This is a genomic window from Streptomyces sp. NPDC006435 (genome assembly GCF_040612315.1).
GTDB lineage: Bacteria > Actinomycetota > Actinomycetes > Streptomycetales > Streptomycetaceae > Streptomyces.
Genome location: NZ_JBEXPY010000002.1, coordinates 1 through 54776 on the forward strand (window position 1 = coordinate 1; position 54776 = coordinate 54776).

Sequence of the window (54776 nt, forward strand, 5' to 3'; positions counted from 1 at the left end):
GTCGGGGGGGGGCGCCGGGGGCGCCCACCGCCGGGGCACCCGCATCCGGGGCGGCGGCCTCGGGAGCGCCCGTCTCCGGAGCACCCGTCTCCGGGGCGGCCGTCGCGGCGCGCTGGCCCGCCGAGCCCTCGCTCGCGCTGCGGCTGCGGCGCACGGGGCGGTCGCCCGCCGCGCGCGGGGTGCGGGCCGGGCGGGACGGGGCGGGCGGGAGCTGCCCCTTCAGGGGGCCCCACTCGTTCGGGTCGGGGACGCCGGGCGGCAGCATCGTGCGCCGCTTCGCGCCGCCGTGCTCCGACTCTCCCGGCTCCTTCGCGCCCGGCCACGCCTTCGCGACGCGTGCCGCCAGCACGAAGTCCTTGCGCAGCGGGTGGCCCTCGAACCCCTCGGGCAGCAGCAGAGGCACCAGGTGCGGGTGCCCCTCGAAGTCGATGCCGAACATCTCGTGGGTCTCGCGCTCGTGCCAGGCGGCGCCCGCGTAGACGCCGACGGCCGTGGGCAGGACGGCGGCCTCGTGCGGAACGGTCGTACGGATCAGGAGCCGCCGGACCCCCTTGCCGGTCAGGGCCACGACATGGGCGCAGACCCGGAAGCCGGTGCCCGGTTCGTCGACCGCGCTCAGCCAGTCGAAGTAGGTGCAGCCCAGCCGGTCGCGGGCCGTTTCGAGGGCGGGGATCCAGGAGGCGGCCGGTACGTCGACGGTCAGCAGCTCGTGGGCGTGCTCGGCCGTCGCGCCCTCGCCGAAGAACTCGGCGGCGGCGTCCGGCAGCCGGTCGTGGGCGTCGGCGACGTCGTTGCCGGTCATGCGCGGTCCTCTCCCGGGGTCTGCGGGGCTTCCGCCCCCGGCACCTGCGGGGCCTCCGAGGTCTGCGAGGTTCCCGGAGCCTCCGGGGTCTGCGGGGCTTCCGGGGCGGAGACCAGGCCGCTGCGCAGTGCGGCGGTGGAGGGTCGGCCGCCGCCGCCCGTCGCGTACCGCTCCCCCAGCGACTCGCGGGCGATCTTCTCCTGGAGCTTGAGGATGCCCTGGAGCAGCGCCTCGGGCCGGGGCGGGCAGCCGGGGACGTAGACGTCGACCGGGATGATCTGGTCGACGCCCTTGGTCACGGAGTACGAGTCCCAGTACGGGCCGCCGCAGTTGGAGCAGGCGCCGAAGGAGATGACGTACTTGGGCTCGGGCATCTGCTCGTACAGCCGCTTCACGGCCGGGGCCATCTTGTCCGTCACCGTGCCGGAGACGATCATCAGGTCGGCCTGGCGCGGGCCGGGCGCGAACGGGATCACGCCGAGCCGGATGAAGTCGTGCCGGGCCATGGAGGCGGCGATGAACTCGATGGCGCAGCAGGCGAGTCCGAAGTTGAAGACCCAGAGGCTGTAGCGGCGGCCCCAGTTCAGGACCACCTTCATCGGCTCGGGTGCCAGGCGCGACAGGACGCCGAGCCGCTTGGGCTCCGGCAGGAAGGTCGGCACGGGCTGCTGCTCGGCTCCCCCGTCGTCCGGCGTGCTGGTCACGTCCATTCCAGGACGCCCTTCTTCCATGCGTAGAGCAGTCCCACGGCCAGGAAACCGAGGAAGATGAACATTTCGATCAGCGTCGTCGCCCCGTATCCCGGCGCGGCGAATACCGTCGCCCACGGGAACAGGAAGATCGAGTCGACGGCGAAGATCACGTACAGGAAGGCGTAGACGTAATAACGGACCTGGGTGTGTGCCCAGCCCTCGCCCACCGGGTCCACGCCGCATTCGTAGGTCAGGAGTTTTTCCGGTGTCGGCACCACGGGGCGCAGCAGTCGGCCGGCCCCGAAGGCGACGGCGACGAACAGCACGCCGATCACGGCGAGCAGTCCGACCACCGAATATCCGTCGAAGTAGTCCGACGCGAGAACGGCCGATGTCGATTCCGGCAGGTCCGGCAGGTCCGCCACGTCCGCCCCTCGCTCCCCTGGAATCCGTCCGGTGATCCGTACGCACGGGAGTCTAGGCCCTGTTAAAGGGAGGGTAAGCAGCCGCATCGGGCAAAAGAGTCCTCCGGGAATGCGCCGGGGTGGGGTTATCCCCACCCCACCCCACCCATGAGCCCCATGGCGTGCGCCGATCCGTACCGGCAGGCTGGACGCATGACCATGAGCCCCCAGGTGCCGGACGAAGACCGGCCACCGCCCGCCCGCATCATCCCCGACCGGTGGACGTGGAAGGAGATCGGCCACCTCCTGGCCGACCTGCCGCTGACCATCGTCTGGTTTGTCTACGCGGTGTGCATGATCGGTGTCGGCGTGGCGCTCACAGTCACCGTGGTCGGTCTGCCCCTGCTCGCGGTCTCGCTGCACGGGGCGCGGCTGATCGGCCGGGCCGAGCGGGGCCGGGCGCGGGCGCTGCTCGGGGTCCGGATCGACGAGCCGAGCCCGATGGTCCTGTCGCGCCGGGAGACGGGGTTCTTCCCGTGGCTGTGGTCGAGCATCAAGGACCCGGTGGGCTGGCGGGCCGTGCTGTACTGCTTCATCCGGCTGCCCTGGGGCGTGGTCGCCTTCGGGGTGACGCTGGTGAGCCTGATCGTGCTGTGGCCGGTGCTCCCGTACGTCACCCGGTTCCTCGGCAACGTGGACCGGGTGATGGTGCGCGGGCTGCTCTCGCCCTCCGACGAGCTGGAGCGCCGGATCGCGGAGCTGGAGGCGGACCGGGGGGTCGTCGTCGACACCGCCGCCGCCGACCTGCGCCGCATCGAACGCGACCTCCACGACGGCGCACAGGCCCGCCTCGTCGCCCTCGCCATGGGCCTGGGCCTGGCGAAGGAGAAACTCACCGCGGACCCGGAGGCGGCCGCACGGATGGTCGACGAGGCCCACGGCGAGGTCAAGATCGCCCTCCAGGAACTCCGCGACCTCGCCCGCGGCATCCACCCCGCGGTCCTCACCGACCGCGGCCTCGACGCCGCGCTCTCCGCCATCGCCTCCCGCTGCACCGTCCCGGTCACCGTCGGTGTGGACCTGCCGGAGCGTCCCGCGGAGGCGATCGAGGGCATCGCGTACTTCACCGTCTCCGAGCTGCTCCAGAACGTGAGCAAGCACAGCGCGGCACGCTCGGCGACCGTCGAGGTCTGGCGCAGCGGCGACCGGCTCATGCTCCAGGTCACCGACGACGGCCGGGGCGGCGCCAGTATGGACGGCGGTACGGGGATGGCGGGGCTGGCCGAACGGCTGGGCGCCGTGGACGGGCTGTTCGTCCTGGACTCGCCGGTCGGCGGGCCCACCACGGTCACCGCCGAGCTGCCCTGGCGCGACCGCGACAGCGGCGCGTCGAAGTCGAGGAAGGCCGGGGCCGAGCGCCTCCGGCACGGCTAGCACCCGCACCGGCCACGACGGCGCCCCACCCGCGTCGGCAACAGCACACACCGGCGACACGCACCGCCGGCACCCCGAGCAGCAGCAGGAACCGAGAGGAAACGGACACACTCATGGCCACGGCATACGGACCGGACACGCGGGACCCCCAGCGGTCCGGGGCCGGTCCCGGGGAGGTCTCCCCGCTGAAGAGACTGCTGCCCGCCGCGCTGCGGGCCCCGTTCGAGGCCAGGACCTGGCGCGAGGTCACGTACCTGGTGCTGAGCCTGCCGATCAGCCTGGTCCTGTTCAGCTTCTCGATCGTCCTGATGTCCCTGGGCGTGGGGACCCTGGTCACCTTCCTCGGGGTCCCGATCCTGGCCGGCACGCTGGCCCTGTGCCGGGGCTTCGGCGTGCTGGAGCGGGCGCGGGCGCGGGCGCTGCTCGGGGTGGACGTGGCGGCCCCGGCGCCGGTGCGCGGGGCCACCGGCGGCCCGATGTCGTGGATGGGCGCGTCCCTGAAGAGCGGGACGTCCTGGCGGCATCTGCTCTACACGCTGCTGCACCTGCCGTGGACGCTGATCGCCTTCTCCTTCGCGGTGCCGCTCTGGATCTGCGGCTGGGTCGTCGTCACGTATCCGCTGTGGCACTGGGCCCTCCCCTCGGACCTGACCCGCGACGGCATCCAGCTGTACTCCGACCGCAACCACACGACGTCCATCGACACCCCCGTCGATCTGGTGCTGTCCTTCGCGATCGGCCTGGTGCTCCTGCTGGTCATGTCGTGGGTCGTCCGGGCGCTGGCGGGCGTGGACCGGGCCCTGGTGCGCGGGCTGCTCGGCCCGTCCCGGCTCGCGACCCGGGTCTCGGAGCTGGAGTCGGACCGGGGGGTCGTCGTCGACACCGCCGCCGCCGACCTGCGCCGCATCGAACGCGACCTCCACGACGGCGCACAGGCCCGCCTCGTCGCCCTCGCCATGGATCTGGGCCTGGCGAAGGAGAAACTCACCGCGGACCCGGAGGCGGCCGCACGGATGGTCGACGAGGCCCACGGCGAGGTCAAGATCGCCCTCCAGGAACTCCGCGACCTCGCCCGCGGCATCCACCCCGCGGTCCTCACCGACCGCGGCCTCGACGCCGCACTCTCCGCCATCGCCTCCCGCTGCACCGTCCCGGTCACCGTCACCGTGGACCTGACCGACCGCCCGGCCCAGGCGATCGAGGGCATCGCGTACTTCACCGTCTCCGAGCTGCTCCAGAACGTGAGCAAGCACGCCCGGGCCACCCACGCCTCCGTCGAGGTCTGGCGCACCGGCGACCGGCTCATGCTCCAGGTCACCGACGACGGCCGGGGCGGCGCCGACCCCTCGACGGGCAGCGGGCTGGCCGGGCTGACCGAGCGGCTGGACGCGGTGGACGGCGTGCTGGCCGTGGACTCCCCGCAGGGCGGCCCGACCCGGATCACCGCCGAGCTGCCCTGGCGCGGCTGAGCCGGGCCCGTACGACGAGAGGCCCGTACGGCGGCGGGCCGGCCGTACGGCGGCGGGCGCCCGTACGACGAGAGGCCCGTACGACGGCGGGGGTCCGTGCGGCGCCCGCGAGCGCAACAGGACGAAGCCCGCAAGCACAACAGGACGAAGAGAACACCGCGCCACCGATACTGGGATGCTGGGGACCGTACGAACGGGACCGAACAGCAGAGACGGACCAGTGGGGGACGCGGCTTCATGGTGGAGGACAGGGTGCGAGTGGTCATCGCCGAGGATTCGGTGCTGCTCAGGGAAGGGCTGACCCGGCTGCTGACCGATCTGGGGCACGAGGTGGTCGCCGGGGTCGGGGATGCCGAGGCCCTGATCAGGACGGTGGGCGACCTGGCGGGGCAGGACGCCCTGCCCGATGTGGTGGTCGCCGACGTGCGGATGCCCCCGACCCACACCGACGAAGGGGTGCGGGCGGCCGTGCGGCTGCGGAAGGAACACCCCGGGATCGGGGTCCTGGTCCTGTCGCAGTACGTGGAGGAGCAGTACGCGACCGAGCTGCTGGCCGGGTCCAGCCGGGGCGTGGGCTACCTGCTGAAGGACCGGGTGGCCGAGGTCCGGGAGTTCGTGGACGCGGTGGTCCGGGTGGCGCAGGGCGGTACGGCGCTGGACCCGGAGGTGGTGGCGCAGCTGCTGGGCCGGAGCCGCAAGCAGGACGTCCTGGCCGGGCTGACGCCGCGCGAGCGCGAGGTCCTCGGACTGATGGCGGAGGGCCGGACGAACTCCGCGGTGGCCAAGCAGCTGGTGGTGAGCGACGGCGCGGTGGAGAAGCACGTCAGCAACATCTTCCTGAAGCTGGGGCTGTCACCCAGCGAGGGGGACCACCGGCGCGTCCTGGCGGTCCTGACATACCTGAACTCCTGACCCGCCCGCGGCCGGACCCGTGCGGCACACGGCGACTCGGCCGCGCCCCGTGCGATGCGGTCGTACCTCCATGGATAATTGACGACCTGTCAGATAACGTGCCGCCCCTCGGAACCGCCCGCCCGGATCGAAGCCCGCACGCGTTCCGGCCCACCCCCGGTCCAACCCCGGTCGAGGCCGGCGGGAGCGGTGGGGGTCCTAGCACCAAAGGATGAGTCCGTGAAGACCTCGGCGGGCGGCCGAGGGGCATACAAAACGCGACAAAAAGGGATCGATTCGCGTCCCGAGATCACGTCCATCATGTGATCGGTCCGGGGAAGGGGACCCTTGCAGTCGTAGGGTGGGCCATGGGGACCGTCGGCGGGCCGGCCGGTCCCGAGCCGCCGCCCCGAGGGAGGTCCAGTTCAGTGACCAGCCAGGTCAGTAGCCCAGCCGAACAGGCCGATGAGGCCAGCGAGGCGCTCGTCGGTGGACAGCGCGCCCCCCGCTCCGATCACGCCGGAGCAGGCGACAAGGAGATTCGCCGCCTGGATCGGGTGGTCATCCGTTTCGCGGGTGACTCGGGGGACGGTATGCAGCTCACCGGTGACCGTTTCACTTCGGAGACCGCGTCGTTCGGGAACGATCTGTCGACGCTGCCGAACTTCCCGGCCGAGATCCGTGCCCCCGCAGGGACCCTGCCGGGGGTTTCGTCGTTCCAGCTGCATTTCGCGGACCACGACATCCTCACGCCGGGGGACGCGCCGGACGTGCTGGTCGCGATGAACCCGGCCGCGCTGAAGGCGAACATCGACGACGTGCCGCGCGGCGCGGAGATCATCGTGAACACCGACGAGTTCACCAAACGCCCGATGGCGAAGGTCGGTTACCACACCTCCCCGCTGGAGGACGGGTCGCTGGAGGGCTACCGGGTGCATCCGGTGCCGCTGACGACGCTGACGGTCGAGGCGCTGAAGGAGTTCGGCCTGTCGCGCAAGGAGGCCGAGCGCTCGAAGAACATGTTCGCGCTGGGCCTGCTGTCGTGGATGTACCACCGCCCGACCGGGAACACCGAGGCGTTCCTGCGGCGCAAGTTCGCGAAGAAGCCGCAGATCGCCGAGGCGAACGTGGCCGCGTTCCGGGCGGGGTGGAACTTCGGGGAGACCACGGAGGACTTCGCCGTCTCCTACGAGGTCGCCCCGGCCGCCCATGCCTTCCCCGCGGGCACGTACCGCAACATCTCGGGGAATCTGGCGCTGTCGTACGGGCTGATCGCCGCGGCCCGGCAGGCGGACCTGCCGCTGTATCTGGGGTCCTACCCGATCACGCCGGCCTCCGACATCCTGCACGAGCTGTCCCGGCACAAGAACTTCGGTGTGCGCACCTTCCAGGCCGAGGACGAGATCGCGGGGATCGGGGCCGCGCTGGGTGCGGCGTTCGGTGGTTCGCTGGCGGTGACGACCACGTCCGGGCCGGGTGTGGCGCTGAAGTCCGAGACGATCGGGCTGGCCGTCTCCCTGGAACTGCCGCTGGTGGTCGTGGACATCCAGCGCGGCGGCCCGTCCACCGGGCTGCCGACCAAGACCGAGCAGGCCGATCTGCTGCAGGCCATGTACGGGCGCAACGGCGAGGCCCCCGTCCCGGTCGTCGCCCCGAAGACCCCGGCGGACTGCTTCGACGCCGCGCTGGAGGCCGCCCGGATCGCGCTGACGTACCGCACCCCGGTCTTCCTCCTGTCCGACGGGTACCTCGCCAACGGGTCCGAGCCCTGGAAGATCCCCGAGCCCGACGAACTGCCCGACCTCCGGGTCCGGTTCGCGACCGGCCCCAACCATGAACTGGCCGACGGCACCGAGGTGTTCTGGCCCTACAAACGCGACCCCGAGACCCTCGCCCGTCCCTGGGCCGTGCCCGGCACCCCCGGCCTGGAACACCGCATCGGCGGCATCGAGAAACAGGACGGCACCGGCAACATCTCCTACGACCCGGCCAACCACGACCACATGGTCCGCACCCGCCAGGCCAAGATCGACCGCATCACCGTCCCCGACATCACTGTCGACGACCCCGACGGAGCGAAGACCCTGGTCCTGGGCTGGGGCTCCACCTACGGCCCCGTCACCGCGGCCGTCCGCCGCCTGCGCAACGACAACCACCCCATCGCCCAGGCCCACCTGCGCCACCTCAACCCCTTCCCCGGCAACCTCGGTGACGTCCTGGCCCGCTACGACAAGGTGATCATCCCCGAGATGAACCTCGGCCAGCTCGCCACCCTCATCCGGGCCGCATACCTCGTCGACACCCACAGCCACACCCAGATCAACGGCATGCCGTTCAAGGCCGAACAACTCGCCACGGCCCTCAAGGAGGCCATCGATGCCTGACACCGACGTGGCCAACCAGCTCCTGAACCTGGTGCCCAAGGCCGAGGCCGAACAGTCCATGAAGGACTTCAAGTCGGACCAGGAGGTCCGCTGGTGCCCCGGCTGCGGCGACTACGCGGTCCTGGCCGCCGTACAGGGCTTCATGCCCGAACTCGGCCTGGCCAAGGAGAACATCGTCTTCGTCTCCGGCATCGGCTGCTCCTCCCGCTTCCCGTACTACATGAACACCTACGGGATGCACTCCATCCACGGCCGCGCCCCCGCCATCGCCACCGGACTGGCCACCTCCCGCCGCGACCTGTCCGTCTGGGTCGTCACCGGCGACGGCGACGCCCTGTCCATCGGCGGCAACCACCTCATCCACGCCCTGCGCCGCAACGTCAACCTCAAGATCCTCCTGTTCAACAACCGGATCTACGGACTGACCAAGGGCCAGTACTCCCCCACCTCCGAAGTCGGCAAGATCACCAAGTCCACCCCCATGGGCTCCCTCGACGCCCCCTTCAACCCCGTCTCCCTCGCCCTGGGAGCCGAGGCCACCTTCGTCGCCCGCACCATCGACTCCGACCGCAAACACCTCACCGGCGTACTGCGCGCCGCCGCCGACCACCCCGGCACGGCACTGGTGGAGATCTACCAGAACTGCAACATCTTCAACGACGGCGCCTTCGAAGCCCTCAAGGACAAGGACCGGGCCCAGCAGGCCGTGATCCGCCTGGAACACGGCCTGCCCATCCGCTTCGGCACCGACAACACCCAGGGCATCGTCCGCAACCCCGACACCGGCGATCTCGACATCGTCACCGTCACCCCGGACAACGAGAACCGCATCCTGGTCCACGACGCCCACAACCCCTCCCCGACCACCGCCTTCGCCCTCTCCCGCCTCGCCGACCCCGACACCCTCCACCACACCCCCATCGGGGTCCTGCGCGACGTCCAGCGCCCCGTCTACGACACCCTCATGGCGGAACAGCTCGACACCGCCGTCGAACAGCACGGCAAGGGCGACCTCGGCGCACTCCTGGCCGGCAACGACAACTGGACCGTCGCCGGCTGACCCGCACCACCCGCACCACCCGCCCATCGCCGTCCCGCCGGACGGGCCACACCACGGCCCGTCCGGCGACGACGTCCCTGGACCCGGCCCGGTCGGCGCGCACCATGGCGCCATGACCCCCGACCGCCCCGCGTACCGCATCAAACGACGTCTGCTCGGCAGGCCCCTCACCACGGAGCGCATCAGCGAGGAGAAGCTGAGCAACCGCACGGCGCTCGGGGTCCTCGCCTCCGACTGCATCAGTTCGTCCGCGTACGGCTCCGAGGAGATGCTCCGGGTCCTCGTGCCCGTCGTCGGAGCCGCCGCCTTCACCCTGCTGATGCCGGTGACCGGCGCGATCCTGCTGGTCCTGCTGCTCCTGACGCTCTGTTACAGCGATGTCGTCATGATCTACACCCGGGCGGGCGGCTCGTACGTCGTCGCGCGCGAGAACTTCGGGCCGAACGTCGCGCAGATCGCCGCCGTCGCCCTGCTCGTCGACTACATCGTCACCGTCGCCGTGCAGGTCTCGGCCGGCACCAACGCGCTGATCTCGCTCGCCCACCTGGTCGGGAACGACTTCACCGGCCTGGACCACCTCCAACTCCCGGTCTCCGTCGGCGTCATCGTGCTGCTCGCGTACGGAAACCTGCGCGGCATCCGCGAGGCGGGCCGGACCTTCGCGCTGCCCGCCTACCTGTTCATGGCCGCCGTCGGGCTCGTCCTCGTCGTCGCCGTGCTGCGCGAGCTGACGGGCGGGCTGCCGCACGCCGACCCGCACGCGGCCGGGGCCGTGCCGTTCGGCACCCCCGGCGAGGGCTGGCTGTACGGCGCCTCGCTCTTCATCGTGCTGCGCTCGTTCGCCAACGGCGGCTCGTCCCTCACCGGCCTCGAAGCGATCTCCAACGGCATCTCCGCGTTCCGCGAACCGCAGGGCCGCAACGCCCGCCGCACCCTGATCGCGATGAGCTGCGTGCTCGGCGTCCTGGTCCTCGGCGTCTCCACGCTGGCGCACTTCACCCACGCCGTCCCGTACGTCGACGGCACCCCGACCGTCATCGCGCAGGAGGCGCACCTCGCCTTCGGCGACGGGATGCCGGGGACGGCCGGGCTGGTCTTCGTGCAGCTGGCGACCGCGCTGGTGCTCTACACCGGGGCCAACACCCCGTTCACCGGCTTCCCGTTCCTCGCCAGTTTCGTCGCCGAGGACCGGTTCCTGCCCCGGCAGCTGACCCGGCGCGGACACCGGCTGGCGTTCTCCAACGGCATCGTCGCACTGGCCGTCGTCTCGACGGCGCTGCTGCTGGTCACCGACGCCAGTGTGGACCGGCTGGTGGCGCTGTACGCGATCGGCGTGTTCACCGCCTTCACCATGGCCGGTGCCGGGCTCACCGCGTACCACCTGCGGCGTCGCGAGCCGTACCGCCGGACGAAGATCGCGGTCAACGGGCTCGCCGCGGTCATCTCGGCCGCGGTCGTGCTGATCTTCGCGGTCACCAAGTTCACCGAGGGGGCCTGGCTGGTCGTGGTGGTCTTCCCGCTCGGCGTGTGGGCGCTGACGCGGATCAACCGCGAGTACCGGCGCGAGGCCGCCGCGCTCCAGAGCCTCCAGGCGCCGGGGGCCGACCGGCCCCGGGACCGCCGCCACCTGGTCTTCGTCCTCGTCGAGACGCTCGACCTGGCGACGATCAAGGCGCTGCGGTACGCGCACGAGCTTCGCCCGGACGAGATCAGGGCCGTGCACTTCGCGATCGACGAGGCGCACGGCCGGCGGCTGGCCGCCCGCTGGGAGGCGACGGCCGCCACGTCCGTACCCCTGGAACTGGTGGCCTGCCCGGACCGGCGGCTGCGCCACGCGATGGAGGAGCTGGCCGTCCGCACCACGCAGGACGGGACGACGGGGCTGACGGTGCTGGTGCCGCGGCGGATGTACACGAACGTGCTCGGCAAGCTGCTGCACCGGGGCACGGGCGAGCAGCTGGCCAAGACGCTGGCGCAGCTGCCGCACGTGGCGGTGACGATCCTGCCGTTCGACGTGTCGCGTGCGCTGCGCACGCTGGAGGAGGGCCGCGCACCCCAGCCGGACTGAACCCGCGGGCCCGTGCGGGGCGTGCGGAGGAGCTACGGCGCGCGCGAGGCGTCTGCCTTCTGTGCGTCGTACGCCTCGCGCGCCGCCCGCACCGCGTCCAGGCAGTTCTCGGTCCAGCGTCCCAGCGCCTCCACCTGCTCGGCGGCCTCCCGGCCCAGGTCGGTGAGCGAGTAGTCGACCCGGGGCGGGATCACGGGCTTCGCGTCCCGGTGCACGAAGCCGTCGCGCTCCAGCGTCTGGAGGGTCTGGGCCAGCATCTTCTCGCTGACGCCGCCCACCTCGCGGCGCAGTTCGCTGAACCGGTACGAGCGCTCCAGCAGCACGATCAGGATCAGGACGCCCCAGCGGCTGGTGACGTGTTCGAGCACCAGCCGGGAGGGGCACATCTGCCCGTCCGCCATCACTCCGGGCCACCGGCCCCGGTTGCTCACTTCCATGCCAGTACCTTACTTCAAAGTGGGTACTTTCGATTGGTAAGTGCACGTCTTACGGTGAGTTCCAGGAGCCCTGACAGGTACGGGCGCCACCCCCAGGAGGAGAAACCCATGAGCATCGTCGTCACCGGAGCCACCGGAGCGCTCGGCCGTCTCGTCGTCGAGGAGCTGCTGGCCACCGTGCCCGCGAGCGGGATCGCCGCCGTCGTGCGCGACGCGGAGAAGGCGGCCCCGCTGGCCGGGCGCGGCGTCGAGCTCCGTGTCGCGGACTACGACCGGCCGGAAACGCTGAAGGACGCCTTCCGGGCCGGTGACCGGGTGCTGCTCATCTCCGGCAGCGAGGTCGGCCGCCGCGTGCCGCAGCACACCGCGGTCATCGGGGCGGCCAAGGAGGCGGGCGTCGCCCAGCTCGCGTACACCGGCATCCTGGGCGGCCCCGACGCCGACTTCCGACTGGCCGACGAGCACCGGGCCACCGAGCGGCTGATCCTCGAATCCGGCCTGCCCCACACCTTCCTGCGCAACGGCTGGTACACCGAGAACTACACGGCCAACCTCGCCCCGGTCCTGGCGCACGGCGCGGTCGTCGCCAACGCGGGCGCGGGCCGGGTCGCCTCCGCCACCCGCGCCGACTACGCCGCCGCGGCCGCCGCCGTACTGACCGGCGAGGGCCACATCGGCGCGGCCTACGAGCTGAGCGGTGACGTCGCCTGGTCGCTGGCGGAGTACGCGGCCGAGATCGCGCGGGCCACCGGCAAGGAGATCGCGTACCGGAACGTCCCCGCCGCCGAGCACCGGGAGATCCTGGTCGGCGCCGGTGTGCCCGAGTTCTTCGCGGAGATCCTCGTCGATGTCGACGAGGCGATCGGGCGCGGTCGGCTCGCCGGCACGAGCGGCGACCTGGCCCGGCTGATCGGCCGCCCCACGACCCCGCTCGCCGAGACCGTGGCCGAGGCCGTCGCCGCGGCGTGACCGCGACGGTCCGGGCGCATCGCCGGACGCATCGCCGGGTTCCCCGCGGGCCGGAATCCCGGCCGCCGGGGCGCCTCCCGCGCGCCCCGGCGGCCGGTCGGCGCCCCGGCGCACCACTCCCGCCGCGAAAGCACCCCTGCCGCACCACCGCCCCCACCCGCCCCGCCGGTCCGGCGTCATGACCGTAATGCGATACGGGTATGACTTGCGGCCCTCACGGCGCTACCGTCATGCAGTTGACGGAGCAACCGAATCGGCAGCCGGGAGGGCCCGTGAAGGGGAACAACGAACAGCGAGCCGGACTCCTGTCCGGCTTCGCGGCGTACGGCATGTGGGGGCTCGTCCCCCTCTTCTGGCCGCTGCTGAAGCCCGCCGGGGCGGTCGAGATCCTCGCCCACCGGATGGCCTGGTCCCTCGGGTTCGTCGCGATCGCGCTGCTGGTGCTGCGCCGCTGGGCCTGGATCGGCGAGCTGGTGCGCCAGCCCCGCAAACTCGCCCTGATATCGGTGGCCGCGGCCGTGATCACGGTCAACTGGGGCCTGTACATCTGGTCCGTGAACCACGACCACGTCGTCGAGGCCTCGCTCGGCTACTTCATCAACCCGCTGGTCACCATCGCCCTGGGCGTGCTGGTCCTGGGCGAACGGCTGCGCCCCGCCCAGTGGGTGGCGGTGGGCATCGGCGCCTCGGCGGTGCTGGTGCTGGCGATCGGCTACGGACGGCCGCCGTGGATCTCGCTGACGCTGGCGTTCTCCTTCGCGCTGTACGGGCTGGTGAAGAAGAAGGTGAACATGGGCGGCCTGGAGTCGCTCACCGCCGAGACCGCCGTGCTGTTCGTGCCCGCGCTCGGCTATCTGCTGTGGCTGGGGGCGCAGGGCGATTCGTCGTTCGCCTCCGATGGGCTCGGCCACGCGGCCCTGCTGGCCTCGACGGGCCTCGTCACGGCGGTCCCGCTCGTCCTGTTCGGGGCGGCGGCGATCCGGGTGCCGCTCTCCACGCTGGGCCTGCTGCAGTACCTGGCGCCCGTCTTCCAGTTCGGCCTGGGGGTTCTGTACTTCCACGAGGCGATGCCGCCGGAGCGGTGGGCCGGGTTCGCCCTGGTGTGGCTGGCCCTCGCCCTGCTGACCTGGGACGCGTTCCGGACGGCGCGGCGCACCAGGATGCGGATGCGGGAGGCCCGGCCGACGACGGACCGGACGGAGCACCAGGAGCGGCCGCCGTCGACGGCACCCGTCTCCCGCGAGGCCGCGGACACACAAATTTAGTTACCCAGCTGCCCTTTTAACTCGGTTACGTTTTCCTGGGGGTCCACGGAACACGACCGAGGAGTCCGCATGCCCGCAACAGCGTCCGCCGTCCCCGTACTCGTCGTCGGTTCGGGCCCGACGGGTCTGACCCTCGCCTGCGACCTGGCACGGCGCTCGGTCGACGTACGGATCATCGACCGGTCCGAGGAGTTCCCGCGCAGCTCGCGGGCCAAGGGCCCCAACCCCCGCTCCCTGGAGGTCCTGGAGGACCTGGGCGTCGTCGGCCGGGTGCTGGCGGAGGGTTCCGCGCCGCTGCCCATGCGCAAGTACCGCGACGGGGTGCCGGTCGCCGACGCCGACCCGTCCGCGGGGGCGCACCCCACGCCGGACGCCCCGTACGCCCATGGCCGGCTGATCGCCCAGTGGCAGCTGGAGGAGATCCTGCGCGCCCGGCTGGCGGAGTACGGCGTCCACGTCGAGCTGGGCACCGAGGCGGTCGGCCTGTCGCAGGGACCCGAGTCGGTGACCGTCGCCCTCGCCGACGGCCGGAGCGTCGGGGCGCGGTACGTGGTGGGCTGCGACGGCGGCCACAGCCCGGTGCGCAAGATGCTCGGCCTCCCGTTCGAGGGCAGGACGGCCGAGGAACAGGTGATGGTCTGCGGGGACGTCGAGGTGGAGGGGCTCGACCGCGCCCTGTGGCACCAGTGGTTCGACGAGGACGGGGCCGTGATGCTGTGCCCGATCCCGGGCACCCGCACGGGCTGGTGGTTCCAGGCGGGGCCCGAGCGGGACGGGACGGGAGCCCCGGTGCCGCCCTCCCCGGAGAGCTTCCGGCGGCTGTTCGCCAAGCACACCCGGCTGCCGGGCGACCGCCTCACCGGGGCCACCCTGCTGTCCACGTACCGGGTCAACGAGCGCATGGTGGACCGCTACCGGGTGGGCCGGGTGCTGCTGGCCGGGGACGCCGCGCACGTCCACCCCATCGCCGGTGGGCTGGGCATGAACACCGGCATCCAGGACGCGTTCAACCTGGGCTGGAAGCTCGCCCGGGTCGCCACCGGCCGGGCGTCGTCCGCACTGCTGGACACCTACGAGGAGGAGCGGCTGCCCGTGGCCGCCTGGACGCTGGGCGTCTCCTCGGAGCGGCTGCGGGCCACCCTCGAAGCGATCAAGCGGCCGGGCGGCGGCCTGGACACGGCGATCACCGGGCAGACGACGGGGCTGGACCGGGGCTACCGCTGGAGCTCGCTCTCCCCCGCCGGTGCTGCCACTGGTGCCGCCGCCCCCGCCGCCGGCCTGCGGGCCGGTGACCGCGCCCCCGACGCCCCCTGCCGCGACACGGCGACGGGCGAGCCGGTCCGCCTGTTCGAGGCGTTCGCCGGTCCGCACTTCACGCTGCTGGGCTTCGGCCCGGACACGGCGGACGCGCTGCGGACGGTGGAGGCGGAGTACGGCGACACGGTCCGGGCGTACGGGGTGGACGCGGGGACCCCGCGCGACCTGACCGACGACGCGGGCCACGCCCGCACCGCGTACGGGATCGGGCCGGGCACCGGCGCCCTCGTCCTGGTCCGCCCCGACAACCACGTGGGACTGATCGCCCCGGCGACGGGGATCGGGGCGGTCGTGGACTACCTCGACCGGCTGGTGGGGACGGCCGGCGCGGCGTGACCCCGGTCGATGGGGCGCTCAAGAAGCGCCCCACCACCGGACTTCCCCCTCGCCTCCTTGCCCCCGGCCCCGGTCAGCAGAGCGCCCCGGCGACCTCGTCCATCACCCGCCGCCAGTGCGCGCGGCGCTCCTCGCGTTCCGCCGCGTCCGCCAGGTGTTCCTGGTGGAAGCGCAGGACCGACTTCGTGCCGCTGGCGCCGGGCGCGGGCGAGACGGTGACCTGGACGGTCGTGGAGCCGTGGGTGAGCCTGATCCGGCTGCCGGGGCGGTGGCCGCGCAGCTCACCGGCCACCCCGTCGGCCGTGCGGTACGGTTCGCCCTTCTCCGTGGGCAGCCCGCCCGCCCCCTCGACCGGCCCGAGCCAGAGCCGTACGCCCTCCCGGCCCGTGAGGAAGTCCCAGACGGCCGCCGGGGGCAGGGGCAGGGTCCGCGAGACGCCGATCTCCCAGCCCGCGTCCTTCGTCAGTCCGGTGGGCATCATGACTCCTTCGGAGTGTGCCGGGCGCGGTGCGCCCGTACCTTGTGGAGGTTTCCGCAGCGCTCCATCGCGCACCAGCGCCGCCTGCCCGGCCGCGAGGTGTCGACGAAGAGCAACTTGCAGCTGTCGGAGCCGCATTCGCGGACGCGGTCGGCGTACGGGCCGGTGAAGAGCTCCACCGCGTCCCGGGCGACCGTCGACAGCAGGGCGGCCCCGGTGGCGCCCGGGGCCCAGGCCAGGGAGCCGGTCGCGGGGTCGACGCGGGGGACGAGCGGCGGCCCGGCCGCCGCCGCGTTCACCACGTCGAGATCGGACCGGGCGAGGGCGCGGCCGTGCGCCCGGTCGGCGGCCAGGCGCCACAGCGCGGCCCGCAACTCGTGCGCCCGCGCCAGCTCCTGCGCGCTCACCGACAGGGCTGGCCCGCCCGGCAGCCGGCTCTCGCCCGCCCAGCGCACCAGGTCGTCGGGGGTGTGCAGCACCTCGTACGCGGTGTACCGCGAGTGCCCCCCGGTGGGCAGCAGCTCCAGGCACAGGGCCCCGGGATCGAAGCGGTAGGGACGGCCCTCCGGCGTGTGAAGTACCAGCCCCGGAGCGTCCGTTGACGACTCACTCATGTAACCACTATAAACGGTTTCCATGACCCTGCACTGGAAAGTCGTCATCGACTCGACCGACCCGCACGCCCAGGCCGCCTTCTGGGGCGAGGCCCTCGGCCACCTCGTGGAGGACCACAGCGTCCTGATCGAGCGACTGCTCGGCTTCGGCGCGGTCCCCGAGGACGTCACACTGATGACGAACGGCCGCCGCGCCTGGCGCGACCTCGCGGGGGTCCGGCACCCCGACGACCCGTACGACGAGGACAGCGGGGCGGGCCTCGGCCGACGGCTCCTGTTCCAGCGCGTCCCGGAGGCCAAGACGACGAAGAACCGCCTCCACCTGGACGTGCACGCCGAGCCGGGACGGCGCGAGGCCGAGGTCGAGCGCCTGGTGGCCCTGGGCGCGACGGTGGTCCGCGAGGTCGCGGAGCAGGGCGGCACCTGGACGACGCTCACCGACCCGGAGGGCAACGAGTTCTGCGTGCAGTGAGCCCCGGGCCGGTGTCCGGCCCTGCGCCCGGACCGGTACCCGGGGCCGGTACCCGGGCCGCCTCCGGCCGACCGGAGACGGCCCGGGCGGGACGCCGACGAACGGGGCGGGCCCGCGCCCCCGAACCGGCTGACGGGCTCAGCGGTCGCCGATGGAGGCGTGCCACTTCCCCCGGGACAGGTGACACACCCCGTCGGGCGTGATCCGGACCTTCGCGCCGAGCAGCGGCAAGGAGCCCTCGGTGTTGAGCCGGTTGCGGATGCGTTCCAGGGTTGTCCAGAGCCGTTGCGGCCCGCCCTGATGAACTTCGGGCGGGTCGGTCCACTCGGCGGAGGCCCTGGCCCATGAACCGTCCGGGTGGACGAGTCGGGCGGTACGGGTCCGGCCGCTGACCGCGTAACCGAGCTCCACGCCCGGTGCGACGACTTCCAGCATGGACCGCAGCTCCCACGCGTTCGCCACGTCCACCACGGGGTAGCGGCCCGTACCGCGCTCGTCCCCTTCCGCGTCTTCCGCGAGGGCGAACAATTCGTCGAGGGCGGGCGGGTAGTCGTCCCCGGCGCGGGTGAGCATGAATCCGGCGGTGTCGCGCTCCACCACTCCCACCACATCACCGTCGGCGTGCTTCCACCCGGTGACGATCAGGCAGGTCCGGCCGAGCGTGGTCGCGATGCGTCCACCGATTTCCAGCGCGGCGAGAACCGGGCGGAGCCCCGGCCCGGCGGGCAGACCGACCGTGGAGACGATCCGCTCGTACGAACCCGGCACGTGCTCCGTCGCGTCCGCCGTGACGAACTCCGGGTGGAGGCCCATGCGTGCGAGCCGTTCACCCGCCGCACCGGTCAGGTAGGGGTCCACGTCCAGGCTCGTCACGTTCTCGGCCCCGATGCGATGCGACGCGTACGCGGTGAGCCCACCGGCTCCGGTGCCCAGGTCGAGGAACGGAAGTCCCGGGCCGAGCCGTCCGTGCCGCAGCATCCGGACCACAAGACCCGGGAGCGTGGCGGAGGACGTGGGCAACCCGTCGGGGCGGTCTCCGGGCTCTGCGTGGTCGGCGTGCAACGGCCCGACCCTGGTGATCAACGAGCGGTCCGCGTAGGCCGATCGCAGCCACTCGTCCGGATCATCGGCGCCGACGCGGAGAACCCACCCACCCGAGTCGTCCAGGTCCCACCAGCGCGGGACCAGCTCGTGCCGGGGCACTCTCGCCACGGGAGCGAGCCACCGGGAATCCGGGTCCGCCACCTGGTCGGCGAGTTTCCCCGCGGCTCTCTCCCAGTCCATGTCGCCGGGCCTCTCAGTCGTAGGCGGGATCGCAGGCTTCGGTGTTCGCGGGGTTGCAGTCGCCCGAGTCGTGGGGCGGGCAGGCGTTGTGGGCGGGCACCGGGATGCTCGCTGCCAGAGATGCCCACTCCTTCCCTCCGAACAACTCGGCAAGGCGGGTTTCCCGCACGTTGCCCGCCGGGAAGTTCCGCGAGAGCACACAGCCGGCGAGATCTCCGTCCGGCAGGACGGCAGCCCGTCCGCGCGTGCACCTCCCGCACATCTCGTCGAGGGACGGCCCCTGCCCCGGCAGCATGGCACGCCCGACCGCACGGGCCCGGTCGACGACGATGCGCTCCACCCCCATGGATTCCAGCTCGGCACGGGCTTCGGCGACGCGCTGTTCCGGCAGCACCTCCACGATCCCGGCCCGCACGACGATCCCCCGGACGACCGCCTCCCGGATGTTGGTCCGGGTCCGGACATAGCTTCCGGCCCGGCCCGTGATCCGGTCGTGTTCCTCGGGGTCGTCGCTGTAGTAGCTCGTCGCGAGCGTCACCCCGTCGCGGGCGAACAGTTCCCACCACGCGGGCTTCACTACGTACAGGTTGCTGTAGACCTCCACTCCCATGCCGAGCGAGAGCGCCAGTTCGGCGAACTCCCGCCAGTGCGGGTGGACGGTCGGCTCACCGCCGATGAGCTGAACGGTACGGATGCCGAGCGCGGCGGCGTCCACGATGACCGCCCGCCAGTCGGCCGAGGTCATCGCACCATGAGCCGCCTGCGGACCGGACTCGGACAGACAGTGCGTACAAGCCAGTTGACACTTTCCCGTGATCTCCAGTTCCAGGGACCGGACACCGGCGAACGGTTCGCGGACCGGGGAATCGATGAACGTCGTCATGCTGTGTTCCTCCCGTACGGCTACAGGTTGGGGCATGCGGAGAGGGTGTAGGTGCAGTCGGCATCGGGGACGACAACGAGCAGCGGGTTGCCGTTCTTGAGGTGCGCGTGGGCGGCGCGCTGGCCGTTCCGGTCCTGGTACCAGGCGCGCAGCTCGGCGGAGTGGTCGGGGCCGGGGGCTCCCGGGAGGCGCATGGAGGGCTGGACCCAGGCGGAGTGTTCGGGGTCGGGGTCGAGCCGTTCCACGATCCACAACGCCTGCCCGCCGAGCCAGCGCAGGGCGAGGACGGGCGATATGGTCCGGAAGGCGCCGAGCACGTACCGGGCCGTGCGCCCGATGCCGTACACGGGCCCTTCGGCCACCGCCTCGCACAGGTAACTCCCAGGCTGCTGCGGTTCGTTGACGTCGGCGCTCATGCGGGGCCGTCCATCCACATCACCCACGGCCGCTCGACCGTCTCGGCGAAACCGGTGTGGTCGGGATTGGCCCGCCAGTGCCCGAACGCCCACTCCTGCGCCCGGCCCGGATCGGTGAACGCCGCGGAGCACGCACCGCACTCGTCGTCGAAATCGTCCAGCGCGATACACCGGAACCGGTGCGTGACCGGCGGCGCATCCGGCTCGGTATCGGGCCGCAGCACCCACTTCACGAACCGGAACCTGCGCACGCTCACAGAATCCGCCCCGCACTACGGGCATTGCACCGGGCAATCTCGGCCCGCAATCGCTCCATGGGCTCCGGAACCCGCACGTTCGCCGGCTCCGCCTCCCACTCCGTACCACCACAGACCGGCCGTAACGACCAGTACGGACCGGACACCCCACGGAACTCACCCACCCGGTTCCGGTGGCCGGTATCCACCAACAGCGTTCCCAGGGACGGCACTTGTGGGGGTTCCTGACGACTCGTGACAGCACTTTCTCCGGACACTACCGACTCCTCTCCGTAACGGTTCCGCTACCAAGGGGGATCAGCGTGGCCTACAGTTGGGGAGTCTTCAACCTGCGCCGCTTGAGCGGAGAGATGGGGCTTCTGGATGGTGAATCGCAAGGAGCTGGACCCCGAAAAGTCGCCCGGCGCCCGATTCGGGCAGCGTCTGCGCCAGTTACGCGACGAACGCGGCTGGACCCAGGACGAACTGGCGGCCCGCATGGGATGCTCCGGAACGCATATTTCTGCTGTGGAAACTGGTCGACGCCCACCAACTCCTCGCTTTGCTGCAAGTGCTGACAGGGCATTGGGAACGGGTGATCGGCTCGAACGCCAAGGGCGGGCCGTCTGGAACACCGCGATACTCGAAGGGTTTCCGGAGTTCGTGGCGCACGAGGTGCGTGCAGCAGAGATCAGGCTCTTCGAACTCGGGATCATCCCCGGCCTGCTCCAGACACCGGAGTACGCCGCAGCCATCACCACAGGCGCCGTGCGACGCGGAGCAATCACGGAGCAACAAGCAGAAGAGCGGCTGTCGCTCCTGGCACGGAGGCAGGCGTCATTGCAGCGCATCCCTCGACCGTTGGTGTACGTCGTTCTCGACGAGAGTTGCATTCGGCGCCCCGTAGGCGGACCCAGAGTCATGAAGGAACAACTGGACCAACTTGTTGCGTTCGCCGAGCTGCCCTCGACCCTCGTGCAAGTGGCTCCGTTCGACCTCGGGGAACGTCGGGCGTTCGATCTTCCGGTTCACCTGCTGACACTGCCGGACCGGTCTCAGCTCTCCTATGCCGAGTCAGCACAACAAGGGCGCCTGGAGCGCGATATGAGGTTCGTGCAGCCTTTACTGACGGCCTACCATCAATTGCAGGCCGAAGCGCTGTCTCAGGCGGCATCCGTAGCCATGATCGAACAGGTACGAAAGGGTTCCCCGTGACGACCGAATCCCCCCGCTGGTTCAAGTCCTCCTACAGCAGCAACGGCGGTGCCTGCGTCGAGGTTGCCGCCAACCTCGCCAGCTCGCTCGGCGTGGTTCCCGTCCGTGACTCCAAGAACCTGAACGGCCCGGTGCTGAAGACCTCCGCCGCCTCGTTCGCCACCTTCGTGACAGGCGTCAAGGCCGGAGAGTTCGGCGCCATCTGACCAGCAGGTCCAGCGCACTTGATCCGAGAGTGCTCCGCCATGCAGCGAACTGGCGGGGCACTCTTGTTGTTGCGTACCGGAAGGCTGCCGAGTTCCGGCCGAAGGAGCCGCCGACAGTTTGCCCCGCCGGCCCGGAGGGCACCTGGCACGCGACACGACCCCCGGACTCGAATGGGAGACCTGCGATGACCACGACCGAATCCCCTTGCTGGTTCACGTCCTCCTACAGCGGAAACGGCGGCCAGTGCATCGAGGTCGCCACCAACCTCGTCGCCTCGCGCGGCATCGTCCCCGTACGCGACTCCAAGAACCCGCACGGCCCCGTCCTGAACACCTCCCCCACCGCCTTCGTAACCTTCGTCGCAGGCGTCAGGGCCGGAGAGTTCGGCATCGCCTGACGGCAAACAACGGGCAGCAGCTCGACCGCGGCCTGAACGGCACCAGCGGTCGAGGGCCGGCAACTCGTCGTCGCACAGGCCGGTTCGGCAGCACACGGGCAGCCAGTCGGCCGCAGCCTCCCGGGACACGTTGCAGACGTGCCCGGTCCGGCTCCACCACCGTGAGGATCTCGAACGCGGCGCCGACGGTGCCGAGGGGCCCTCATGCCTTCCACGGCTCTGTCCAGGTTGGCTTCAACGCTGCGATCACACCAGCCACGACCAAGACATCTCCCCGGAGTTCAGTGCTCAGGTGCAAGAGCCACCAGAAAACGTGGTGAGCCGATAACCGCCCCAGTTATGCTGCCCTGTCTTGTCAGGCCAGAGAGGATCGGCACCATGAGCGGTACCCCGCCACCCTTTCCCGAGCGGATCGAGCTCGTAGGGGAAGGTCTCGTACTGCGCAACTGGACGGAGGCAGACCTGGCCGCGATGCCGGATTTGTTCGACCATCCCGACATCGCGTACTGGACGCCGATAGTCTCCCCCTTCGACGACGCGGCCGCTCGCACACGGCTGGACCGGGATCGGCAGATGCGGGCGGAGGGCACGGCCATCCTGCTCGCCATCACAGTTGACGGCCGCGCGCCGCTCGGCGAGGTGACGCTGCGGCGCGCCCCCAAGGGTGCAGAGGTCGGCTACGCGGTCGGCCCGGCGCACCGCGGCCAGGGGCTGGCTGCGCGGGCGGTGCGGGTGATGACTGCGTATGCCTTCGAACATCTGGGCGTGGGACAAGTGGTCCTGGAGCTGGAGGCCGAGAACGCCGCAAGCGTCGCCGTGGCCACCAAGGTGGGTTTCAGACTCCTCGACGTGCCACTGATCCAGGGGGAGGAGAAGGGGCGGCCCTGTGCCCTGCAGACATGGGGCCTTGAGCAGGAGCCCTGGCCCCCACCTCGGCAAACAACGGGCAGCAGCTCGACCGCGGCCTGAACGGCATCAGCGGTCGAGGGCGGGCAACTCCTCGTCGCACAGGCCGGTTCGGCAGCACACGGGCAGCCAGTCGGCCGCAGCCTCCCGGACCCGTTGCAGGCGTGCCCGGTCCGGCTCCACCACCGTGAGGATCTCGAACGCGGCGCCGACGGTCCCGGGGAACCGGTTCGCCATCACCTCTCCGTAGAGCAGCCAGAGGCCCTGCCGGGCGAGGCCCCGGCACAGTTCCGGAAGGTCGAGGCCCCGCCGGGCGGACTCCCCGTCCGTACCCTCGCCCGCCACCAGACACTGCAACAAGTCGAGGAACCGCTCCCGAACCGTTGGTGCGGCATCGTCCGCGAGGGCGGCCAGGGCGACGGACGCCGCCGCGGGGGCCGGTTCCCAGAGGACCGCCGCGGACCAGACGTGCTCTTCGAGGCCGAAGTGGTCCAGTCCCTGCCCGGGCTGCCCGTCGGCGAGCCGCAGCAGGTCCCGGGCCAGGTGTTCCGCCGAGCCGCCGCATCCGCACAGCATGCCGTCCCAGTCGTGCCGGGCGATCTCCACCTCGACGAGTCGCATGGCTTCCGTACCTCAGCTCAGACGGTCGTGTCGGTCGATGACGCAACGGCGGGCGGGACGGGGGTGGCATGGTGGTAGTACATCCGCCACGTCCCGGCCGCACCCTGCTTGCGCCAGAGCGAACTGCGCCGCGCCCGCTCGCCGTCCAGCATGGTCTCGTAGGTGAGGTGCACCAGCCCGGGTGCCAGCAGGACACCGGTGAAATTCGAGGGTTCGTAGTGCGGACCGCTCTCCGTCGCACTGTCCATCTCGGGCAGCGCGGCGAGCATCTCGTCGTACGTCCACCACCGTCCCGAAGCACCGACCTCCGTGAAGTCCGGGTCCAGCAGCTGTCGGGCGAGCTCGCGTGACATGCGCACGTTGGGGTCCATGAGGCGCAGTTCGCCCGCGATCGCTTCGCGTACCTCGTCCGTTTCTCGGCTCATGCGGACATCCTCACCCGGGTGACCGGGCCCGCCGCAACCGGGTTACCACGCACGGAGCGCGGTCGGCCTCCGGGCCTGGTCCGAAGGCGTTCGTTCCACGGATCGACGCGCTGCGACCATGGATGTGTGACAAGCCACAACGAGCCGGTCGACTGGCAGGCACTGGCCGACAGCATCGGCGCCGATCCGCAGTCCGGCAGCGATCGCACCGCCCGTCGGGCCATCGCCTTTCTGCTGGGTGACGAGGCGATGCGCGGGGCGGTGGACTGGTACGTCGAGGGCCTCCCGGCCTCCGAACACGCGCGTTCGGTCCTGCGGCTGCTGCAGCCCGACGCCGCCCGGTCCCGGTGCCTGGAGATCTACCGCACTGACCCGGATCCGGAACGTCGGCACCTCGCCGTCGAGCTGCTGCGTGTCGTCGCCACGTCCGATGACCTCCCGCTGGTCGGCGAGTTCCTCGCCGACGCCGATCCGGCCGTCCAGATCTGGGGCATCGGCGTACTCGACCAGCTGTTGTTCCGCGGCCACATCGACGCCGACGACGCGGAGCCCTTTCTGCAGGCCGCGGAACACCATCCGAACCCGCAGGTCCGTGAGAAGCACGCGTACCTGCGGGCTCACCTGGAATCCTCCGCGCATCGCGGTTGAACGCCGGTGCGGCCCCGTCGGGTTCTCCTGACGGCCGACGGTGTGCCGGACGAATCCCGGGTCGGCTCCTCCTAGCCGAGGCGGGCCATCTCCTCCTCCGAGAGCCGCAGCGCGTCGGCCGCCACGTTCTGGGCGAGGTGGTCCGGGTTGCCGGTGCCCGGGATCGCGAGGACGTGCGGGCCCTGGTGCAGGGTCCAGGCCAGCCGTATCTGTGCGGGGGTCGCGCCGTGTGCGCGGGCGACGGAGCGCACCTCCTCGTCGGCGTCGGGGGCCGGGCCCGCCTCGCGGCCGGGACCGGCGATCGCGAAGAACGGGACGAAGGCGATGCCGAGTTCGCCGCAGCGTCGCAGGAGCTCCCGGTCCTCGCTCGCCGCGCCGATCCCGTACGGGTTCTGCACGCAGACGACCGGGGCGATGGCCAGGGCCTCGGTCAGCTGCCCGGACGTGACGTTGGAGATGCCGAGGTGGCGGATCAGTCCGGCGTCGCGCAGCTCGGCCAGCGCCCCGAAGTGCTCGGCGATCGACCCGTTCCGCCGGCTCGGCGGCACGCGCAGGTTGACCACGTCCAGGTGGTCGCGGCCGAGCTGGCGGAGGTTCTCCTCGACCTGGCCGCGCAGCTGTTCCGGGTCGGCCCACCACCACGCGCCCGAGGGGTCGCGGGCCGGCCAGACCTTGGTGGTGATGACCAGGTCGTCCGGGTACGGCGCCAGCGCCCGGTTGATCAGTTCGTTGGCGGAGCGCGTCGCGGAGAAGTAGAACGCGGCGGTGTCGATGTGGTTCACACCGAGTTCGACCGCCCGCCGGAGCACGCCGATCGACTGCTCGCGGTCACGCGGCACGCCGCCACCGAAGGGCTCGGTACCGGTCAGGCGCATCGCGCCGAACCCGATGCGGTTGACGGTCAGGTCACCGAGTTTCCAAGTCCCGGGTTCTGCCGGGGTGTTCGTCCTTGCGTTCATGGCATGGCTCTTCTCTTGCGGGTCGGGAAACGAGGAACCGGCGGGTGGGTGCGGTGGGTTCGGGCCGCTCAGGCGGGCGCCTCACGACGGGCTCCACCCGGGCGCCTCACGACAGGCCCCCCACCGGTGCCGGAGACAGGGCCCCGGGGCATGAAAAAAGCCTCCCCGGCGGATCGGAATCCGCGCCGAGAAGGCTCATCTGCTGGTCGGCACTTTAGCAGGCGGTCGGACGCGGGGGCCGCGGAGAGGAGGTTTCCCGGTGGCGCAACAGCGGGATCCCCGGCAGCGGGGTCCTCGGCAGCGGTTGAGGAACCCGTACGCCCGCCCCTCCGTCACCGGGGCGGGGCGTACGGGTCACGGGTCCGGTCCGGTTACCGGCAGCACCCTCCGGCCTCGGGCGCGGGCGCGGGCGCGGGTTCGGCGGTCGCGGGCCTGGCCGCCCGGACGACGGCCGAGTGCGTGCCGTCGGCCGTGGCGGGGGCTGCGGGCAGGGCGGCGCGGGGCCGCGACCGGTCCCCTGCTCCGGTCGCGGCCCCGCGCGCGGGTGTGCCCAGGTCGGTCACGAGCCGCAGCAGCCGCCCGCCGGGTCCTGCTCGGCAGCCGCCCCGGCCGCGGTGGGGGCGGCGAGCTGGACGAGCTGCGGCGCGGGTGCGCAGCAGCCACCGCTGTCGGCCTGCTGGGTGTCGGGGGCGTCGAAGAGGCCGGCGCCGCCGCAGACTCCGGTCTCGGGCAGGGTGAGTTCCACCCGGTCGGCGGACTCCAGGTCGCCGGCGATGGCGGCGGCGACGGAGCGGACCTGCTCGTAGCCGGTCATGGCGAGGAAGGTCGGGGCGCGGCCGTAGGACTTCATGCCGACCAGGTACACCCCGGGCTCGGGGTGGGAGAGTTCGCGGTGGCCGTGCGGGTAGACGGTGCCGCAGGAGTGCTGGTTGGGGTCGATCAGCGGAGCCAGCTCGACGGGTGCCTGGAGGCGCTCGTCGAGGCCCAGGCGCAGCTCGCCGAGGAAGGACAGGTCGGGGCGGAAGCCGGTCAGCACGATCACCTGGTCGACCGGGTCCAGGCGGCGCCCGTCCTCGCCGACCAGGACCGGGCGGCCGTCGGCATCGGGCTCGATCGCCTCGGTGCGGAAGCCGGTGACCGCCTCCGCGTGACCGGCGTCGACGGCGGCCTTCGCCGCCAGGCCGAGCGCGCCGCGGGCGGGGAGCTGGTCGGCTTCGCCGCCGCCGAAGGTGGCGCCGGAGATGCCCCGGCGCAAGACCCACACGCCCTTCGTTCCCGTGCCGTCGTCGGACTCGGCAAGGTCGGCGAGTTGGGCGAGAGCGGTGAAGGCGGAGGCGCCGGAACCGATGACGGCGGTGCGCCTGCCCGCGTACCGGGCACGCACGGCCGGGTCCTTCAGGTCCGGAACGCGATAGGCGATCCGACCCGCGGCAGCCTTCTCGCCGAGCGCGGGCAGTCCGCTGCCACCGGCCGGGCCCGGCGTGGCCCAGGTGCCGGAGGCGTCGATGACCGCACGGGCGAAGAGGCGCTCCTCGCGGCCGTCGGCGTGGGTGACGTGCACGACGAAGGGCTGCCGCTCGCGGTCGGCGTCCACGATCCGGTCCCGGCCGGCCCGGGAGACACCGGTGACGGTGGCGCCGGTGCGGACGCGGTCGCCGAGGGCGTCGGCGAGCGGCTGGAGGTAGAGGTCGGCCCAGTCGCCGCCGGAGGGGTAGGCGGCCGGGTCGGGGCGTGTCCAGCCGGTGGGGGCCAGGAGCTTCTCGGCCGCGGGGTCGACGACTTCGCCCCAGGTGGAGAACAGGCGCACGTGCGACCACTCGCGCACCGCGGCCCCGGCCGTCCGGCCGGCCTCCAGGACCAGGGGCTCGACGCCCCGGTCGAGCAGGTGGGCGGCGGCGGCCAGGCCGATGGGCCCGGCCCCGATCACGACGACGGGCAGCTCGGTGGCAGTGGGCGCGTGCACGGCGACTCCTCGCTTGTTTCGACATTCATCGATGACTTGCACGACTCAGCATGACACTCGATATCGATGAGCGTCAACATAGACATTCATCGAAATCGAGGGTTCACCGACGGGCTCACCGAAGGCGGCCGGGGCACACCCCCGCGCACCGACGACGGATCCCCGCGCTGGTTCGACATGTGTCAACATAGACACATGTCGAATGCGAAGGTGCTGCCGCTGCTCGAACCCGCCGACGGCCGGAGCGTGGCGCCGTGCTGCCCGCCGCTGACCGAACGCCCGATGACCGCACCGGAGGCCGAGACGGCCGCGCGGATGTTCAAGGCGCTGGGCGACCCGGTCCGGCTGCGCCTGTTCTCCGCCGTGGCCTCGCACGAGGGCGGCGAGGCGTGCGTGTGCGACATCTCCGACGTCGGCGTCTCCCAGCCCACCGTCTCCCACCACCTGAAGAAGCTGAAGGAGGCCGGGCTGCTCACCTCCGAGCGGCGCGGCACCTGGGTGTACTACCGCGTCGAGCCCTCGGTGCTCGCCGCGATGGGCAAGTTGCTGGCTCCGCCGGCCGCGGCCTGACGATCGGACGAACGGAGGGGGAGCGTTGAGCGGAGCATCGAGCGCGGTGGTCGTGCCGCTGACGGCGGAGTACGCCGAGCAGGTGCTGGCCATCTACCGGGCGGGCATCGACGAGGGCGACGCCACCTTCGAGACCGACCCTCCGACCTGGGAGGCTTTCGACGCCGCGAAGCCGCCCGAGCACCGCTTCGCCGCCCTCGACGAGTCGGGGACCGTGCTGGGCTGGGTGGCGGCGAGCCGGGTCTCCGACCGGTGCGCGTACGCGGGTGTGGTCGAGCACTCCGTCTACGTCCATCCCGCCGCCCGCGGCCGGGGCATCGCCTCCGCCCTGCTCAAGGCCCTGGTCGACTCCACCGAACGGGCCGGGATCTGGACCATCCAGTCGGGGATCTTCCCCGAGAACACCGCCAGCCTCGCCGTTCATCGGCGCGCCGGCTTCCGGGTCATCGGCACCCGCGAACGGATCGGACGCCACCGCGGCGTCTGGCGTGACGTGGTCCTCGTCGAGCGCCGCAGCCCCGTCATCACCTGACCGTCAACCCCGCCCGGCGGCCACGCCCGTCACCACCTGACCGCCGGTCCCGTCCGGCGGCCCCGCCCGGCGCCGGATCGGCGTCCGGGATCACGGAGTCCAGGCCCTGGCGGCGCAGGTGGTGGCCGGCGGCGGGACCGGCCCGGCCGCCGCCGACCACCACCACATCGGTGCGCCGGGTCAGGGGGCCGTCGTCACCGCGTCGGCGGCGAACTTCCTTCGCCAGGCGAGCGCGACGTAGACCAGGCCGATCAGCACCGGGACCTCGATGAGCGGGCCGACCACACCGGACAGGGCCTGGCCGGAGGTGACGCCGAAGGTGGCGATGGCGACCGCGATGGCCAGCTCGAAGTTGTTGCCCGCCGCGGTGAAGGCGAGGGTCGCGGTGCGGTCGTAGGCCAGGCCCAGCCCCTTGCCGAGCAGGAAGGTGCCGAAGAACATCACCGCGAAGTACACCAGCAGCGGCAGCGCGATCCGGACCACGTCCAGGGGCTGCGAGGTGATCGTCTTCCCCTGCAGGGCGAACAGGACGACGATCGTGAAGAGCAGTCCGTACAGAGCCCAGGGACCGATCTTCGGCAGGAACTTCGCCTCGTAGTCGGCGCGGCCCAGCTTCCGCTCGCCGATGCGGCGGGTGAGGAACCCGGCCAGCAGCGGGATGCCGAGGAAGATGACGACGTTGAGGGCGATGTGCCATACGGAGACGTCCAGACCCTGGCCGTCGCCGAGGTTCAGCCACCTGGGCAGCAGGTCGAGGTAGAACCAGCCGAGCAGGCCGAACGCGAGTACCTGGAACACGGAGTTGAGGGCGACGAGGACGGCGGCGGCCTCGCGGTCGCCGCACGCGAGGTCGTTCCAGATGATGACCATGGCGATGCAGCGGGCGAGCCCGACGACGATCAGGCCGGTGCGGTACTCGGGCAGGTCCGGCAGGAAGATCCACGCGAGGGCGAACATGACGGCCGGGCCGACGATCCAATTGACGACCAGCGAGGAGACCATCAGCCTGCGGTCGCCGGTGACGGTGTCGAGCCGGTCGTAGCGGACCTTGGCCAGTACCGGGTACATCATCACCAGCAGGCCGAGCGCGATCGGCAGGGAGATCCCGCCGATCTCGATCCTCGCGAGCGCGTCGTTCATCCCCGGGACCAGGCGCCCCAGCCCCAGGCCGACGGCCATGGCCAGCAGGATCCACACCGCGAGGTAGCGGTCGAGGGTGGAGAGCTTCCGGACGATCGAGTCGTCCCCGGCAGCCGTGGCAGTGGTGGCGGGTTCGGCGGAGGTCACGGGCAGGCCCTCTTGTTCTCGGCGGCGGCGCGGGCCAGGGCGGCGAGTTCGGCGAACTGCGCGGACAGACCGGCCAGGACCTCGGGCCTGAGTCTGTAGTACGTGAACCGGCCGCACGGCTCGGTCTCCACGATCCCGGCCTCGCGCAGCACCTTCATATGGTTGGACAGGTTGGTCTGCTTGGCTCCGGTCTCCTCGACCAGATGCGTCGTGCAGAGCGTCTCGCGCGCCAGCAGAGTCACGATCTTCAGGCGGAGCGGATCGCCCAGCACCCGGATCACATCAGCATCGACTGAAGTCAGCATGCACTGATACTGTCACATCACCGTCCACTGATACCAGTGGGGACTGAAGTCACCGGCGGCCTCCGCCACGCGACGAAAGAGAACGATCACCATGGCCGAGTCCTCCGACAAGCCGTCCGTCCTGTTCGTCTGCGTCCACAACGCCGGCCGTTCCCAGATGGCCGCGGCCTGGCTCGCCCACCTCGCCGGGGACCGGATCGAGGTCCGCTCGGCCGGTTCCGCCCCTGCCGATTCGGTCAATCCGGCCGCCGTCGCCGCGATGGCCGAGGTCGGCATCGACATCTCCGCCGAGGTCCCCGAGGTCCTTACCGTCGACACCGTCCGGTCCTCCGACGTCGTCATCACGATGGGCTGCGGGGACGCCTGCCCCGTCTTCCCCGGCAAGCGCTACCTCGACTGGAAACTCGACGACCCGGCGGGCCTGGGCATCGACGCCGTCCGCCCGATCCGGGACGAAATCAGGTCCCTGGTGGAGGAGTTGATCGCCGAGGTCGCGCCCGCCTGAGCGGATCCGGTCCCGGCAGACCCGATCCCGGCGGACCCGATCCCGGCGGGGGGCGCGTCCACCGTTACGGGTCAGGCGGTCGTCGCCGGGACGGCGGGAGCGAAACGGGCGTCGGCCCGGACGGGGCGCAGCGTGATCCTCGTGACCTTCCGGTCGGCCGTGGCGATGTCGATCGTCGCGAAGGGGTGTCCGCCCGGGGCGATGAGGTGCACCGGCCGGCCGTCGACGACCATGCGGCACGCCGCTTCGATGCGGTGGCGGAACCGTACGGTCTCGGCGGCGATGGCGTCCGCGCCGGTGACGACGGTACGGCCGCCGAGCGGCAGGAGTGCCGCGTCGGCGTCGCGGACGCTGTCGGGCGCGAGCAGCCGGAGCATGGTGCGGGTGTCGCCGGTTCGCGCCGCCGTCAGGAACGCCTCGACGATCTCCTGGTCCGGTCGATCGGTCGGAATCGGTGCACCGGCCCGTTCCGGGCCGTCGGTCCGGGCCGGGCTCTCCTGCGGGAGGGCGAGGCGTCGGCGGGCCCTGCTGGCGTGCTTCTTGGCTCCGGGCACCGTCACTCCGAGCACGGGCGCGATGCGGTCGAACGGCACGGCGAACAGGTCGTGCAGGACGTAGGCGATCCGCTGGGGCGGGGTCAGCCGGTTCAGCAGGACCATGAGGGCGCGGGAGACGTCCTCCTTGCGGAGCATCTCCTCGTCCACGGCCAGCTGTTCGGCGGGGATGGCGTCCGCGAGGAGCGGGGCCTCCTTGCGGCGGTGCCGGGCGCGCAGCTCGTCCAGGCAGATCCTGGCGGTGACGGTCGTCAGCCAGGCCGCCGGGTTCTCGATCTCCGGCCCGGACCGGGCGGTGGCGGCCCGCACCCAGGCCGCCTGGACCGCGTCCTCGGCGTCATGGGCCGATCCGAGCATGCGGTGGGCGACCGACAGCAGACGGGGGCGCGCGGTCTCGAACTTTTCGGAAGTGATCGGCACGGGTGTCACCTTTCCGGGTCGGCGGACGTCAGGACGGACGGTTCGATCCGTTCCCGTTCCCGTTCCCGCCCGCATCCGAGGAGATGACAACGCCATGAGCCTACAGAGAGCGCGGTTCCGCGCCGACGGCGCGCCGGTTCCGCCCGGAACGTCCACGACCATGGAGGTGCACGCATCATGAACCCGGTACTGATCGTCGCCACGGTGGTGTGCGTCGTCGCGAACGCGTCCATCGCCGTCGCGGACTACGCGAGGGCCCCCTTCGTCCTGGCGAACTCCGCACAGGTCCGGGTCCCACCGGCCACGTTGCCGTATCTGGCGAGCCTGAAACTCGCGGGGGCCGTCGGGCTCGCCATCGGGCTGCTCGGCGCGTCCTGGCTGGGCCTGGCGGCCGGGGCCGGGCTGACCGCGTTCTTCGTCGGCGCGATCCTGGCCCATGTCCGCGCCCACGCCTTCGGCGGCCTCGCGTTCCCGGTCGCCTACCTGCTGCTCGCGGTCGCCGCCACCGCTTGTTTCGTGTGAGACCCGCCGTGGCAGGGCCGCCGCATCGCCCTCGAAACAGCGATGCCCGAACGGTGCTGCCCTAACTGCGCTGAGTGGCGAACTGCTCCAAGTGCCCGCAGTGGGGGCACCGGTAGACATCGATCTGCCAACGCGGTCGCCCCATCAGCTTGGCATTGCCCAGCAGGCCCTTCTCAAGAGCGCCCGCGACCCACTGCGTGAACCCGCGGGAGCCCTGTCCGAGGTCCCCGACGAAGCCCGGTTCCAGCCCCACCGCACCGCATTGGGTGCACCGTATGTTGTTCACCATGCTGTCCATCGGGGGAGTTTAGACGGCGGTCGCGGGCGCGGCAGCCCCTTTCGGCCCCGGCTCTCCCGCCTTGGACCCGGCTTCCTCACCGCCCCGTCAGCCAGGTCGCGATCCCGTCCACCACGGCCGGTTCGACGTGTCCCGGCCGTGCGTACTCGGCCGGGGTGGGGCGGCCGCTGCCGGGGAGGAAGAGGTGGTTGGCGTCCGGGTGGATCCGGATCGCCACGTCGGTCCGGTGTTCCAGCGCGGCCCGCCAGCGCGTCAGGTCGTCGGCGACGGTCACCTGGTAGTCCCGCCCGCCCTGCAGGATCAGCATCGGGCAGGACAGCTCGGCTGCCGCGGCCACCGGGTCGTAGGCGCGCAGATCGAGCCAGTAGGCGGCGGAGAGGCCCAGGGGCAGCAGCTCCGGCGGGGTGTCGGGGGCGAGGTCGGGACCCGCCACCACCGCGGCCTGCCGGGCGAGCGCGGCCACCATCTCGTCCGAACTCCCCTCCGGAGCAAGGGCCGTGAGGTAGCGGGCCACCCGGACGGCCGCCTCGTGCATCGGCTGCGCGTCCGCGGCGAGCAGCACCAGGCCCGCGATGGACGGGTCGGCAGCGGCAATCCGGGGCGCCGCCTTGCCGCCCATACTGTGGCCGAGCAGATGGATCCGGTCCGGGTCCACCCCGGGCTGCCGCAGCAGGAGCCGGACGGCGGCGAGCGCGGAGGGCAGGTACTCGTCCGCCATGGTGAAGTCCGGTGCCAGGCCGCCCGGGTGAGCAAACGTCACCTTGTCGAAGCGCAGCACGGCCACCTGCTGGGAGGCGAGCCCCCAGGCCAGGTCCTTCAACGGCTTGTTCGGGCCGCTGCTCCCGTCCCGGTCGAACGGGCCGCCACCACCGAGCAGCACCACGGCGGGCCACGGTCCGGGGTCCACCGGCAGACTGAGCGTCCCGGGCACGGCCAGAGGACCCGTCCCGAGCAGGACGTCCCGCTCGGTGAACCGGTCCGTATCCGCGTAGTGCGGCGGCTGCCACTCGGCACCCCCGTACGGGTCGAGCCGCAGCCCCTGCAACAGACCGTCGCCACCCACCGACGCGACCACTCCGAAGCCGCCCTCGGCACAGATGACTGGGATGCGCACACGTACCGGATCGGCTTCGGCGTCCTCGATCGCCGGCTCCCCGACCGACTCGGCCCCGCCTCGCCCGGCGGCCTCGGCCGTCCATGCGAGCCGCAGCGCCGGGGCGGAGACCGCGGCCCGCAGCGGGGGCGCGAAGAGTTCCACGATCCCGTCGAAACGCTCCGTCCGAAGCAGCGCGGCCAGGCCGCGCGCCGCCTCCAGTGCCCCACCCTCATCCATTCTCATAGTTGCGAACGGTAGCAGTTGTGAGAAAGTTCGGTCATGGATTCCCTGACTCTGCTCGCACACCCCATCCGGCTCCGGATCGTGCACGCGCTGGGCGGCGGGCGTTCGCTGACCACCGCCCAGCTCTCCGCCCGCATCCCCGAGGCGTCCAAGGCCACCGTCTACCGGCACATCGACCTGCTGATGGACGGCGGAATCCTCGAAGTGGCCGAGAAGAGCAGGGTGCGCGGCGCGGTGCAGCGGCACTACCGGGTGCGGCGGGACCGGGCCGTGATCGGCGCGGAAGCGGTCCGCGCGCTCGGCCCCGAGGACCACCGACGGGCGTTCGCCACCGCCATGACCGCCCTGCTGGCCGAGTTCGACGCCTACCTCGACCGCGAGGGCAGCGACCCGGTGGCCGACCTGGTGGGGTACCGGCAGCACGCGCTCTGGCTCAGCCCCGGCGAACTGGAGGAGCTGATCGGCGAACTGCGCGCGGCCATCGTCCCGAAGCTGGCCAACCGCCCGAGCGCCGAGCGGGCGCAGTACCTGCTCAGCCCGATCCACTTCCCGCTGGAGTCCCGGCAGTCGGAGTCCGAGCCGCCGACGACAACGACCGGAGCCGGGAACGACGGGCACGAGACGGATTCCTGACGCCCGGCACCCGACCGGCCGGACGGCACCGGCACCGGCACCGGGCGAGGGGCCACGGGCCGGGCGTCAGGCGTCGGCGTACTGCGCCGCGTACTCCTCACTGGCCGGGACGACCGTGATGACGTCGATCAGCACGCCGTCGGGGGCGGCGACGATGAAGTGGCGCTGGCCGAACTCCTCCGTGCGCAGCGACAGCACCTCGGGGAGGCCGGCCGCCGTCACGAGCCGCCGGTGCTCGGCGTCCACGTCGTCCACCTCGAAGTTCAGCAGCAGGCCGCCCCGGAGCGCGCCCCGGTGGCTCTCGGGGTAGGTCGGGTGGGTGTGGTCCAGCAGGGCCAGCTCGTACTGCGGGGCGTCGGGGCGGCGCAGGCTCACGTACCAGTCCGCCTCGAAGGTCACCTCGAACCCGAGGTGGCGGGTGTAGAAGTCGCGGGAAGCGGCCACGTCACGGGTGGCGAGCACCGGGTAGAAGCCGCCGAGCACGACCGCGGGGCCGTTAGTCGCGGTGGGGCCGTTCGTAGCGGTGGGGCCGTTCGTAGCGCCGGAGTTGCTCGTCACGGTGAGGTCGTTCGTCATGGCAGGGTCCTTCCGTCAATTTCACATACCCCGGGTATGTGAATCGTGGTGTTAGCGTACCCCGGGTATGTGAATGGAGAGGGAGGTCCGCACACGATGGCGGTCAACCGGGCGGAACAGCGGGCGGCCACGCGGCGGGCGCTGCTGGACGAGGGGCGGCGCCGGTTCGCCGCCGACGGCTACCACCACGTGGTGCTGGCCGAGGTGGCGCGGGCCGCCGGGGTCACCAAGGGGGCCGCCTACCACCACTTCGACAGCAAGGCGGGGCTCTTCCGGGCCGTCGTCGCCGAGGTCCAGCAGGAGCTGGGCGAGCGGGTGGCCGCCGCGGCCGATCGGCACGAGGACCTCTGGGAGCAGCTCCGGGCCGGCTGCCGGGCCTTCCTCGCCGCGGGGACCGATCCGGCCGTGCGACAGATCCTGCTGGTCGACGCGCCGACCGTACTGGGCTGGGACGAGTGGCGGGCCATGGACGAGGAGTCCTCGGCCCGGCACCTCGCGGAGGCCCTGACGACGCTCGCCGGGGCCGGGATCATCGCCGATCAGCCGGTGGAGCCCCTGGCCCGGCTGCTCTCGGGGGCGATGAACGAGGCCGCGCTCTGGATCGCGCGGGGCGGGGATCCGCAGGCCGCGGAGCAGGCGCTCGACCGGCTCCTGGCGGGGCTGCGGGCCCCGGCCTGACCTCTCGGCGCAGCCGCCGGAGGTCCGGGGGCCGGGGCGTGGGCGTGGGCGGGGGCGCAGGGCCGGGGGCCGGGGGGCCGGGGCCTCCCCCGACCCCGGCCGGTTCCGGTCACCGCCCGGCGGGCCCTTCCGTCACTTGCGCCAGAACAGGTGGTGCGTCACGCCGCTCGGACTGGGCACGACGTCCAGGTGAAACCGGTCGAGCAGCTCGTCGGGAGACTCCCAGAGCCGCGAACCGGCCCCGAGCTTCACCGGCGAGACCGCCACGTGCAGGGTGTCGACGAGATCGGCTTCGAGGAACTGCCGGATGGTGGCGGCCCCGCCGCCCAGGCGGACGTCCTTGCCCTGCGCCGCCTCCCGCGCCTTTTCGAGCACCGCTGCCGGTTCGTCGTCGATGAAGTGGAACGTGGTGTCGGAGAGCGTGAACGAGGGCCGCAGGTGGTGCGTCATCACGAACACCGGGGTGCGGAACGGCGGTTCGTCGCCCCACCAGCCGAGCCAGTCGTGGTCCTGCCAGGGCCCGCGCTGGGGGCTGAACTTGTTGCGGCCCATGATCTCGGCGCCGATGTTGTTCGTGAAGTCCCGCGTGAGGTAGTCGTCGAGGCCGCGGCTCCCGCCGGGGTCGGTGCGGTTGGGCCAGCTCGCCGTGGCCCCGGCCCAGCTGAACATGGTCCCCGGATCGGCGTGCCCGAACGGCCTCTCCAGGCTCTGACCCTCACCGGCGCCGAACCCGTCGCTCGAAACGTTGAAGTTCTGGACCCTCAGCAACTGTTCCACGTGTTTCTCCTGTGTTCGTCGGCAGTGATTGGGACCGTTCGGGCCGGGAGAACTCATCGGGGTCGCGGCCACGTTTCAGGCCCACACCACTTTGACCATGGCCCGGCCCGCCGAAGCCGCCCGTCCGTAGAGTCGGCGAAGATCCTCGTGATACCGCAGGAACTCCTGCCCGGCCTGCGCTTCTTCACCGAGACGACCGCAGGCACCCGCACCGGCGACGCTCCACAGCTCGTCGAAGGAGACCCCCGCGAGGAAGTCCGCGGCCCGCGCCACCCCGGGCGGCTCCAGAAGCATCATGGGCGGGTCGGAGGGGTCGGCACCGGCTCCGTGCGCCACGGGGCGGCCCCCGTATACCGGCAGCTCCCAGGCCCTGCCCACACCCGCTTCCATGCCCATGCCCGTTCCCGTGTCCGTGTCCGTGTCGAGGGCATCGGCCGCGGCGTAGAGGTCGTTCACGAAGCCGAAGACCTTCTCGATCGAGCCGGCGACGCCCTCCGCGTACTCGGCGGGGTGGTTCTGCCACGCCTCGGACATGAACGCCGCGAGCCAGGTGTGGTCGTCCCGGATCTCCGACTTCGCAACGGCGCGAAAGTGCAGGTGGATACTCATCGCGACGAGTCCCCCGGTTCGGCGGCCCCCTGGTCGGGCCGGGCGGACAGACCCTATTCGACGGCACTGACAATCGGAGCTCCGTCACCCGGCCGGCGGTGCGGCGATCCGCTTCTCGAACCAGTGGTGGGCGTACGGCTCGTCGTTGAAGGCCGCGACCTCCTGGAAGCCGAAGGACCGGTACAGGCCGATCGCGGCACCGAGCGCCCTGTTGGTGTCCAGCCGCAACACGTCGCAGCCGTGCCGGGCGGCCCGTTCCTCCAGTTCGGCCAGGAACCGGCGGCCGAGACCGAGCCTGCGGGCCCGGGGTGCGACCCACATGCGCTTGATCTCCGCCGGCCCCCCGGGCGGCAGCTTCACCCCGGCGCAGCCGACGGGCTCGCCGTGCAGCCGTGCGACCAGGAACAGGCCGCGCTCCGGCCGGAGTTCGCCCGCGTCGGGCAGCAGGCTGCGCGCGGGGTCGAAACCGGTCTCGAAGAGCCCGCTCACCTCGTCGAAGTAGGAAGTGAGGCAGTACCGGGCGTCGGGGTGGTCGGGGTCGACGACGTCCAGGGCGACCGTCGCGGCGGTCAGCAGCCGGTCTACCTCGGCCATCGCCGCGACCAGCCGGTCGCGTTGCGCGGAGTTGAGCGGTTCGAGGAGGGAGCCGGCCAGTTCGTTGCTGCGGTCGTCGATCAGGGACCGCTCCTCCCGCCCCCTCCCCGTGAGCCGTACCGTGCGCACGCGCCCGTCCCGGGGGTGCGGCCCCACCGTCACCAGGCCGTCGGCCTCCAGGGAACGCAGCAGCCGGCTGACGTAACCGGAGTCGAGCCCGAGACGCTCGCGCAGACGCCGCACGTCCAGGCCCTGTTCGCCGATCTCCCAGAGCAGCCGGGCCTCGCCGACCGGCCGGTCGCGGCCCAGGTAGTGGTCGTGGAGCACGCCCACGCGTTCGGCGACGGTGCGGTTGAACCGCCTTACCAGATCGATCCGTTCATCCATTCTCTGACTCTAGTCAGAGAATTCTGCGAAGGCGGGGCTGATGCGCCGCGCCGCGGCCCCGGACGGGGGTGTCCCCGTCCGGGGCCGCACCCGGCCGGTCAGTCCTTCACCATGTCCTGCGGGTACCAGCGCAGCTCGACGGTGTTGCCGTCCGGGTCCCGGACGTACACCGACTGCGCCTCGCCCCGGGCGCCGGAGCGGGAGACCGGGCCCTCCAGCACGTCGAAGACGCCCGAGTCGATGACCTCCTGCCAGTCCAGCGGCTCGACGACCAGGCAGATGTGGTCCACGTTCGACTCATGGCGCGGCCGGCCCAGCAGGTCGATGATCGTCACCGGGCTGACCCGTACCGACGGGAACGGGAACTTCCCCGCCCGCCACTCGTCCACCTTGATCGATTCCAGGCCGAGAAGGCCGCAGTAGAACTCCAGGGATCGCTCGACGTCCTGCACGTTGAGCACCAGATGGTCGAAGTCCTTCACTCTCACTCGCACGTACGGCCTTTCTCCCGCCCGAGAGCGGTTCGGTTCGGTCCGATTCAGTTCTGTCTGATTCGGTTCGGTTCGCATGTCTCAGGGAGCCGGGGGCGCGGGAGGCCGGGGAATGCCGGCCGGCAGGGGCAGCAGCTGCTCCTCCTCGTGGTCGAGGTGCGCGTTCGGCTCCGTGGACATCCTGTCGAGTTCGGCGCGTGGATCACGCACGCGGGACGGCGGGTCGCACCCGTCACGGCACACGGCCTCCGGCGCCGGACGCGGACGGCTGCGGGGTGGGAGCGGAACGGGGTGCCCGGGGCAGAACCGCGGGGCGTGGACGACGAGGTACGGCCGTGCCGTCACGGCGGGCGTCGGCGTCAGATGCAGGGCGCGGAGTACGAACTCATGAGGGCCCCCTCGTGCGGAAAGGGTGTTCACCCGACCACCGGCCGGCCCACTGCTCCCGGCCGGCGTCACGTGACACCGCGTCCATTACACGCACCCCGGCAGGGCCTGTCAACGCGGTCCCGGCCCCCCGCCGGGCGCTTCTACCCTTTGCATCATGCACATTCCGCCCGCACATGCGCTCGTGGCCACCGACCTGGACGGCACGCTGCTGCGCCGCGACGACACCGTGAGTCCCCGCACCCGTGCCGCACTCGCCCTGGCCGCCCGCGCCGGGGCCCGGCACCTCGTCGTCACCGGACGGCCCGTGCCCGGCATGCGCGCGCTGCTCGCCGGGCTGGGGTACCGGGGCCCGGCGGTCTGCGGGCAGGGCACCCAGCTGTACGACGCCGGGTCCGGACGGCTGGTGCGCACGGTCACCCTGGACCGGGACGCGGCCGACACCGCGCTCGGCAAGATCGAGGCCGAGGTGGGGCCGGTCTTCGCGGCCGTGGACCAGGACGGGCCCGAGGGCCGCACCCTGATCGAGCCGGGCTACCGGATGCCCCACCCGACGCTGCCCGCCCAACGCACCCGCAACCGCCACGAGTTGTGGTCCGCCCCCGTGGTCAAGGTCCTCGTCCGGCACCCGGAGCTCACCGACGACGCGCTGGCCGAGGCGGCCCGCGGGGTCGTCGGCGACCTCGCCACCGTCACGCACTCCGGCCCCGGCACGGTCGAGCTCCAGCCGTACGGGGTCGACAAGGGAACCGGTCTCGCGCTGGCCGCCGAATACCTCGGGGTGGCCGCGGACACCGCGATCGCCTTCGGGGACATGCCCAACGACCTGCCCCTGTTCCGTGCGGCCGGGCACGGCGTCGCCATGGCCAACGCCCACCCGGACCTGCGGGCCGCAGCGGACGAGGTGACGTCGTCGAACGAGGACGACGGGGTCGCGAAGGTGCTGGAGTGGGTGTTCGGCTGAGCGCGAGCGGCACGGAACACAACGGGCACGGAACACGGTGGGCACGGAACACAACGGGGACGGAACGCAGGTGCGGGACGCGGAAGGGCCCCGCCGAACGGCCCGTGCCGCCCAACGGCGGAACGATCAGAGCGACATCAGGCAGTACAGCCGGTGCGGCTCGCTCCGGGACGCGGCCTCCTCGGCCAGGTCCGCCAGTCTCCCGAGGAAGTCGGCCAGGTCCTCGGGCCGGGCGCTCCCGCCGAACTCCTCGATGTGCGACCAGGATTCGGCCACCGCGGCGAACCCGCCGGGCCGCGCGGACACCAGGGCGTCACGCAGCTCGTCGGTGAGCGTGACCAGCCAGCGGGAATCGTCCTCGGGGGAACTGAGCAGCCGGTTGAAGCGCGGCAGTGGCGTGATGTCGTCGTACGGCGTGCCGGTGAGCAGGCTCTCGGCCTGCCCCAACTGCACGTACGGGTCGATTCCCTTGACCGGGAGCACCGGGAATCCGGCGGCCCCGGCCCCCTCGTCGAACGCCGTCAGGGCCGCCGCGTCGTCCGGCGCACCGAAGTAGTCGTACAGATTTCCCATGTGCGCATGCTCGCACGGCCCTCTGACAACGGGGCCGGGCGCGGCACACCGTCCCGTGAGGAGTCCGGGCGCGGGGCGTCGCCCGTTCTCAGGGTTCCGGAGGTGCCCCGATCGCCCGCAGCACATGCGCGACCAGGGCGGCGATCTCCTCCTCGTCCTGGATCGGCATGCGCAGGACATGGCGGTAGTACATCGGGCCGTACAGCATCTCCACGGCCAGCGGGAGATCGGCGTCCGGCGGGATCTGGCCCTGTTCCTGGGCCCGGCGCAGCCGGCCGACGGCCTCCTCGCAGCGGGGGGCGATCAGCTTCGACCTGACGATCTCGGTGAGGGCGTCGTCGTGGTGCATCTCGGAGAGGATCCCGGAGTACGCGGGGCCGAAGGGCGGCGTGGAGATGAGCCGCACCGCGCCCATCACGTTGCTCCGCAGGTCGGCGGCGATGTCCCCGGTGTCGGCGAACGGCGTCGTGCCGACCAGGGCCTCGGTGAACGCCTCCAGGATCACCGCGCTCTTCGACGGCCACCAGCGGTAGATCGTCTTCTTGCTGACGCCCGCCCTGGCCGCGATGGCCTCGACGGTGACGCGCCCGTACCCCTTCTCCGTGCACAGTTCGAGGGCGGCCTCCAGGGTCGCCCTGCGTGATCTCTCGCTGCGGCGCAGTGAACTCGGCGATGTGATCATTCGGTGAGCATAGGGGTGTTTGAACCGGGCCTTGTTGACAGCCTGTCGCCAGAGGTCGAACAATACCCAGGCGGAAACGGAACGTGCCGTGTCGTGTCGTTCCCGTGACCCGCACCGTTCGTGCCGTTCGTGCCGCGACGAGCCGATCGGGGGACGGCTCGCCCGGCCGACGGCGCGAGCGGTGACCGTCCCCGCACTCCGCGTGCCCGACCGGGGCCGTCCCGCGCGTCAGGCCGTGATGTCCTTCGCCGTGAAACGGGCCCAGGCAGCCGAGCCGAACACCGCCGCGTACAGGCCCTGGAGCCCCAGGTTCCTGACCACTTCGTCCCAGTAGACCGGGGCCCGCAGCAGATCCGCGTACGACAGCCAGTAGTGCGGGAAGAGGTACGGGTGGATTCCGCTCAACTGCGGGATGCTGTCCACGATCTGAACGGTGATCAGTATTCCGACGGTGGCGGCCATGGCCGCGATCCCGCTGCCGGTCAGGGTCGAGATGAACAGACCCACGGCCGCGAACCCGGCCAGTGACGCGGCGACGACCACCGCGACCAGTCCGGCCCGCAACAGCCCCTCGCCGAAGCCGATCCGCGTCCCCGAGATGGTCGTGACCTCCCCGACGGGGAAGAGCAACGCGCCCACGGCGAGCGCGGACAGCGCCACGACCAGGGTCGCGACCAGGCAGAACACCAGCACCGAGGCGTACTTCGTCAGCAGCAGCCGGGTCCGGCCGGCCGGGGCGACCAGCAGGTAGCGCAGCGTTCCGGCGTTCGCCTCGCCCGCGACCGAGTCACCTGCGACGACCCCGACGGCCATCGGCAGGAAGACCGGGAGGGTCACCGCGAGGGCCGCGAAGACCAGGAAGAGCCCGTTGTTGGTGACCTGGGAGAGGAACGCCGGGCCCGCCCCGCCGCCCGGTCCGTGCGGGGAGTCGCCGCCCGTCTCGATGCGCACCGCGATGCCGATCAGCACGGGCACGGCGGCCAGCACCCCGAGCAGGGCCAGGGTGCGCCAGCGGCGGAGGGTGGTGACCAGCTCGGAACGGAGGATCCCGAAGGTCCACAGCGGACTCCTCCCGGTCCTCGCGACCCCGGGCGCGCTTTCAGCCTGCGACATCGAAACCCTCTCCGGTGAGTGCGACGAAGGCGTCCTCCAGCGAGGCCCGTTCGACGCCGAAGGACCGCAGGCGCACCCCTGCGTGGACCAGTGCCGCGCTGAGGTCGGCGAGTTCGACGTCGCCCGGCGGCGCCTCGGCGCTCACCCGGTCGCCGTCGGCCGTGACGCCGGTGACGCCCAGCTCCGCCAGGACCCGCGCGGCGTCGCCCGGGTCGGGGGTGGTGACGGTCAGCCGACCGCGGGTGCCCGCCGCCAGCTCCGCGACCGGGCCCTGGACGACCAGCCGGCCCCGGGCCATCACCGCGGCGTGCGTGCAGACCTGTTCGATCTCGTCGAGGAGGTGCGAGGAGAGGAAGACCGTGGTGCCCTCCGCCGCCAGTTCCCTGACCAGGGCGCGGATCTCCCGCATGCCCTGCGGGTCGAGGCCGTTGGTCGGTTCGTCGAGGACCAGCAGGCGGCGCGGCTGGAGCAGGGCGGCGGCCAGCCCGAGGCGCTGCTTCATGCCCAGGGAGTACGCCCTGGCCTTCTTGTCGGCCGCCGCGGACAGCCCGACCCGTTCCAGGGCCTGCCCCACCCGGGCCCGGCGGGTGCGCGGATCGGCGGTCGGGTCGGCGGAGTCGTACCGCAGCAGGTTGTCCCGGCCGCTCAGGAATCCGTACAGCGCGGGCCCCTCGATCAGCGCGCCGACCTGCGGGAGCACGGTGCGGGCGGCGTCCGGCACGGGATGGCCGAGGAGCCGCGCGGTGCCGGCCGTCGGGGTGATCAGGCCCATCAGCATCCGGATGGTGGTGGTCTTGCCCGAGCCGTTGGGACCGAGGAAGCCGAAGACGCTGCCGCCGGGGACACTGAGGTCGAGGCCGTCCACGGCGAGCTGTCCGCCGCGGTAGCGCTTGGTGAGGCCCCGCGTCTCGATCACGGCCGCCGGGCCGTCACCGGTCCCGAAATCGCCGCCGGTCCGGGGGCCGCCGCCGGTCCGGGGGCCTTCTGCCGTCCCAGAGTCACCGAAGTCACCGGAGTCGCCGGAGTCACCGATCGTCCCGGAGTCGCCGGCCGCCCCGGATTCGTCGGCCGCCCCGGGTCTGCCGGACGGGCCGGTGGCCGCTCCCGATGCGGGGACCTCTTTCGGCTCGGCCGCGGTCCCGGGCTCTGTCATGCGTACTCCCCATGGGTCGGCAGGGTTCGTTCGTCCGGCCGGGCGGACCGGACGTCCCCGGGCCGTGCTCCGGCGGTGCCGTCCGCCCGGACGGGGGCGGACGTGGCGAACCGCCCCGCCGTACGGAGCGTACGACGGGGCGGGTGCGCGGTGTCGGGGCGCGCGGCGCGCCCCCGCGTCAGGAGGCGTTGTTCGCCGCCTCGACCAGCGCGTCCTTCGTGACCGCGCCGACGTAGACCTTGCCGTCGTCGGTCATCAGCGCGTTGACCAGGCGGGTCTTGAAGACCGTGCCCGAGCCGAACTTGCCGGTGACCTTGTCGCCGAGCGAGTCCAGGAACTGCTGGGCCTCGGCCGGTACCTCGTCCGACGCCTTCGAGGGGAGACCGGTGCCGCCCGGGGTGCTGATCTCCGCGATCGCGTTCCAGCCCTCGCCGATGATCTTCGTGTCCCCGGCCCCCCGGTCCCCGGCACCCGACTGGCCGACGCCCGGGAACAGTCCGTCGAGGCCCTTGCCCAGACCCTTGTCCAAGCCCTTGCCCTGCTCGCGCTGCGCCTTCGCGTCGTCGGCCTCGGTCACCTCGGTGCCCTTGGGCGGGGTGAACGTGAACGAGGAGGCGTCCGGCTTCCCGAAGTCGACATCGGTGAACCCGGCGTCGACGACGGGCTTGCCGCCGGCACTCGCGAGGAGGGTGAACTTCAGCGGCACGCCGTTCTCCGCGTCGACCGCGACCGTGGCCGAACCGATCGTGGAGCCGCTCTGCTTCGGCTTGACGACCAGCTTGTACGCGTCGCGTCCGGCGATCCGGGCGGTGCCGTCGACCGTCACGGACGTGGTGGGGCCCGCCGCCTCCAGCAGCTGCTCGGCCAGCTCCTTCGGGGTGGCCGGGACGCCGTCGGGGGCGGGGTGCGCGGACTTCCCGCCGGAGCCCCGCGCGGACTTGTCCGCGGTGGCGTGGTACGCCTGGTCCGAGCCGCTGTCGTAGGCCCAGACCTCGTCGCCGTTGCGGATCAGGCTGTACTCCGAGGCGTTGTCCAGGATCGACAGCCGCTGCTTGTCGGGGCCGTCCGCGGCGACCCGGAGCGTGTGCGTGCCGGACGCCAGCTCCGTCATCCGCTCCTGCGGGTCGGCGCTCTCGCCGCCACCGCCGCCCTGGACGAAGGCGTCGGCCAGGCCGCCGAGCGAGGGGATGCCGAGGTCCGTGCTGATGCGCACCGTGCCGGAGAGCCGCTCGGTGTCCGAAGCGGCGATCTTCTCGATGAGTTCCTGTGCGGTGATCTTCGGCAGATCGGGGTCACCGGTGCTCGCGAGCGCCGGCACGAGCCCGATCGTCGCGGCCGCCACTCCCGCCACCGCGACCGGGACGATGTAACGCGCCGCCTTCCGGCGGCCGACGGCGGTGCCCCTGGTCCCGCCGGTCTCTGCGCTGTCGTTCGGTGCCATGTGTGCCCTACCTCCGTGGTCGGCGGCTTCCGTCCAGTTGCACTCGTCCACTCCGTGCCGCCATTCTCACCGGTTTGGTCAGGAGTGGACGTTCTCCATCTGACCAAATCGGTGACCCGAAGGCGTCAGCCCGCGGGAGCAACTCCGCCTACCTCTTCGGTATGACACCGCGCGGGTCCGACTGCTCCGTCCCGTAGGGGGCGTACGGCGGGGGCGAGTTGGGCAGGGCGCGGTCACCGCCGCGCCCCGGCACGCGGGACCGCGGCCGTCCGGCTCTCAGCCCGCCCGGTGCACCACCGCGTCGCACAGCTCCTCCAGCGCGGCCTTGGCGTGGCTCCCGGGCAGCGGCGCCAGCGCCGCCCGCGCCTCCTCCGCGTACCGGATGGTGTCCCGCTTGGCCTGCTCCAGCGCCGGGTGGACGCGCAGCCTGCGCAGCGCCTCGGCGTGCCGGGCGTCGTCCTCCAGACCGGCGTCCAGCAGCGCGACGAGCTCCAGGTCCTCCGGCCGGCCCTCGGCCGCCGCCCGGGCCCGCAGGTGCAGCACGGGGAGGGTCGCGATGCCCTCGCGCAGGTCGGTGCCCGGGGTCTTGCCGGACTCGTGCGAGTCGGACGCGATGTCGAGCACGTCGTCGGCCAGCTGGAAGGCGACGCCGAGCCGCTCGCCGTACTGGGTGAGGACGTCGACGGTCGACTCGTGCGCACCGGCCATCATCGCGCCGAACCGGCAGGCCACCGCGATCAGCGAGCCGGTCTTGCCGCGCAGCACCTCCAGGTAGTGCTCCACCGGGTCGCGGCCCTCGTCCGGGCCGGCGGTCTCCAGGATCTGGCCGGTGACCAGCCGCTCGAACGCCTCCGCCTGGATGCGTACGGCCTCCGGGCCGAGGTCGGCCAGTATGTGCGAGGCACGGGCGAAGAGGAAGTCGCCGGTCAGCACGGCCACCGAGTTGCCCCAGCGGCTGTTGGCGCTGTCGACGCCGCGGCGCACGTCCGCCTCGTCCATCACGTCGTCGTGGTAGAGCGTCGCGAGGTGCGTCAGCTCGACGACGACGGCGGCGGGCACCACGCCCGGCGCGTCGGGGTCGCCGAACCGGGCCGCCAGCATCGCCAGCAGTGGCCTGAAACGTTTGCCTCCGGCTCGGACGAGATGCTGTGCGGCCTCCGTGATGAAGGGCACGTCGCTCTTGGTCACGTCGAGCAGCCCGGCCTCGACAGCAGCCAAACCGGCCTGGACATCGGCCTCAAGAGCATGGTCCCGCACGCTCAGTCCGAACGGCCCGACGACGGTCACGAGGGGATCTCCTGTCTGCTGACGATCACACGGAATACCGATGCGTCGCTGTCATCACTCAAGTCAGCGTATCCGGTCCCCTTTGGATCACCGTGGGCGCCTTCCCGCCGCCGCCGGTATGTTCGTGATCAGCTCGTACGATCAGGAGTACCCCTTTTGTCCAACGCGGCCGCAGACACCGAACCGACTCAGCCTCCCCCGGGCGATGACCAGGCCTTTTTCGGCCAGCCTCGGGGGCTGATGACCCTGTCCGGCCTGGAAGTCTGGGAACGGTTCTCGTTCCTCGGCATGCAGGCGATCCTGGTCCTCTACTTCGCCGACACGGTCGCCCACGGCGGCATGGGAATGGAGCCGGGCACCGCCGCGTCCGTCTCGGCGGCCTACGGAACCCTGGTCTACCTGGTATCCGTGGCGGGCGGCTGGCTGGCCGACCGGATGCTCGGCTCGTACCGCGCCGTCCTGTACGGCGGCATCCTCATCGCCTGCGGGCATTACGCCATGGCGGTGCCCACCGACGCGATGACCTGGATCGGCCTCGGCCTGATCAGTGCCGGCACCGGCCTGCTCAAGCCCAATGTGGCCACCATGGTCGGCAAGCTCTACCGCACCGACGACGAGCGCCGCGACGCGGGCTTCGCCCTCTACTACATGGGCATCAACATCGGGGCGTTCCTCGGCCCGCTGATCACCGGCTGGCTCGGGGACCACGCGAGCTGGCACTGGGGCTTCTCGGCCGCCGCCTTCGGCATGACCCTCGGCCTCGCCCAGTACGTACTGGGCCGGCGTCACCTGGCCGGGCGAAGGCACAGTGCCGAATTCGCGCTGGCACCGGCACCCATGCGCCGCGCCGTCCGGCTGATCGTCGCCGGTGCCGTCGTGGTCGCGGTCCTCGCCACCGTCCTGGCCCTGACCGGGTGGCTGACCATGGACCGCTTCGTGGACCTGCTCACCCTCGTCTCGGTGATCGCGCCGGTCGTGTACTTCGTGGTGATGTTCCGCAGCCCGCGGGTCACCGGCGAGGAACGCGGCAGGCTGCGCCCGTACGTGGTGCTGTTCCTGGCCTCCGTCGTCTTCAACTTCATCCTGTTCCAGGCGTACTCGACGATGATGCTGCTCGCGTCGACCAACGCCCGCACCGAGATCCTCGGCTTCCACTTCCCGGCGAGCTGGTACGCCTCCGCGCTCGGCGCCTTCGAGGTCGCGCTCGCCCCGGTGGTCGCCGCGGTCTGGGCCCGGATGGGCCCGCGCCAGCCGCACGTCTCCAACAAGATCGCCCTCGGGGTGATCCTCGGCGGGCTGTCCTTCCTGCTGATGGTGGTGCCGACCTCCGGGCACTCCGGCGACACCTACCGGATGGCCGCCTGGTGGATCGTCGGCTCCTACCTGCTGCTCGGTCTCGGCGACATCCTGCTGGAGACCTCCGGGATGTCCGCGACCACCAAGCTCGCCCCCGCGGCGTTCGCCAGCCAGACGATGGCGCTCTGGTTCCTCTCGCTGGCCCTCGCCAACGGCATCCAGGCCCAGGTCGTGAAGTTGTACGGAGAGGTCTCCAACCCCGCCTACTTCGGTGTCAACGGCGCGATCGCGGTGGTGGCCGGTCTGGCCGTCGTCGCCGCCGCGCCCTGGCTCAAGCGCACCATGCACCCCGTCCACTGAGGTGACGCCATGCACATCCGCACCACGTTCCCGTACGACACCACCCATGAGGACGTCCGCATCCCGCTGCCGGACGGCACCCGGCTGTACGCGCGGATCTGGCGGCCCGTCACCGACGAGCCGGTGCCCGCGCTCCTCGAATACCTGCCGTACCGGCTGAGCGACTGGACCGCGCCGCGCGACTGGCAGCGCCACCCCTGGTACGCGGGCCACGGCTACGCCTCCGTCCGGGTGGACGTGCGCGGCCACGGCAACAGCGAGGGCCTGCCGGGCGACGAGTACGACGCGACGGAACTGGCCGACGGCGTCGAGGTCGTGCACTGGCTGGCCCGGCAGGACTGGTGCTCCGGCCGGGTCGGCATGTTCGGCATCTCGTGGGGCGGCTTCAACTCGCTCCAGATCGCCGCACTGGCCCCCGAACCGCTGAAGGCGGTCGTGACCGTCTGCTCGACCGACGACCGCTACGACAACGACGTCCACTACATGGGCGGCTCGGTGCTCGCCGTCGACATGCACGCCTGGGCGGCCACCATGCTGGCCTTCGTCGCCCGGCCGCCGGACCCGGCGCAGGTCGGCGAGGACTGGAAGGACATGTGGCGCAGACGGCTGGCGTCCGTCGAACCCTTCATCCACACCTGGCTGGCCCACCAGACCCGCGACGACTACTGGAAGCACGGCAGCGTCTGCGAGGACTACTCCGCGATCCGGGCGAACGTCCTCGCGGTGGGCGGCTGGCACGACCCGTACCGCGACACCGTCCTGCGGCTCGTCGAGCACCTCGACCCGGACCGGGTGCGCGGGCTGATCGGACCCTGGTCGCACCAGTACCCGGACCGCGGGCTGCCGCCGGGCCCGTCGATCGGCTTCCTCCAGGAGACGCTGCGCTGGTGGGACCAGCACCTGAAGGACGAGGACACCGGCGTCATGTCCGAGCCGCTGCTGCGGGCCTGGATCAGCGACTCGCACCGCCCCGCCACCGTGTACGAGACGCTGCCGGGCCGCTGGGCGGGCGAGACCCGCTGGCCGTCTCCGAACGTCACCCCGGTGGCTTACGCCTTCCGGGGCGGGCCGCGGATCGTCGACTCGCCGCAGCAGACCGGACTGGACGCCGGGCGGTTCTTCCCGTTCGGCAACGACGCCGACCTGCCGCCCGACCAGCGCGACGAGGACGCCAAGTCGGTCTGCTTCGAGTTCCCCGTCGAGGGCGAGCCGATCGAGATCCTGGGCCGCCCCCGGGTGAATCTGCGCATCCGGACGGACGCCCCGCGCGGCCAGGCGATCGCCCGGCTCTGCGACGTCGCACCGGACGGCTCCTCCACCCTGGTCACCCGGGGCGCGCTCAACCTGGCCGCCCGGCACGGCCGCGACCGCACCGACGACTGGCCGGTCGGCGACACCGAGGACGTGACCTTCGAACTGAACGCCATCGGGCACGCCTTCCCGCCCGGCCACCGGATCAGGCTCGCGGTCTCCTCCTCGTACTGGCCGTGGATCTGGCCGCAGGCCGGATCGGCCGGATTCACCCTGGACGCCGAGGGCAGCCTCCTCGAACTGCCGGTGCGCCGCCGCATCCAGGACCCGAACATCCGCTTCGAGCCCCCGGAGCAGTCGGAGCCGCTCGGCGTCGTCCACCCGGTGACACTCGACGAGCAGCGCCCCGAACGGCTGGTGGTCCGCGACGTCGCCAAGGGCGAATGGCGGCTGGAGGTGGACCCGCGCTACGGCGGCACCCGCATCTACCCGGACGGCCTGGAGTTCACCGAGGACGCCCTGGAGACGTACACGATCCGGGAGGACGACCCGCTCACCGCACACGCCCGCTCCGACTGGGCGATCCGGCTGCACCGGCCGGAAATGGCCTGGGACGTGCGGATCGAGACCCGCTCCGAGACCGGCGCTGACGCCACCGACTTCATCACGTCCAACGAGGTGATGTGCAAGGAGGGCGGCGAGGTGATCTTCCACCGCACCTGGGAGAAGCGGATCCCGCGCACGTCCGGCTGAGCCTCCGTCGCGGACCGCGCCCCCGGGAGGGGCATGGCGGAACTTTCCGGGCATCAGGGGCGGTTGGGGCACTCCCACCGGGTGGTGGCACCCACGTAACGTGTCCCCCAAGCGACCTGGAAAGCGAGGCGGCAACACATGCCCGAGCAGAGCAGCCCGCTCGATCTGGCCGAGGGCGACCCCTTCGGTCCGCACAACCTTCCGTACGGAGTGTTCTCCACCCCCGACCACCCCGAGGACCGCCGGGTCGGCGTCCGCATCGGCAACCACGTCCTGGACGCCGGGGCCGCCGCGCACGCGCTCGGCTCCCCCTACGCGCAGCTCCTCGCCCAGCCGGACCTGACCGCGCTGCTGGCGGCGGGCCGCACCACCTGGCGGGACGTCCGGCGGGCCCTGACCGCCTGGGTCACGGTCCCGGCGCACCGCGCCGACATCGAGCCGCTGCTGCACCCGCTCGACACCGTGACGCTGCACCTGCCCTACGCGGTCGGGGACTACGTCGACTTCTACGCCAGCGAGAACCACGCCACCAACGTCGGGCAGATCTTCCGGCCGAACGGCGAGGCGCTGACGCCCAACTGGAAGCACCTCCCGATCGGCTACCACGGCAGGTCCGGCACCGTCGTCGTGTCGGGCACGGACGTGGTGCGTCCGTCCGGCCAGCGCAAGGCGCCGACCGACCCGGCCCCCGTCTTCGGCCCCTCCGTCAAGCTGGACATCGAGGCCGAGGTCGGCTTCGTCGTCGGCGTCGGCTCCGAGCAGGGCACCCCCGTCCCGCTCGGCGACTTCCGCGACCACGTCTTCGGGCTCTGCCTGCTCAACGACTGGTCGGCGCGGGACATCCAGGCCTGGGAGTACGTCCCGCTCGGCCCGTTCCTCGGCAAGTCCTTCGCCACGTCCGTGTCGGCCTGGGTGACCCCGCTGGAGGCGCTGGAGTCGGCCCGGGTCGCGCCCCCGGCCCGCGACTTCCCGCTGCTCCCCTATCTGGAGGACGCGGACGAGGACGAGGCCGGCGGCTTCGACCTGCGGATCTCCGTCGCGATCAACGGGCAGGTGGTCGCCGAGCCGCCGTTCGCCACCATGTACTGGACGGCGGCCCAGATGCTGGCCCAGATGACGGTGAACGGCGCGTCGCTGCGCACCGGCGACCTGTACGGCTCCGGCACGGTCAGCGGTGCCGAGCCCGGCCTGCGCGGCTCCCTCCTGGAGCTGACCTGGAACGGCCGCGATCCGCTGGACCTCCCGGACGGCAAGCGCACGTTCCTGGAGGACGGCGACGTCGTGACGATGACGGCCTGGGCGCCGGGACCGGACGGCACCCGGGTCGGGATCGGCGAGGTCACCGGACGGATCGTGCCCGCGTCATGACATCTCCCGCCCCGGAGCTCACGCTCCCCGAGGAACTGCTGCTGCTCGCACTGCACCCGCTGCGCGGCAAGCCGCTGTGCCGCTACCGCTTCCTGGAGTACGGGGTGGCGGGCGCGGCCCTGCGGGAGCTGGAGTTCCAGGGCCGGGTCGCCGAACGGTCCGGGTGGATCCGGGTGGTCGACCCGCTCGCTCCCCCGGACCCGTTCCTCGCCCAAATCCTGGGGAGCCTGTCGGCCCCGGAGGCGGGCAGGCCCGGGGACGGCGGGATCGACGTGCGGCGCTGGGTCCGGCAGGCCGGCCGGTACGCCGGGGAACTGTGCACGGAGCACCTGGTGCGCCGCTCGGTCCTGCGCCGGGAGACCCACCGGTTCCTCGGCCTGCTGCCGTACCACCGCCATCCGGCGACGGACCCGGCCCGGTCCCTCGCGGTCCGGGACCGCTTCGCCGCCGCCGAGGCCGCCGGTTTCCCGGACCCGCGCAGCCGGGCCCTGGCCGCGCTGGTCTCGGCGGCCGACCTGGCGTCCGAGGTGGGCCGGGGCGGTCTGCGCGACCGCTGGGCGATGCGCGACCTGGCCCACGACGACTGGGCCGCCCGCGCGGTGCACGAGAACGTCCGCCGGGACCGGTCGTCCGGGAACCGCGGGCCGCTCTTCAGCTCGAACAGCAGCTCGGGCGACGACTGAGGGTGCCGCCAGGCCCTGGAAACCTGCCGGTCGGCCGCACACGGGGCGTTCACACGTTCGGGGGGCCTTCCTCTGTTTCCGACAGAAACGGGAGAAGGCCCGCGAGCCGCAGTAGTCCGCCCGTGCCACCCCCGCCGCCCGGTCCGTACCGCTCACTCGTACTCGGTCACTCGTACTCGGGGGGCTCCTCGTCCCAGCCGAACTCCGGGTCGTCGTCGGGGGCGGCCGGGGCCGTCGGTGCCGACGGGACCCGCGTGGCGGGGGCCGTGGCCGGGGCGGACTCCAGGGGCTGCTGTTCCGGAGCCGGGGCCGGGGCCGCCGTCGCTCCCGCCTCCCCGAACGTGGCCAGGACCTCCAGCACCCCCTCCCCGTACGTCGCCAGCTTCTTCTCGCCCAGGCCGCTGATCCCGCCCAGCGCGCTCGTCGAGTCCGGCCGGGCCGTGGCGATCTCGCGCAGTGTCGCGTCGTGGAAGATGACGTACGCCGGGACGCCCTGCTCCTTCGCCCGTGCGCCGCGCCAGGCCCGCAGCGCCTCGAAGACCGGGACGGCCTCGGGTGCCAGCTCGGCCCCGGCCGTCTGCGACTTCGCCCTGCGTTCGCCCTTCGTGGACCGCGACGCGGGCTTCGGGGCCTCCTTGCGCAGCAGCACCTCGCGCCCGCCGCCGAGCACCGAGCCGCTCTCCTCGGTCAGCACCAGCGTGCCGTACTCGCCCTCGACCGCGATCAGCCCCTGGGCCAGCAACTGCCGCACCGCGCCGCGCCATTCGGCCTCGGTCAGCTCGCCGCCGATGCCGAAGACCGAGAGCTGGTCGTGGTCGAACTGGATGACCTTTGCGGTCTTGCGGCCGAGCAGGATGTCGATGATCTGGCCCGCGCCGAACTTCTGCCCGCGCTCCCGCTTCAGCCGCACCACGGTCGACAGCAGCTTCTGGGCGGCCACCGTGCCGTCCCAGTTCTCCGGCGGGGTGAGGCAGGTGTCGCAGTTGCCGCAGGACTCCTCGGTCGGGTCCTGGCCGAAGTACTTCAGGAGCTGGCCGCGCCGGCACCGGACCGTCTCGCACAGGGCGAGCATCGAGTCGAGGTGGGCGGCGGCACGGCGGCGGAAGGACTCGTCGCCCTCGCCGCCCTGGATGAGCTTGCGCTGCTGCACGACGTCCTGGAGGCCGTACGCCATCCAGGCCGTGGACGGCAGCCCGTCGCGCCCGGCGCGGCCGGTCTCCTGGTAGTAGCCCTCGACCGACTTCGGCAGGTCGAGGTGGGCGACGAACCGTACGTCCGGCTTGTCGATGCCCATGCCGAAGGCGATGGTCGCGACGACGACCAGGCCCTCCTCGCGCAGGAACCGGGACTGGTGGGCGGCGCGGGTGCCCGCGTCGAGCCCCGCGTGGTACGGGACGGCCTCGATGCCGTTGCGGCAGAGGTACTCGGCGGTCTTCTCCGTCGAGTTGCGCGAGAGGCAGTAGACGATGCCCGCGTCCCCGGCGTGCTCGTCCTTGAGGAAGGAGAGCAGCTGCTTCTTCGGGTCGGCCTTCGGCACGATCCGGTACTGGATGTTGGGCCGGTCGAAGCTGGCGACGAAGTGCTTGGCGTCGGGCATGCCCAGGCGCCCGGTGATCTCCTCGTGCGTGGCGGCGGTCGCGGTCGCCGTCAGGGCGATGCGCGGCACCTCGGGCCAGCGCTCGCCGAGGACCGACAGGGCCAGGTAGTCGGGGCGGAAGTCGTGGCCCCACTGGGCCACGCAGTGCGCCTCGTCGATCGCGAAGACGGAGACCTCGCCGCGGGAGAGCAGCGCCAGCGTGGAGTCGAGGCGGAGCCGTTCCGGAGCCAGGTAGAGCAGATCGAGCTCACCGGCGACGAACTGCGCCTCCATCGAGCGGCGCTCGTCGAAGTCCTGCGTCGAGTTGATGAAACCGGCGCGCACGCCGAGCGCCCGCAGGGCGTCCACCTGGTCCTGCATCAGCGCGATCAGCGGGGAGACGACGACGCCCGTACCCGATCTGACCAGGGACGGGATCTGGTAGCAGAGGGACTTCCCGCCACCGGTCGGCATGAGGACCACGGCGTCCCCGCCGGCCACCACGTGGTCGACGATCGCCTCCTGCTCGCCGCGGAACGCCTCGTATCCGAACACCCGGTGCAGCGTCCGCCGTGCGTCGCTCTCGGTCACATCCATGGTCCCGCCCGTCGTGCCATCGTCCTGTCCCGGCTCCGTCCCGGACCGGTCGCGGCTCGTCCTTGTCCGCCGCCGTCCCCTGCCACGATAGGCGCCGCGTACGACAACGCCGGACGGGCTTGACTTCCAGGGCCCGTCCGGCGTCGTCGCTGCTGTGCGCGGGGTGCTACCGCACGAAGACTCCCGCCTGGCTCGCCAGGTCCAGGAAGTACTGCGGGGCCAGGCCCAGCACCAGGGTGACGGCGACGCCGACCGCGATCGTCGTCATCGTCAGCGGGGACGGGACGGCGACCGTGGGGCCGTCCGCCTTCGGCTCGCTGAAGAACATCAGCACGATGACCCTGATGTAGAAGAACGCGGCGATGGCCGAGGAGATCACACCGACCACGACCAGACCGCTCGCCCCGCCGTCCGCCGCAGCCTTGAAGACGGCGAACTTCCCGGAGAAACCGGAGGTGAGCGGGATGCCGGCGAAGGCCAGCAGGAACACCGCGAAGACCGCGGCGACCAGCGGCGAGCGGCGGCCGAGCCCGGCCCACTTCGACAGGTGCGTGGCCTCCCCGCCCGCGTCGCGCACCAGGGTGACGACGGCGAACGCGCCGACCGTCACGAAGGAGTACGCGCCCAGGTAGAAGAGGACCGACGAGATGCCGTCCGGGGTCGTGGCGATCACACCGGCGAGGATGAAGCCGGCGTGGGCGATCGAGGAGTAGGCGAGCAGCCGCTTGATGTCGGTCTGGGTGATGGCGACGACCGCGCCGCCCAGCATCGTGACGATCGCGACGCCCCACATCACCGGACGCCAGTCCCAGGCGAGCCCCGGCAGCACCACGTACAGCAGGCGCAGCAGCGCGCCGAACGCGGCGACCTTGGTGGCCGCGGCCATGAAGCCGGTGACCGGGGTCGGGGCGCCCTGGTAGACGTCCGGGGTCCACATGTGGAACGGGACGGCACCGACCTTGA

The 54776-nt window shown here is 71.9% G+C and carries 59 protein-coding genes and 2 pseudogenes (1 of these 61 running past the window's edge); 26 read left to right on the forward strand and 35 right to left on the reverse strand.

Annotated features, from left to right (window positions below; all coding sequences use genetic code 11):
• From ABZZ04_RS02100 to ABZZ04_RS02110, 3 genes are all read right to left on the reverse strand, one after another.
• A partial coding sequence (locus ABZZ04_RS02100; RefSeq protein ID WP_356930262.1) for an NADH-quinone oxidoreductase subunit C occupies positions 1-802 on the reverse strand: 802 nt, incomplete at its 3' end.
• Entirely contained in the window at positions 799-1512 is a 714-nt protein-coding gene (locus ABZZ04_RS02105) for an NADH-quinone oxidoreductase subunit B family protein (RefSeq protein ID WP_356930263.1), read from the reverse strand. The genes ABZZ04_RS02100 and ABZZ04_RS02105, both read right to left, overlap by 4 nt.
• Complete coding sequence (locus ABZZ04_RS02110; protein ID WP_356930642.1) at positions 1503-1910, reverse strand: NADH-quinone oxidoreductase subunit A; 408 nt, start codon at positions 1908-1910, stop codon at positions 1503-1505. Before ABZZ04_RS02110 ends, ABZZ04_RS02105 begins: the two co-directional genes overlap by 10 nt.
• Before the next feature lie 201 nt (positions 1911-2111).
• Between ABZZ04_RS02110 and ABZZ04_RS02115 the strand changes: the two genes are divergently transcribed.
• The 6 genes from ABZZ04_RS02115 to ABZZ04_RS02140 all read left to right on the forward strand — a co-directional run bounded on the left by ABZZ04_RS02115 (position 2112) and on the right by ABZZ04_RS02140 (position 11204).
• Positions 2112-3332 (forward strand): sensor domain-containing protein, encoded by a 1221-nt coding sequence (locus ABZZ04_RS02115; protein ID WP_356930264.1) that lies wholly within the window; start codon positions 2112-2114, stop codon positions 3330-3332.
• Between the two features lie 113 nt (positions 3333-3445).
• Positions 3446-4801: a sensor domain-containing protein gene (locus ABZZ04_RS02120; protein WP_356930265.1), complete on the forward strand. Its 1356-nt coding sequence runs from the start codon at positions 3446-3448 to the stop codon at positions 4799-4801.
• A 237-nt stretch (positions 4802-5038) separates the two neighbouring features.
• Entirely contained in the window at positions 5039-5713 is a 675-nt protein-coding gene (locus tag ABZZ04_RS02125; protein WP_356930266.1) for a response regulator transcription factor, read from the forward strand.
• Between the two features lie 407 nt (positions 5714-6120).
• The gene (locus ABZZ04_RS02130) at positions 6121-8076 is read left to right on the forward strand and encodes a 2-oxoacid:acceptor oxidoreductase subunit alpha (protein WP_356930267.1); all 1956 of its coding nucleotides are present in this window, start codon (positions 6121-6123) and stop codon (positions 8074-8076) included.
• Entirely contained in the window at positions 8069-9136 is a 1068-nt protein-coding gene (locus tag ABZZ04_RS02135; protein ID WP_356930268.1) for a 2-oxoacid:ferredoxin oxidoreductase subunit beta, read from the forward strand. The genes ABZZ04_RS02130 and ABZZ04_RS02135 overlap by 8 nt, the downstream gene beginning before the upstream one ends.
• Before the next feature lie 112 nt (positions 9137-9248).
• A complete protein-coding gene (locus ABZZ04_RS02140; RefSeq protein WP_356930269.1) occupies positions 9249-11204 on the forward strand; it encodes an APC family permease in 1956 nt (651 codons plus the stop codon).
• 32 nt (positions 11205-11236) lie between these two features.
• Here ABZZ04_RS02140 and ABZZ04_RS02145 read toward each other — a convergent pair whose 3' ends face one another.
• Positions 11237-11641 (reverse strand): helix-turn-helix domain-containing protein, encoded by a 405-nt coding sequence (locus ABZZ04_RS02145; protein ID WP_356930270.1) that lies wholly within the window; start codon positions 11639-11641, stop codon positions 11237-11239.
• A 108-nt stretch (positions 11642-11749) separates the two neighbouring features.
• Between ABZZ04_RS02145 and ABZZ04_RS02150 the strand changes: the two genes are divergently transcribed.
• The 3 genes from ABZZ04_RS02150 (at position 11750) to ABZZ04_RS02160 (ending at position 15528) form a co-directional block, all read left to right on the forward strand.
• A complete protein-coding gene (locus ABZZ04_RS02150) occupies positions 11750-12610 on the forward strand; it encodes an SDR family oxidoreductase (protein WP_356930271.1) in 861 nt (286 codons plus the stop codon).
• A gap of 272 nt (positions 12611-12882) precedes the next feature.
• The gene (rarD, locus tag ABZZ04_RS02155) at positions 12883-13875 is read left to right on the forward strand and encodes an EamA family transporter RarD (protein ID WP_356930272.1); all 993 of its coding nucleotides are present in this window, start codon (positions 12883-12885) and stop codon (positions 13873-13875) included.
• Positions 13876-13944: 69 nt separating this feature from the next.
• On the forward strand, positions 13945-15528 hold the full coding sequence (locus tag ABZZ04_RS02160) for an FAD-dependent monooxygenase (protein WP_356930273.1): 1584 nt from the start codon (positions 13945-13947) through the stop codon (positions 15526-15528).
• A gap of 73 nt (positions 15529-15601) precedes the next feature.
• Here the strand turns inward: ABZZ04_RS02160 and ABZZ04_RS02165 are convergent, their stop codons facing one another.
• Together ABZZ04_RS02165 and ABZZ04_RS02170 are read right to left on the reverse strand one after the other, a co-directional pair.
• Positions 15602-16006 (reverse strand): SRPBCC domain-containing protein, encoded by a 405-nt coding sequence (locus ABZZ04_RS02165; protein WP_356930643.1) that lies wholly within the window; start codon positions 16004-16006, stop codon positions 15602-15604.
• Complete coding sequence (locus ABZZ04_RS02170) at positions 16006-16620, reverse strand: CGNR zinc finger domain-containing protein (RefSeq protein ID WP_356930274.1); 615 nt, start codon at positions 16618-16620, stop codon at positions 16006-16008. The genes ABZZ04_RS02165 and ABZZ04_RS02170 overlap by 1 nt, the downstream gene beginning before the upstream one ends.
• A 22-nt stretch (positions 16621-16642) precedes the next feature.
• On the opposite strand from ABZZ04_RS02170, the gene ABZZ04_RS02175 reads away from it, so the two are divergent.
• Complete coding sequence (locus tag ABZZ04_RS02175) at positions 16643-17092, forward strand: VOC family protein (RefSeq protein WP_148838654.1); 450 nt, start codon at positions 16643-16645, stop codon at positions 17090-17092.
• 138 nt (positions 17093-17230) lie between these two features.
• On the opposite strand, the gene ABZZ04_RS02180 is transcribed toward ABZZ04_RS02175, so the two are convergent.
• Genes ABZZ04_RS02180 through ABZZ04_RS02200 form a run of 5 tightly spaced genes read right to left on the reverse strand, consistent with a single transcriptional unit; the run spans position 17231 to position 20189 of the window.
• Positions 17231-18376: a methyltransferase domain-containing protein gene (locus ABZZ04_RS02180; RefSeq protein ID WP_356930275.1), complete on the reverse strand. Its 1146-nt coding sequence runs from the start codon at positions 18374-18376 to the stop codon at positions 17231-17233.
• 13 nt (positions 18377-18389) lie between these two features.
• A complete protein-coding gene (locus tag ABZZ04_RS02185) occupies positions 18390-19259 on the reverse strand; it encodes a radical SAM protein (protein WP_356930276.1) in 870 nt (289 codons plus the stop codon).
• A 20-nt stretch (positions 19260-19279) separates the two neighbouring features.
• The gene (locus tag ABZZ04_RS02190) at positions 19280-19675 is read right to left on the reverse strand and encodes a hypothetical protein (protein ID WP_356930277.1); all 396 of its coding nucleotides are present in this window, start codon (positions 19673-19675) and stop codon (positions 19280-19282) included.
• Complete coding sequence (locus tag ABZZ04_RS02195) at positions 19672-19926, reverse strand: hypothetical protein (protein ID WP_356930278.1); 255 nt, start codon at positions 19924-19926, stop codon at positions 19672-19674. The genes ABZZ04_RS02190 and ABZZ04_RS02195 overlap by 4 nt, the downstream gene beginning before the upstream one ends.
• 2 nt (positions 19927-19928) lie before the next feature.
• A complete protein-coding gene (locus tag ABZZ04_RS02200; protein ID WP_356930279.1) occupies positions 19929-20189 on the reverse strand; it encodes a hypothetical protein in 261 nt (86 codons plus the stop codon).
• Positions 20190-20295: 106 nt separating this feature from the next.
• Here ABZZ04_RS02200 and ABZZ04_RS02205 point away from each other — a divergent pair, with 106 nt between their 5' ends.
• The 4 genes from ABZZ04_RS02205 (at position 20296) to ABZZ04_RS02220 (ending at position 22699) form a co-directional block, all read left to right on the forward strand.
• Complete coding sequence (locus tag ABZZ04_RS02205) at positions 20296-21126, forward strand: helix-turn-helix transcriptional regulator (RefSeq protein ID WP_356930280.1); 831 nt, start codon at positions 20296-20298, stop codon at positions 21124-21126.
• Positions 21123-21332: a DUF397 domain-containing protein gene (locus ABZZ04_RS02210; RefSeq protein ID WP_356930281.1), complete on the forward strand. Its 210-nt coding sequence runs from the start codon at positions 21123-21125 to the stop codon at positions 21330-21332. Before ABZZ04_RS02205 ends, ABZZ04_RS02210 begins: the two co-directional genes overlap by 4 nt.
• Positions 21333-21517: 185 nt before the next feature.
• Positions 21518-21730: a DUF397 domain-containing protein gene (locus ABZZ04_RS02215; protein ID WP_356930282.1), complete on the forward strand. Its 213-nt coding sequence runs from the start codon at positions 21518-21520 to the stop codon at positions 21728-21730.
• Between the two features lie 378 nt (positions 21731-22108).
• Positions 22109-22699, forward strand: coding sequence for a GNAT family N-acetyltransferase (locus ABZZ04_RS02220; protein WP_356930283.1), 591 nt, complete (start codon positions 22109-22111; stop codon positions 22697-22699).
• A gap of 6 nt (positions 22700-22705) precedes the next feature.
• On the opposite strand, the gene ABZZ04_RS02225 is transcribed toward ABZZ04_RS02220, so the two are convergent.
• Positions 22706-23257, reverse strand: coding sequence for a hypothetical protein (locus ABZZ04_RS02225; protein WP_356930284.1), 552 nt, complete (start codon positions 23255-23257; stop codon positions 22706-22708).
• 17 nt (positions 23258-23274) lie between these two features.
• A complete protein-coding gene (locus tag ABZZ04_RS02230) occupies positions 23275-23682 on the reverse strand; it encodes a nuclear transport factor 2 family protein (RefSeq protein ID WP_356930285.1) in 408 nt (135 codons plus the stop codon).
• 126 nt (positions 23683-23808) lie between these two features.
• Between ABZZ04_RS02230 and ABZZ04_RS02235 the strand changes: the two genes are divergently transcribed.
• Positions 23809-24330, forward strand: coding sequence for a HEAT repeat domain-containing protein (locus ABZZ04_RS02235; protein WP_356930286.1), 522 nt, complete (start codon positions 23809-23811; stop codon positions 24328-24330).
• A 71-nt stretch (positions 24331-24401) separates the two neighbouring features.
• Here ABZZ04_RS02235 and ABZZ04_RS02240 read toward each other — a convergent pair whose 3' ends face one another.
• Positions 24402-25289 carry an oxidoreductase gene (locus ABZZ04_RS02240; protein WP_356930287.1) on the reverse strand — a complete coding sequence of 296 codons (888 nt, stop codon included), beginning with the start codon at positions 25287-25289 and terminating at the stop codon, positions 24402-24404.
• 559 nt (positions 25290-25848) lie between these two features.
• On the reverse strand, positions 25849-27252 hold the full coding sequence (locus ABZZ04_RS02245) for an NAD(P)-binding domain-containing protein (RefSeq protein ID WP_356930288.1): 1404 nt from the start codon (positions 27250-27252) through the stop codon (positions 25849-25851).
• A gap of 195 nt (positions 27253-27447) precedes the next feature.
• Here ABZZ04_RS02245 and ABZZ04_RS02250 point away from each other — a divergent pair, with 195 nt between their 5' ends.
• The gene (locus tag ABZZ04_RS02250) at positions 27448-27822 is read left to right on the forward strand and encodes a metalloregulator ArsR/SmtB family transcription factor (protein ID WP_356930289.1); all 375 of its coding nucleotides are present in this window, start codon (positions 27448-27450) and stop codon (positions 27820-27822) included.
• A gap of 25 nt (positions 27823-27847) precedes the next feature.
• Entirely contained in the window at positions 27848-28354 is a 507-nt protein-coding gene (locus tag ABZZ04_RS02255; RefSeq protein ID WP_356930290.1) for an N-acetyltransferase family protein, read from the forward strand.
• A 58-nt stretch (positions 28355-28412) separates the two neighbouring features.
• Here ABZZ04_RS02255 and ABZZ04_RS02260 read toward each other — a convergent pair.
• From ABZZ04_RS02260 to ABZZ04_RS02270, 3 genes and pseudogenes are all read right to left on the reverse strand, one after another.
• Positions 28413-28538 (reverse strand): annotated as a pseudogene (locus ABZZ04_RS02260) (NAD(P)-binding protein); the annotation flags it as partial.
• Positions 28535-29641 (reverse strand): ACR3 family arsenite efflux transporter, encoded by a 1107-nt coding sequence (gene arsB, locus ABZZ04_RS02265; RefSeq protein WP_356930291.1) that lies wholly within the window; start codon positions 29639-29641, stop codon positions 28535-28537. The pseudogene ABZZ04_RS02260 and the gene arsB, both read right to left, overlap by 4 nt.
• Entirely contained in the window at positions 29638-29946 is a 309-nt protein-coding gene (locus tag ABZZ04_RS02270) for a metalloregulator ArsR/SmtB family transcription factor (protein ID WP_356930292.1), read from the reverse strand. The genes arsB and ABZZ04_RS02270 overlap by 4 nt, the downstream gene beginning before the upstream one ends.
• A 91-nt stretch (positions 29947-30037) precedes the next feature.
• Here ABZZ04_RS02270 and ABZZ04_RS02275 point away from each other — a divergent pair, with 91 nt between their 5' ends.
• Positions 30038-30451: an arsenate reductase ArsC gene (locus tag ABZZ04_RS02275; RefSeq protein ID WP_356930293.1), complete on the forward strand. Its 414-nt coding sequence runs from the start codon at positions 30038-30040 to the stop codon at positions 30449-30451.
• A 71-nt stretch (positions 30452-30522) separates the two neighbouring features.
• Here ABZZ04_RS02275 and ABZZ04_RS02280 read toward each other — a convergent pair whose 3' ends face one another.
• Positions 30523-31425, reverse strand: coding sequence for a sigma-70 family RNA polymerase sigma factor (locus tag ABZZ04_RS02280; protein WP_356930294.1), 903 nt, complete (start codon positions 31423-31425; stop codon positions 30523-30525).
• Between the two features lie 177 nt (positions 31426-31602).
• On the opposite strand from ABZZ04_RS02280, the gene ABZZ04_RS02285 reads away from it, so the two are divergent.
• The gene (locus ABZZ04_RS02285; RefSeq protein WP_356930295.1) at positions 31603-31947 is read left to right on the forward strand and encodes a DoxX family protein; all 345 of its coding nucleotides are present in this window, start codon (positions 31603-31605) and stop codon (positions 31945-31947) included.
• Between the two features lie 61 nt (positions 31948-32008).
• Here ABZZ04_RS02285 and ABZZ04_RS02290 read toward each other — a convergent pair whose 3' ends face one another.
• Both ABZZ04_RS02290 and ABZZ04_RS02295 read right to left on the reverse strand, forming a co-directional pair.
• Positions 32009-32236, reverse strand: a complete 228-nt coding sequence (locus tag ABZZ04_RS02290) for a hypothetical protein (protein WP_356930296.1) — start codon at positions 32234-32236, stop codon at positions 32009-32011.
• Between the two features lie 85 nt (positions 32237-32321).
• Positions 32322-33584 (reverse strand): alpha/beta fold hydrolase, encoded by a 1263-nt coding sequence (locus ABZZ04_RS02295; protein WP_356930297.1) that lies wholly within the window; start codon positions 33582-33584, stop codon positions 32322-32324.
• Between the two features lie 36 nt (positions 33585-33620).
• Between ABZZ04_RS02295 and ABZZ04_RS02300 the strand changes: the two genes are divergently transcribed.
• Positions 33621-34217, forward strand: a complete 597-nt coding sequence (locus ABZZ04_RS02300) for a helix-turn-helix domain-containing protein (RefSeq protein ID WP_356930298.1) — start codon at positions 33621-33623, stop codon at positions 34215-34217.
• Between the two features lie 66 nt (positions 34218-34283).
• Here the strand turns inward: ABZZ04_RS02300 and ABZZ04_RS02305 are convergent, their stop codons facing one another.
• Positions 34284-34700: a VOC family protein gene (locus ABZZ04_RS02305; protein ID WP_356930644.1), complete on the reverse strand. Its 417-nt coding sequence runs from the start codon at positions 34698-34700 to the stop codon at positions 34284-34286.
• A gap of 189 nt (positions 34701-34889) precedes the next feature.
• Between ABZZ04_RS02305 and ABZZ04_RS02310 the strand changes: the two genes are divergently transcribed.
• On the forward strand, positions 34890-35471 hold the full coding sequence (locus tag ABZZ04_RS02310) for a TetR/AcrR family transcriptional regulator (RefSeq protein ID WP_356930299.1): 582 nt from the start codon (positions 34890-34892) through the stop codon (positions 35469-35471).
• Between the two features lie 132 nt (positions 35472-35603).
• Here ABZZ04_RS02310 and ABZZ04_RS02315 read toward each other — a convergent pair whose 3' ends face one another.
• The 5 genes and pseudogenes from ABZZ04_RS02315 to ABZZ04_RS02335 all read right to left on the reverse strand — a co-directional run.
• On the reverse strand, positions 35604-36248 hold the full coding sequence (locus ABZZ04_RS02315) for a dihydrofolate reductase family protein (RefSeq protein WP_356930300.1): 645 nt from the start codon (positions 36246-36248) through the stop codon (positions 35604-35606).
• A gap of 75 nt (positions 36249-36323) precedes the next feature.
• Positions 36324-36857: a DUF1877 family protein gene (locus ABZZ04_RS02320; RefSeq protein ID WP_356930301.1), complete on the reverse strand. Its 534-nt coding sequence runs from the start codon at positions 36855-36857 to the stop codon at positions 36324-36326.
• A gap of 84 nt (positions 36858-36941) precedes the next feature.
• The gene (locus tag ABZZ04_RS02325) at positions 36942-37838 is read right to left on the reverse strand and encodes a helix-turn-helix domain-containing GNAT family N-acetyltransferase (protein ID WP_356930302.1); all 897 of its coding nucleotides are present in this window, start codon (positions 37836-37838) and stop codon (positions 36942-36944) included.
• A gap of 98 nt (positions 37839-37936) precedes the next feature.
• A complete protein-coding gene (locus tag ABZZ04_RS02330; protein ID WP_356930645.1) occupies positions 37937-38326 on the reverse strand; it encodes a VOC family protein in 390 nt (129 codons plus the stop codon).
• An 84-nt stretch (positions 38327-38410) separates the two neighbouring features.
• A pseudogene (locus tag ABZZ04_RS02335) lies at positions 38411-38527 on the reverse strand (nitroreductase family deazaflavin-dependent oxidoreductase); the annotation flags it as partial.
• Positions 38528-38873: 346 nt separating this feature from the next.
• Here ABZZ04_RS02335 and ABZZ04_RS02340 point away from each other — a divergent pair.
• A complete protein-coding gene (locus ABZZ04_RS02340) occupies positions 38874-39680 on the forward strand; it encodes an HAD family hydrolase (protein ID WP_356930303.1) in 807 nt (268 codons plus the stop codon).
• 126 nt (positions 39681-39806) lie between these two features.
• Here the strand turns inward: ABZZ04_RS02340 and ABZZ04_RS02345 are convergent, their stop codons facing one another.
• The 6 genes from ABZZ04_RS02345 to ABZZ04_RS02370 all read right to left on the reverse strand — a co-directional run bounded on the left by ABZZ04_RS02345 (position 39807) and on the right by ABZZ04_RS02370 (position 45929).
• Positions 39807-40253 carry a hypothetical protein gene (locus ABZZ04_RS02345; protein WP_356930304.1) on the reverse strand — a complete coding sequence of 149 codons (447 nt, stop codon included), beginning with the start codon at positions 40251-40253 and terminating at the stop codon, positions 39807-39809.
• An 88-nt stretch (positions 40254-40341) separates the two neighbouring features.
• Complete coding sequence (locus tag ABZZ04_RS02350; protein ID WP_356930305.1) at positions 40342-40935, reverse strand: TetR/AcrR family transcriptional regulator; 594 nt, start codon at positions 40933-40935, stop codon at positions 40342-40344.
• Positions 40936-41163: 228 nt separating this feature from the next.
• Positions 41164-42048 (reverse strand): ABC transporter permease, encoded by an 885-nt coding sequence (locus ABZZ04_RS02355; RefSeq protein WP_356930306.1) that lies wholly within the window; start codon positions 42046-42048, stop codon positions 41164-41166.
• Positions 42035-43201 (reverse strand): ABC transporter ATP-binding protein, encoded by a 1167-nt coding sequence (locus ABZZ04_RS02360; protein WP_356930307.1) that lies wholly within the window; start codon positions 43199-43201, stop codon positions 42035-42037. The genes ABZZ04_RS02355 and ABZZ04_RS02360 overlap by 14 nt, the downstream gene beginning before the upstream one ends.
• A 178-nt stretch (positions 43202-43379) precedes the next feature.
• Positions 43380-44642, reverse strand: coding sequence for a DUF2092 domain-containing protein (locus ABZZ04_RS02365; RefSeq protein ID WP_356930308.1), 1263 nt, complete (start codon positions 44640-44642; stop codon positions 43380-43382).
• Positions 44643-44918: 276 nt separating this feature from the next.
• A complete protein-coding gene (locus ABZZ04_RS02370; protein ID WP_356930309.1) occupies positions 44919-45929 on the reverse strand; it encodes a polyprenyl synthetase family protein in 1011 nt (336 codons plus the stop codon).
• Between the two features lie 156 nt (positions 45930-46085).
• On the opposite strand from ABZZ04_RS02370, the gene ABZZ04_RS02375 reads away from it, so the two are divergent.
• The 4 genes from ABZZ04_RS02375 to ABZZ04_RS02390 all read left to right on the forward strand — a co-directional run bounded on the left by ABZZ04_RS02375 (position 46086) and on the right by ABZZ04_RS02390 (position 51640).
• Positions 46086-47585, forward strand: coding sequence for a peptide MFS transporter (locus ABZZ04_RS02375; RefSeq protein ID WP_356930310.1), 1500 nt, complete (start codon positions 46086-46088; stop codon positions 47583-47585).
• Between the two features lie 9 nt (positions 47586-47594).
• Entirely contained in the window at positions 47595-49589 is a 1995-nt protein-coding gene (locus tag ABZZ04_RS02380; RefSeq protein WP_356930311.1) for a CocE/NonD family hydrolase, read from the forward strand.
• A 138-nt stretch (positions 49590-49727) separates the two neighbouring features.
• The gene (fahA, locus tag ABZZ04_RS02385; RefSeq protein ID WP_356930312.1) at positions 49728-50957 is read left to right on the forward strand and encodes a fumarylacetoacetase; all 1230 of its coding nucleotides are present in this window, start codon (positions 49728-49730) and stop codon (positions 50955-50957) included.
• Positions 50954-51640: a GPP34 family phosphoprotein gene (locus ABZZ04_RS02390; protein WP_356930313.1), complete on the forward strand. Its 687-nt coding sequence runs from the start codon at positions 50954-50956 to the stop codon at positions 51638-51640. Before fahA ends, ABZZ04_RS02390 begins: the two co-directional genes overlap by 4 nt.
• Before the next feature lie 166 nt (positions 51641-51806).
• Here ABZZ04_RS02390 and recQ read toward each other — a convergent pair whose 3' ends face one another.
• Together recQ and nuoN are read right to left on the reverse strand one after the other, a co-directional pair.
• Positions 51807-53813, reverse strand: a complete 2007-nt coding sequence (recQ, locus tag ABZZ04_RS02395; protein ID WP_356930314.1) for a DNA helicase RecQ — start codon at positions 53811-53813, stop codon at positions 51807-51809.
• A 166-nt stretch (positions 53814-53979) separates the two neighbouring features.
• Positions 53980-54776 carry the 3' end of an NADH-quinone oxidoreductase subunit NuoN gene (gene nuoN, locus ABZZ04_RS02400; protein WP_356930315.1) on the reverse strand. 868 nt of this gene lie beyond the right edge of the window, so the window shows 797 of its 1665 coding nt (coding positions 869-1665); its start codon lies off the right edge, out of view; the stop codon is at positions 53980-53982.

Coding starts and splice junctions, on each gene's coding strand:
- ABZZ04_RS02105 (WP_356930263.1), bottom strand. CDS start 1,512: ATGGACGTGACCAGCACGCCGGACGACGGGGGAGCCGAGCAGCAGCCC.
- ABZZ04_RS02115 (WP_356930264.1), top strand. CDS start 2,112: ATGACCATGAGCCCCCAGGTGCCGGACGAAGACCGGCCACCGCCCGCC.
- ABZZ04_RS02120 (WP_356930265.1), top strand. CDS start 3,446: ATGGCCACGGCATACGGACCGGACACGCGGGACCCCCAGCGGTCCGGG.
- ABZZ04_RS02125 (WP_356930266.1), top strand. CDS start 5,039: ATGGTGGAGGACAGGGTGCGAGTGGTCATCGCCGAGGATTCGGTGCTG.
- ABZZ04_RS02135 (WP_356930268.1), top strand. CDS start 8,069: ATGCCTGACACCGACGTGGCCAACCAGCTCCTGAACCTGGTGCCCAAG.
- ABZZ04_RS02140 (WP_356930269.1), top strand. CDS start 9,249: ATGACCCCCGACCGCCCCGCGTACCGCATCAAACGACGTCTGCTCGGC.
- ABZZ04_RS02145 (WP_356930270.1), bottom strand. CDS start 11,641: ATGGAAGTGAGCAACCGGGGCCGGTGGCCCGGAGTGATGGCGGACGGG.
- ABZZ04_RS02150 (WP_356930271.1), top strand. CDS start 11,750: ATGAGCATCGTCGTCACCGGAGCCACCGGAGCGCTCGGCCGTCTCGTC.
- ABZZ04_RS02160 (WP_356930273.1), top strand. CDS start 13,945: ATGCCCGCAACAGCGTCCGCCGTCCCCGTACTCGTCGTCGGTTCGGGC.
- ABZZ04_RS02165 (WP_356930643.1), bottom strand. CDS start 16,006: ATGCCCACCGGACTGACGAAGGACGCGGGCTGGGAGATCGGCGTCTCG.
- ABZZ04_RS02170 (WP_356930274.1), bottom strand. CDS start 16,620: ATGAGTGAGTCGTCAACGGACGCTCCGGGGCTGGTACTTCACACGCCG.
- ABZZ04_RS02175 (WP_148838654.1), top strand. CDS start 16,643: ATGACCCTGCACTGGAAAGTCGTCATCGACTCGACCGACCCGCACGCC.
- ABZZ04_RS02180 (WP_356930275.1), bottom strand. CDS start 18,376: ATGGACTGGGAGAGAGCCGCGGGGAAACTCGCCGACCAGGTGGCGGAC.
- ABZZ04_RS02185 (WP_356930276.1), bottom strand. CDS start 19,259: ATGACGACGTTCATCGATTCCCCGGTCCGCGAACCGTTCGCCGGTGTC.
- ABZZ04_RS02190 (WP_356930277.1), bottom strand. CDS start 19,675: ATGAGCGCCGACGTCAACGAACCGCAGCAGCCTGGGAGTTACCTGTGC.
- ABZZ04_RS02205 (WP_356930280.1), top strand. CDS start 20,296: ATGGTGAATCGCAAGGAGCTGGACCCCGAAAAGTCGCCCGGCGCCCGA.
- ABZZ04_RS02215 (WP_356930282.1), top strand. CDS start 21,518: ATGACCACGACCGAATCCCCTTGCTGGTTCACGTCCTCCTACAGCGGA.
- ABZZ04_RS02220 (WP_356930283.1), top strand. CDS start 22,109: ATGAGCGGTACCCCGCCACCCTTTCCCGAGCGGATCGAGCTCGTAGGG.
- ABZZ04_RS02225 (WP_356930284.1), bottom strand. CDS start 23,257: ATGCGACTCGTCGAGGTGGAGATCGCCCGGCACGACTGGGACGGCATG.
- ABZZ04_RS02230 (WP_356930285.1), bottom strand. CDS start 23,682: ATGAGCCGAGAAACGGACGAGGTACGCGAAGCGATCGCGGGCGAACTG.
- ABZZ04_RS02240 (WP_356930287.1), bottom strand. CDS start 25,289: ATGAACGCAAGGACGAACACCCCGGCAGAACCCGGGACTTGGAAACTC.
- ABZZ04_RS02250 (WP_356930289.1), top strand. CDS start 27,448: ATGTCGAATGCGAAGGTGCTGCCGCTGCTCGAACCCGCCGACGGCCGG.
- ABZZ04_RS02270 (WP_356930292.1), bottom strand. CDS start 29,946: ATGCTGACTTCAGTCGATGCTGATGTGATCCGGGTGCTGGGCGATCCG.
- ABZZ04_RS02275 (WP_356930293.1), top strand. CDS start 30,038: ATGGCCGAGTCCTCCGACAAGCCGTCCGTCCTGTTCGTCTGCGTCCAC.
- ABZZ04_RS02285 (WP_356930295.1), top strand. CDS start 31,603: ATGAACCCGGTACTGATCGTCGCCACGGTGGTGTGCGTCGTCGCGAAC.
- ABZZ04_RS02290 (WP_356930296.1), bottom strand. CDS start 32,236: ATGGTGAACAACATACGGTGCACCCAATGCGGTGCGGTGGGGCTGGAA.
- ABZZ04_RS02295 (WP_356930297.1), bottom strand. CDS start 33,584: ATGAGAATGGATGAGGGTGGGGCACTGGAGGCGGCGCGCGGCCTGGCC.
- ABZZ04_RS02300 (WP_356930298.1), top strand. CDS start 33,621: ATGGATTCCCTGACTCTGCTCGCACACCCCATCCGGCTCCGGATCGTG.
- ABZZ04_RS02310 (WP_356930299.1), top strand. CDS start 34,890: ATGGCGGTCAACCGGGCGGAACAGCGGGCGGCCACGCGGCGGGCGCTG.
- ABZZ04_RS02320 (WP_356930301.1), bottom strand. CDS start 36,857: ATGAGTATCCACCTGCACTTTCGCGCCGTTGCGAAGTCGGAGATCCGG.
- ABZZ04_RS02325 (WP_356930302.1), bottom strand. CDS start 37,838: ATGGATGAACGGATCGATCTGGTAAGGCGGTTCAACCGCACCGTCGCC.
- ABZZ04_RS02340 (WP_356930303.1), top strand. CDS start 38,874: ATGCACATTCCGCCCGCACATGCGCTCGTGGCCACCGACCTGGACGGC.
- ABZZ04_RS02345 (WP_356930304.1), bottom strand. CDS start 40,253: ATGGGAAATCTGTACGACTACTTCGGTGCGCCGGACGACGCGGCGGCC.
- ABZZ04_RS02350 (WP_356930305.1), bottom strand. CDS start 40,935: ATGATCACATCGCCGAGTTCACTGCGCCGCAGCGAGAGATCACGCAGG.
- ABZZ04_RS02355 (WP_356930306.1), bottom strand. CDS start 42,048: ATGTCGCAGGCTGAAAGCGCGCCCGGGGTCGCGAGGACCGGGAGGAGT.
- ABZZ04_RS02360 (WP_356930307.1), bottom strand. CDS start 43,201: ATGACAGAGCCCGGGACCGCGGCCGAGCCGAAAGAGGTCCCCGCATCG.
- ABZZ04_RS02365 (WP_356930308.1), bottom strand. CDS start 44,642: ATGGCACCGAACGACAGCGCAGAGACCGGCGGGACCAGGGGCACCGCC.
- ABZZ04_RS02380 (WP_356930311.1), top strand. CDS start 47,595: ATGCACATCCGCACCACGTTCCCGTACGACACCACCCATGAGGACGTC.
- fahA (WP_356930312.1), top strand. CDS start 49,728: ATGCCCGAGCAGAGCAGCCCGCTCGATCTGGCCGAGGGCGACCCCTTC.
- ABZZ04_RS02390 (WP_356930313.1), top strand. CDS start 50,954: ATGACATCTCCCGCCCCGGAGCTCACGCTCCCCGAGGAACTGCTGCTG.
- recQ (WP_356930314.1), bottom strand. CDS start 53,813: ATGGATGTGACCGAGAGCGACGCACGGCGGACGCTGCACCGGGTGTTC.